General features: G+C 67.1%; 52 protein-coding genes and 1 tRNA gene (2 of these 53 only partly in view). 25 read left to right on the forward strand and 28 right to left on the reverse strand.

Translation table 11 applies throughout. The annotated features are described in order from the left end of the window. The 4 genes from LH400_RS11105 to LH400_RS11120 form a co-directional block, all read left to right on the forward strand. Positions 1–300 carry the 3' end of a transglutaminase family protein gene (locus LH400_RS11105; protein WP_229152752.1) on the forward strand. The gene continues 576 nt to the left of window position 1, outside the view, so 300 of the gene's 876 nt are visible here — the last part of the coding sequence; the start codon falls outside the window, past its left edge; its stop codon occupies positions 298–300. A gap of 299 nt (positions 301–599) precedes the next feature. After that, entirely contained in the window at positions 600–983 is a 384-nt protein-coding gene (locus LH400_RS11110; protein WP_229152753.1) for a hypothetical protein, read from the forward strand. After that, entirely contained in the window at positions 980–1,156 is a 177-nt protein-coding gene (locus tag LH400_RS11115) for a hypothetical protein (protein WP_229152754.1), read from the forward strand. Before LH400_RS11110 ends, LH400_RS11115 begins: the two co-directional genes overlap by 4 nt. After that, positions 1,153–1,383, forward strand: coding sequence for a hypothetical protein (locus tag LH400_RS11120; RefSeq protein WP_229152755.1), 231 nt, complete (start codon positions 1,153–1,155; stop codon positions 1,381–1,383). The genes LH400_RS11115 and LH400_RS11120 overlap by 4 nt, the downstream gene beginning before the upstream one ends. 304 nt (positions 1,384–1,687) lie before the next feature. On the opposite strand, the gene LH400_RS11125 is transcribed toward LH400_RS11120, so the two are convergent. Next, positions 1,688–1,762: transfer RNA gene (locus LH400_RS11125), tRNA-Glu, on the reverse strand. A 120-nt stretch (positions 1,763–1,882) separates the two neighbouring features. Next, the gene (locus tag LH400_RS11130) at positions 1,883–2,227 is read right to left on the reverse strand and encodes a fimbrial protein (protein WP_229152756.1); all 345 of its coding nucleotides are present in this window, start codon (positions 2,225–2,227) and stop codon (positions 1,883–1,885) included. A gap of 52 nt (positions 2,228–2,279) precedes the next feature. Between LH400_RS11130 and LH400_RS11135 the strand changes: the two genes are divergently transcribed. After that, positions 2,280–3,314 (forward strand): RluA family pseudouridine synthase, encoded by a 1,035-nt coding sequence (locus tag LH400_RS11135; protein WP_229152757.1) that lies wholly within the window; start codon positions 2,280–2,282, stop codon positions 3,312–3,314. A gap of 163 nt (positions 3,315–3,477) precedes the next feature. Further along, entirely contained in the window at positions 3,478–4,389 is a 912-nt protein-coding gene (gene rpoH, locus LH400_RS11140; protein ID WP_229152758.1) for an RNA polymerase sigma factor RpoH, read from the forward strand. 371 nt (positions 4,390–4,760) lie between these two features. Here the strand turns inward: rpoH and LH400_RS11145 are convergent, their stop codons facing one another. Both LH400_RS11145 and LH400_RS11150 read right to left on the reverse strand, forming a co-directional pair. Next, on the reverse strand, positions 4,761–6,836 hold the full coding sequence (locus LH400_RS11145; RefSeq protein ID WP_229152759.1) for a hypothetical protein: 2,076 nt from the start codon (positions 6,834–6,836) through the stop codon (positions 4,761–4,763). 54 nt (positions 6,837–6,890) lie between these two features. Continuing rightward, on the reverse strand, positions 6,891–8,183 hold the full coding sequence (locus tag LH400_RS11150; RefSeq protein ID WP_229152760.1) for an adenylosuccinate synthase: 1,293 nt from the start codon (positions 8,181–8,183) through the stop codon (positions 6,891–6,893). Positions 8,184–8,414: 231 nt separating this feature from the next. Between LH400_RS11150 and LH400_RS11155 the strand changes: the two genes are divergently transcribed. From LH400_RS11155 to LH400_RS11170, 4 genes are all read left to right on the forward strand, one after another. Further along, positions 8,415–9,341: a DMT family transporter gene (locus LH400_RS11155; RefSeq protein ID WP_229152761.1), complete on the forward strand. Its 927-nt coding sequence runs from the start codon at positions 8,415–8,417 to the stop codon at positions 9,339–9,341. 112 nt (positions 9,342–9,453) lie between these two features. Then, a complete protein-coding gene (gene chlG, locus LH400_RS11160) occupies positions 9,454–10,371 on the forward strand; it encodes a chlorophyll synthase ChlG (RefSeq protein ID WP_229152762.1) in 918 nt (305 codons plus the stop codon). A 4-nt stretch (positions 10,372–10,375) separates the two neighbouring features. Further along, positions 10,376–11,722 carry a BCD family MFS transporter gene (locus LH400_RS11165; protein WP_229152763.1) on the forward strand — a complete coding sequence of 449 codons (1,347 nt, stop codon included), beginning with the start codon at positions 10,376–10,378 and terminating at the stop codon, positions 11,720–11,722. Between the two features lie 17 nt (positions 11,723–11,739). Beyond that, a complete protein-coding gene (locus LH400_RS11170; protein WP_229152764.1) occupies positions 11,740–12,951 on the forward strand; it encodes a geranylgeranyl diphosphate reductase in 1,212 nt (403 codons plus the stop codon). 172 nt (positions 12,952–13,123) lie between these two features. Here the strand turns inward: LH400_RS11170 and LH400_RS11175 are convergent, their stop codons facing one another. From LH400_RS11175 to LH400_RS11215, 9 genes are all read right to left on the reverse strand, one after another. Then, positions 13,124–14,311, reverse strand: a complete 1,188-nt coding sequence (locus tag LH400_RS11175; protein WP_229152765.1) for a hypothetical protein — start codon at positions 14,309–14,311, stop codon at positions 13,124–13,126. 226 nt (positions 14,312–14,537) lie between these two features. Next, complete coding sequence (locus tag LH400_RS11180) at positions 14,538–16,181, reverse strand: FGGY-family carbohydrate kinase (RefSeq protein WP_229152766.1); 1,644 nt, start codon at positions 16,179–16,181, stop codon at positions 14,538–14,540. A gap of 132 nt (positions 16,182–16,313) precedes the next feature. Beyond that, complete coding sequence (locus LH400_RS11185) at positions 16,314–17,219, reverse strand: hypothetical protein (RefSeq protein ID WP_229152767.1); 906 nt, start codon at positions 17,217–17,219, stop codon at positions 16,314–16,316. 124 nt (positions 17,220–17,343) lie between these two features. After that, positions 17,344–18,816, reverse strand: a complete 1,473-nt coding sequence (locus LH400_RS11190) for a mannitol dehydrogenase family protein (RefSeq protein WP_229152768.1) — start codon at positions 18,814–18,816, stop codon at positions 17,344–17,346. 235 nt (positions 18,817–19,051) lie between these two features. After that, a complete protein-coding gene (locus LH400_RS11195) occupies positions 19,052–20,056 on the reverse strand; it encodes an ABC transporter ATP-binding protein (protein ID WP_229152769.1) in 1,005 nt (334 codons plus the stop codon). A gap of 11 nt (positions 20,057–20,067) precedes the next feature. Beyond that, positions 20,068–20,898 carry a carbohydrate ABC transporter permease gene (locus tag LH400_RS11200; protein ID WP_229152770.1) on the reverse strand — a complete coding sequence of 277 codons (831 nt, stop codon included), beginning with the start codon at positions 20,896–20,898 and terminating at the stop codon, positions 20,068–20,070. 13 nt (positions 20,899–20,911) lie between these two features. Then, positions 20,912–21,784, reverse strand: coding sequence for a carbohydrate ABC transporter permease (locus LH400_RS11205; RefSeq protein ID WP_229152771.1), 873 nt, complete (start codon positions 21,782–21,784; stop codon positions 20,912–20,914). Positions 21,785–22,008: 224 nt separating this feature from the next. Continuing rightward, positions 22,009–23,328 carry an ABC transporter substrate-binding protein gene (locus LH400_RS11210; RefSeq protein ID WP_229152772.1) on the reverse strand — a complete coding sequence of 440 codons (1,320 nt, stop codon included), beginning with the start codon at positions 23,326–23,328 and terminating at the stop codon, positions 22,009–22,011. Between the two features lie 357 nt (positions 23,329–23,685). Next, positions 23,686–24,642, reverse strand: coding sequence for a sugar-binding transcriptional regulator (locus LH400_RS11215; RefSeq protein WP_229152773.1), 957 nt, complete (start codon positions 24,640–24,642; stop codon positions 23,686–23,688). Between the two features lie 313 nt (positions 24,643–24,955). Between LH400_RS11215 and LH400_RS11220 the strand changes: the two genes are divergently transcribed. The 4 genes from LH400_RS11220 (at position 24,956) to LH400_RS11235 (ending at position 29,373) form a co-directional block, all read left to right on the forward strand. Continuing rightward, the gene (locus LH400_RS11220; RefSeq protein ID WP_229152774.1) at positions 24,956–26,230 is read left to right on the forward strand and encodes an aminotransferase-like domain-containing protein; all 1,275 of its coding nucleotides are present in this window, start codon (positions 24,956–24,958) and stop codon (positions 26,228–26,230) included. A gap of 185 nt (positions 26,231–26,415) precedes the next feature. Then, the gene (locus tag LH400_RS11225; protein WP_229152808.1) at positions 26,416–27,810 is read left to right on the forward strand and encodes a circularly permuted type 2 ATP-grasp protein; all 1,395 of its coding nucleotides are present in this window, start codon (positions 26,416–26,418) and stop codon (positions 27,808–27,810) included. 3 nt (positions 27,811–27,813) lie between these two features. After that, a complete protein-coding gene (locus tag LH400_RS11230) occupies positions 27,814–28,767 on the forward strand; it encodes an alpha-E domain-containing protein (protein ID WP_229152775.1) in 954 nt (317 codons plus the stop codon). A gap of 225 nt (positions 28,768–28,992) precedes the next feature. Then, positions 28,993–29,373 (forward strand): DoxX family protein, encoded by a 381-nt coding sequence (locus LH400_RS11235; RefSeq protein WP_229152776.1) that lies wholly within the window; start codon positions 28,993–28,995, stop codon positions 29,371–29,373. Between the two features lie 170 nt (positions 29,374–29,543). On the opposite strand, the gene hisG is transcribed toward LH400_RS11235, so the two are convergent. From hisG to LH400_RS11260, 5 genes are all read right to left on the reverse strand, one after another. Further along, complete coding sequence (hisG, locus tag LH400_RS11240; RefSeq protein WP_229152777.1) at positions 29,544–30,236, reverse strand: ATP phosphoribosyltransferase; 693 nt, start codon at positions 30,234–30,236, stop codon at positions 29,544–29,546. A gap of 283 nt (positions 30,237–30,519) precedes the next feature. After that, positions 30,520–31,659 (reverse strand): ATP phosphoribosyltransferase regulatory subunit, encoded by a 1,140-nt coding sequence (locus tag LH400_RS11245; RefSeq protein ID WP_229152778.1) that lies wholly within the window; start codon positions 31,657–31,659, stop codon positions 30,520–30,522. Positions 31,660–31,663: 4 nt separating this feature from the next. Then, positions 31,664–33,250, reverse strand: a complete 1,587-nt coding sequence (hisS, locus tag LH400_RS11250; RefSeq protein WP_229152779.1) for a histidine--tRNA ligase — start codon at positions 33,248–33,250, stop codon at positions 31,664–31,666. A 382-nt stretch (positions 33,251–33,632) separates the two neighbouring features. Next, positions 33,633–34,898: an SLC13 family permease gene (locus LH400_RS11255; protein ID WP_229152780.1), complete on the reverse strand. Its 1,266-nt coding sequence runs from the start codon at positions 34,896–34,898 to the stop codon at positions 33,633–33,635. Positions 34,899–34,994: 96 nt separating this feature from the next. Further along, positions 34,995–35,750 carry a sulfite exporter TauE/SafE family protein gene (locus LH400_RS11260; protein WP_229152781.1) on the reverse strand — a complete coding sequence of 252 codons (756 nt, stop codon included), beginning with the start codon at positions 35,748–35,750 and terminating at the stop codon, positions 34,995–34,997. A 326-nt stretch (positions 35,751–36,076) separates the two neighbouring features. Here LH400_RS11260 and rplS point away from each other — a divergent pair, with 326 nt between their 5' ends. The 3 genes from rplS to LH400_RS11275 all read left to right on the forward strand — a co-directional run bounded on the left by rplS (position 36,077) and on the right by LH400_RS11275 (position 39,718). Beyond that, complete coding sequence (rplS, locus tag LH400_RS11265) at positions 36,077–36,535, forward strand: 50S ribosomal protein L19 (RefSeq protein ID WP_229152782.1); 459 nt, start codon at positions 36,077–36,079, stop codon at positions 36,533–36,535. A 761-nt stretch (positions 36,536–37,296) separates the two neighbouring features. Then, positions 37,297–38,703 carry a sensor histidine kinase gene (locus LH400_RS11270; protein WP_229152783.1) on the forward strand — a complete coding sequence of 469 codons (1,407 nt, stop codon included), beginning with the start codon at positions 37,297–37,299 and terminating at the stop codon, positions 38,701–38,703. Positions 38,704–38,899: 196 nt separating this feature from the next. After that, entirely contained in the window at positions 38,900–39,718 is an 819-nt protein-coding gene (locus LH400_RS11275; RefSeq protein WP_229152784.1) for a class I SAM-dependent methyltransferase, read from the forward strand. 15 nt (positions 39,719–39,733) lie between these two features. On the opposite strand, the gene LH400_RS11280 is transcribed toward LH400_RS11275, so the two are convergent. Further along, positions 39,734–39,994, reverse strand: a complete 261-nt coding sequence (locus tag LH400_RS11280; RefSeq protein WP_229152785.1) for a DUF2061 domain-containing protein — start codon at positions 39,992–39,994, stop codon at positions 39,734–39,736. Between the two features lie 237 nt (positions 39,995–40,231). On the opposite strand from LH400_RS11280, the gene LH400_RS11285 reads away from it, so the two are divergent. After that, the gene (locus tag LH400_RS11285) at positions 40,232–41,077 is read left to right on the forward strand and encodes a helix-turn-helix domain-containing protein (RefSeq protein WP_229152786.1); all 846 of its coding nucleotides are present in this window, start codon (positions 40,232–40,234) and stop codon (positions 41,075–41,077) included. 117 nt (positions 41,078–41,194) lie between these two features. Here LH400_RS11285 and LH400_RS11290 read toward each other — a convergent pair whose 3' ends face one another. Next, on the reverse strand, positions 41,195–41,356 hold the full coding sequence (locus LH400_RS11290) for a DUF1127 domain-containing protein (protein ID WP_229152787.1): 162 nt from the start codon (positions 41,354–41,356) through the stop codon (positions 41,195–41,197). Positions 41,357–41,563: 207 nt separating this feature from the next. Here LH400_RS11290 and LH400_RS11295 point away from each other — a divergent pair, with 207 nt between their 5' ends. After that, complete coding sequence (locus LH400_RS11295; protein ID WP_229152788.1) at positions 41,564–42,322, forward strand: ArsR/SmtB family transcription factor; 759 nt, start codon at positions 41,564–41,566, stop codon at positions 42,320–42,322. Here LH400_RS11295 and LH400_RS11300 read toward each other — a convergent pair. Continuing rightward, the gene (locus tag LH400_RS11300; RefSeq protein WP_229152789.1) at positions 42,306–42,764 is read right to left on the reverse strand and encodes a GNAT family N-acetyltransferase; all 459 of its coding nucleotides are present in this window, start codon (positions 42,762–42,764) and stop codon (positions 42,306–42,308) included. The two genes, LH400_RS11295 and LH400_RS11300, sit on opposite strands and share 17 nt — an antisense overlap. A 131-nt stretch (positions 42,765–42,895) precedes the next feature. Further along, positions 42,896–43,693 carry an SDR family NAD(P)-dependent oxidoreductase gene (locus LH400_RS11305; protein WP_229152790.1) on the reverse strand — a complete coding sequence of 266 codons (798 nt, stop codon included), beginning with the start codon at positions 43,691–43,693 and terminating at the stop codon, positions 42,896–42,898. A 119-nt stretch (positions 43,694–43,812) separates the two neighbouring features. Here LH400_RS11305 and LH400_RS11310 point away from each other — a divergent pair, with 119 nt between their 5' ends. From LH400_RS11310 to LH400_RS11320, 3 genes are all read left to right on the forward strand, one after another. After that, positions 43,813–44,559: a 16S rRNA (uracil(1498)-N(3))-methyltransferase gene (locus LH400_RS11310; RefSeq protein WP_229152791.1), complete on the forward strand. Its 747-nt coding sequence runs from the start codon at positions 43,813–43,815 to the stop codon at positions 44,557–44,559. Positions 44,560–44,701: 142 nt separating this feature from the next. Beyond that, positions 44,702–46,075, forward strand: coding sequence for a glutamate--cysteine ligase (locus LH400_RS11315; protein WP_229152792.1), 1,374 nt, complete (start codon positions 44,702–44,704; stop codon positions 46,073–46,075). Positions 46,076–46,345: 270 nt separating this feature from the next. Beyond that, positions 46,346–47,347 (forward strand): hypothetical protein, encoded by a 1,002-nt coding sequence (locus tag LH400_RS11320; RefSeq protein WP_229152793.1) that lies wholly within the window; start codon positions 46,346–46,348, stop codon positions 47,345–47,347. A gap of 197 nt (positions 47,348–47,544) precedes the next feature. On the opposite strand, the gene LH400_RS11325 is transcribed toward LH400_RS11320, so the two are convergent. Then, the gene (locus tag LH400_RS11325; protein WP_229152794.1) at positions 47,545–47,817 is read right to left on the reverse strand and encodes a DUF1127 domain-containing protein; all 273 of its coding nucleotides are present in this window, start codon (positions 47,815–47,817) and stop codon (positions 47,545–47,547) included. A 187-nt stretch (positions 47,818–48,004) separates the two neighbouring features. On the opposite strand from LH400_RS11325, the gene LH400_RS11330 reads away from it, so the two are divergent. Beyond that, positions 48,005–48,958 (forward strand): LysR family transcriptional regulator, encoded by a 954-nt coding sequence (locus LH400_RS11330; protein WP_229152795.1) that lies wholly within the window; start codon positions 48,005–48,007, stop codon positions 48,956–48,958. A 131-nt stretch (positions 48,959–49,089) separates the two neighbouring features. Here LH400_RS11330 and LH400_RS26005 read toward each other — a convergent pair whose 3' ends face one another. Then, positions 49,090–49,857 carry a pentapeptide repeat-containing protein gene (locus LH400_RS26005; RefSeq protein WP_255617073.1) on the reverse strand — a complete coding sequence of 256 codons (768 nt, stop codon included), beginning with the start codon at positions 49,855–49,857 and terminating at the stop codon, positions 49,090–49,092. Positions 49,858–50,015: 158 nt separating this feature from the next. Between LH400_RS26005 and xseA the strand changes: the two genes are divergently transcribed. Both xseA and LH400_RS11350 read left to right on the forward strand, forming a co-directional pair. Beyond that, entirely contained in the window at positions 50,016–51,635 is a 1,620-nt protein-coding gene (gene xseA / locus LH400_RS11345; RefSeq protein WP_229152796.1) for an exodeoxyribonuclease VII large subunit, read from the forward strand. Between the two features lie 165 nt (positions 51,636–51,800). Continuing rightward, a complete protein-coding gene (locus LH400_RS11350) occupies positions 51,801–52,445 on the forward strand; it encodes a DUF2380 domain-containing protein (protein ID WP_229152797.1) in 645 nt (214 codons plus the stop codon). A 108-nt stretch (positions 52,446–52,553) separates the two neighbouring features. Here LH400_RS11350 and LH400_RS11355 read toward each other — a convergent pair whose 3' ends face one another. The 4 genes from LH400_RS11355 to LH400_RS11370 form a co-directional block, all read right to left on the reverse strand. Continuing rightward, complete coding sequence (locus LH400_RS11355; RefSeq protein WP_229152798.1) at positions 52,554–52,871, reverse strand: hypothetical protein; 318 nt, start codon at positions 52,869–52,871, stop codon at positions 52,554–52,556. Between the two features lie 149 nt (positions 52,872–53,020). Further along, positions 53,021–53,908: a YihY/virulence factor BrkB family protein gene (locus LH400_RS11360; RefSeq protein ID WP_229152799.1), complete on the reverse strand. Its 888-nt coding sequence runs from the start codon at positions 53,906–53,908 to the stop codon at positions 53,021–53,023. A gap of 280 nt (positions 53,909–54,188) precedes the next feature. Then, positions 54,189–55,085 carry an aldose 1-epimerase family protein gene (locus tag LH400_RS11365; RefSeq protein ID WP_229152800.1) on the reverse strand — a complete coding sequence of 299 codons (897 nt, stop codon included), beginning with the start codon at positions 55,083–55,085 and terminating at the stop codon, positions 54,189–54,191. Positions 55,086–55,263: 178 nt separating this feature from the next. Beyond that, positions 55,264–55,536, reverse strand: the final stretch of a protein-coding gene (locus tag LH400_RS11370) for an N-acetylglucosamine-6-phosphate deacetylase (RefSeq protein ID WP_229152801.1). The gene runs 732 nt beyond the window's last position; 273 of the gene's 1,005 nt are visible here — the last part of the coding sequence; the start codon falls outside the window, past its right edge — the gene reads right to left on this strand; the stop codon is at positions 55,264–55,266.

A 55,536-nucleotide genomic window follows, 5' to 3' on the forward strand; every position in this document is an offset into this window, starting at 1 on the left:
CGGTCGCTCGGCATCGGCGCGCGGATCGTCTCCGGCTATCTCTTCAACCCCGACGGGGCGGCGATCGGGGCGGGCTCGACCCACGCCTGGGTCGAAATCTATCTGCCGGGCGCGGGCTGGATCATGTTCGATCCGACGAATCGCAGCGTGGGAGGGTTCAATCTCATCCCCGTGGCCGTCGCTCGGGACATCCGGCAGATCATGCCGATTTCCGGCAGCTTCGTCGGAAATTCCGATGCCTTCGCAGGAATGACGGTCGAGGTCGGCGTGACGAACGAGACCGGTCGCCTCTTCGAATGAAGGCTCGAACGCTCAGGACGTGACGGCGCGGCCCGTCCGGCCAGTCGCGCGCCGGGGGGACGGACGCGCCACTCCAATACGCACTGCCAACACCGCAAGAATAGATTGCGATTTATATTCGCACCGCGAAATCGTCCGGCGGCCGCCCCTTGAGATTTTTCGATCAGCTCTATTTAACCCGAAGCGAATTTTCACGAAGAATATCCGTGAGACCAATTTTCGGACAAATGATCCGATCGGCGAGGATCGCGCGGCATTGGCAGACCCTGGGCTGATGATCTTTTTTACCATCCTGCATCATGGCGCGGCCGGATACGACCAGTCGTCCAGAACGAGCGGAACCATCCGCGGAGGACCAAATGCCGTCAATCGATTTCGATGTGCCAGCCGACCTGTTCTGGGCGAAAACGCGCCGCCGGATCCTGGGGAAAGGCGCCATCGGACATAGACGCTTCGAGAGCCTGGCCGAAGCCATCCGATATACGAAGGAAGACGCCAGCTTCGATCGCTATGGCGCAAGCCTCGATACAGACGACGGCTCCTATTCGATGGACGAAGTCGACGCTCTGTACGAGAGCGAAGACTTCCGCAGCTATCGCGATCCCGGCACGGTCATCGAGACGCCCGCCGCGCATATCGTGGATGCGCCGTCCGCCGCATCCACGAAGCGGGATCTGCCATGACGGCTAACGCGATCCTGCGTCTCTTCTCATCGATCCGGGAGCTTCGGCGCCCCATTGCCGCGGCGCCGATCGCCTTCGCTTTGGCGACATCGCTTCTGGTGTTCGGCGGGCTCTTCCTGTTCGTTGGAATGGAGCATCCGCCTCGGGTCGCGGTCCACGAGGCCGGCCTATGAACGTCGCCGCTGCGCCCGACGAGGATCTATTACAGCGGGTCGCCCGCGCCATCGCCGCCGCGGTGCTGAACTCGCAGAGCGATCTGGACGACGGCCCGAAGCGGCCGGTCATGGCTGATCGCAGACGAGCCGCCGAGGAGGCGGCGACGGCCGCATTGGCGGCCATCGAGCCCGGCGATGACCTTGGCAATGGGCTGATCGCCGTCTTGCGCCCGACCGAGGCTTGATAGCGAAAGCCGGACCGATCCGAGCGCCGAACCTCGAACTTGGTCGACATCCCCCCGATTGGACAGCCCGTCGTTCGGCCGGCCGTCGCAAGGACCTTTCAGATCCGCGTGAGCGGCAAGACGCAGAGGCTCTGCTGTTCGGGCCGGACGTCCTGCCGGACCGGCCGGCTTGCTGACATGGCCTGAACAATCCCCGCCTGGGCCGCATGCCGAAGGCATTGCGGTACATCCGCCTGATCAGCAGCAGCTGTTGAACGCCGATAGTAGTCGGAAACGCTGGGAGCCGGTGACCCATTCCGGGGAATGGTACGCCCAAGGGGAATCGAACCCCTGTTTGCGCCGTGAGAGGGCGCCGTCCTAACCGCTAGACGATGGGCGCGTGCCGATGTCCGGTCGTATAAAGCCTGTGATTTGTGGACGCAAGGGGGCCGGCGAAAAATGCTCGGCCAAGGCCAGGGCGGCGTACGCCGCCCCCGCCGTCCCTATAGTCCCTGTCGCCTTATCGCGGTGTCTGCGGCGCGAGGGTGATCCGCTCGATCAGGCTGCCATCGGCCAGCGAGATCAGCCGCAGTTCCTCGCCGGCGCTGGTCCGCAGGCGCAGGAGCGCCCGGTCGCCGTCGAGCGCCATGTCCTCGATCGACGCTCCGGCCGGCAGATCGAGCGCGATCATCGCGCCCGGCTTCACGTCCGTCGACGTCGACAGCTTGTAGACAACCGCCGCCAGCACGGCCATAACGCCGATGAACATGATGCCGATGGAGGTGGCCAGAAGCCGCACCATCTTTCGGCGCAGCCGCTCCTGAACGGGATCCAGCGGCTTTTCGTCCTCGTCTCTGCTCGTCATTCCGGCTCCGGCCCTGGGGTGAGTGCCCGCCGGTCCTACAGGCGTTAAAGCAATGGATACAAGACGATTCGTGGTCGCACCGGAGAATGCGGGCGACAGGCTCGATGCGTTTCTCGCCTCGGCCTGCGACGGCATCCTGTCTCGCAGCCGCCTGAAAGCCCTGATCGAGGAGGGTTCGGTGCGCATCGCCGGGCAGACGATGCTCAGCCCCAAGCGCAAGGTCGCCGAAGGCGAGGAGGTCGCGCTCTCCCTCCCCGCCCCAGAGGATCCGACCCCCAGGCCGCAAGCGATCCCGCTCGCGATCGTCTTCGAGGATTGCGACCTGATCGTCGTCGACAAGCCCGCCGGTCTCGTCGTCCATCCGGGACCCGGCAACTGGACCGGCACGCTGGTCAACGCCCTTCTTCACCATTGCGGCGACACGCTGTCCGGCATCGGCGGGGTGAAGCGTCCCGGCATCGTCCACAGGCTCGACAAGGACACGAGCGGCCTCCTCGTCGTCGCCAAGAGCGACGCCGCCCATCGCGGCCTCAGCGAACAGTTCGCAGCCCATGGGCGGGACGGACGTCTGACGCGGTCCTATCTCGCCGCCGTCTGGGGCCGTCCGCCGCGACCGGCCGGCACGGTGAACGCGCCGCTCGGCCGCGCCGCGAACGACCGGGTCAAGCGCAGCGTGGTGCCGAGCGGACGGGCGGATGCGCGCGAAGCGATCACCCATTATGCCGTACTCGCCAGCGCGCCGGACGATCTGGCGAGCCTCGTCGAATGCCGGCTCGAGACCGGCCGCACCCACCAGATCCGCGTCCACATGACCCATATCGGCCATCCGCTGGTCGGCGACGATGTCTATGGGGCCGGCTTCCGCACCAAGGCGGAGCGGCTAGAGCCGCCCGCGCGCGCCGTCGTCTCCGGCTTCGGCCGCCAGGCGCTCCATGCCCGCTCGCTTGGCTTCGTCCATCCGGTGAGTGGCGAGGCGGTGTCGTTTTTTTCGCCGCTTCCCCCCGAAATGACGGAACTTTGTACTGCTCTGGAGATTTCCGCTGAGCGAACCGCAAATGCGGATTGGTTTACCGGGCTTTCAGCCTAAGCGACGAACACGCCGTCCGCGAAAGCGTTGAACGGCTTGTCAACGCGTGCAATTTGCGGATCGAGTACCCATATAGCGATAGGACGGGTCGGCATCTTGCGGCCCGTTGAACGGCCGGCTTCCATGCTGAAGCGGCCGGGCATCACGATGGAGGGCGCGATACATGGCCCAGGTCAATCTCCCGAGCATCGCTTCGGGCGAAGGCGGTCTCAGCCGCTATCTGGAAGAAATCCGGCGGTTCCCGATGTTGGAGCCGCAGCAGGAATACATGCTGGCCAAGCGTTACGCGGAGCATGACGACCGCGACGCGGCGCAGAAGCTCGTCACCAGCCACCTTCGGCTCGTCGCCAAGATCGCGATGGGCTATCGCGGCTATGGCCTGCCGATCGGCGAAGTGGTTTCCGAAGGCAATGTCGGCCTGATGCAGGCCGTGAAGCGCTTCGATCCGGAGCGCGGCTTTCGCCTGGCTACCTACGCGATGTGGTGGATCAAGGCCTCGATCCAGGAATATATCCTGCGGTCCTGGAGCCTTGTGAAGATGGGCACTACCGCCAATCAGAAGCGGCTGTTCTTCAACCTCAGGAAGATGAAGAGCCGCATCCAGGCGCTGGACGAGGGTGACCTCAAGCCGGATCAGGTGAACCAGATCGCCACGCAGCTCGGCGTCTCCGAGGAAGAAGTCGTGTCGATGAACCGGCGCCTGTCGGGCGACGCCTCGCTCAACGCGCCGATCCGCGCGACCGAGGGCGAGTCCGGCGAATGGCAGGACTGGCTGGTGGACGATTCCGAATCGCAGGAGGACGTGCTCGCCCGCGAGGACGAGCTCGACCAGCGCCGCGGCATGCTAAAGAGCGCGATGGGCGTTCTGAACGACCGCGAGCGCCGGATCTTTGAGGCGCGGCGCCTTTCGGAAGAGCCGCTGACGCTCGAGGCCCTCTCGGGCGAGTTCGACATCAGCCGTGAGCGCGTGCGCCAGATCGAGGTGCGGGCGTTCGAGAAGGTCCAGAAGGCCGTGCGCGACAACGCCGAGGCGGCCAACCGGGCACTGCGCCCGGTCCAGGAGGCCCACGCGTAGGGTCTTCGCCTGCGCGGCGCAGTCGCCGCGTCCGGACAGTTTGTCCGGAGAACGTCAGATGACGAAGCGCCCGTCCGGCATCGCCGGGCGGGCGTTTTGCGTTCCGGATCAGGAGGGAAGCCTCGCGCTCCGCCCTGCCCCCTTGCACGACGCGGGACTCCATGCGGAGGCACTATGCTGCGTGAGGGCGCCGCCGCATGCGGCTGGAAAGCGACCGCGGACGGACTGCCCGTATGACGAAATCCGAGGGGCGAGGCGAGCCGGACAGCTGTCACTCCAAGCGGGCCGGAAACATATTCCGGCCATGAGGCCACCAGAGGTGGTCTCCCGTGAACAGCCGACGCCGCCGGCCAGAGGCCGGCGGCCGTCCCTCAGGTCTTGGCGTTCCAGGCGGCGATCGCCTCCTTGAAGGCGCGGTCCCCCGGAATCCCCTTCTCGATCGACATCAGCGCGCGACGGCCGGAGGCGTAGGCGAGCGGAATGTCGATCCATTGCTCGCTCTGCAGAAGCGACAGATTGTTCTGCACTGCCTGATCGAGATTGTTCAGCGCGATGATGAAGAAGTTGTCCGAGATCTTGCCGGCGACGCCGATCAGCGGCTCGCCCCGCGCCTGCTCCGTATCCTTCAGCGCCAGCCGCTGCACATTGGCGACGCCGCCGCCGGAGAAGTCCTTCGGCACTTCGAACAGAAGCTCGATGACATGGCTCGCCGGCAGCGTCGGATCCGTATTGCGCTTGATCGTCATCGTCAGCTTGAGGTTTTCGTCCGGCACGTCGGCGACCGCGCGGATTGCCGCTTCCGCCGGCTGTCCGTCCGCCGGCGGCTCCTTGATCACCGACCAGACGACATTGCCGCTCTCCTGCGTGCCCGGCAGGTCTTCCGTCTTCTCCTGATAGAAGACCGCCTTCTGCGCGACCTGCGGCACCCCGTTGGCGGAGGAGTTCGCCGTGGTGGCTGTCGCCTCGGCAGGCGTATCGGCCGCGGTTGCGCCGGGCTCGCCGGACGCGGTCCCAGGGATCGTCCCGCCGACGACGGACGGGTTCTCGCCGATCTCGCTGTTGACCGTCGGCGTCGCTTCACCGGACGGCGCGGGCTGCTCCGTCACCGGAGAGGCCGCGGCGACATTCGTCCCTTCGTCGAAAGCATTGGGCGCAGCCTTGGCCGGACCCTCGTCCACCTCCGTCCCATCCGGCATCAAGCGCTGCGTGAACTGCCGCGTCGACGCCGATGAATTGGCCGGTTCGTTGGCCGCCACCGTCGTGTCCTCGGCGACGCCCGGCGGGGAGTTCTGGGCCTCGGTCTGTCCGACAGCGCCAGAGCCGCTGGTCGCTTCGCCCGTCGGCTCGGCCGAATTGTTGGCGATGGTGTCGATACCGCCGGGCTCGACCAGCAGCGCTTCGAGCTCGTCGCGATAGATCCACCCGGCGGTGCCGAGGCCGCCAAGCAGCAGGATCACGGCGACGGCGGCAAGGGCCGAAGGGCCTCGGCCACGCCGCTGCGCCCGCCGCGGCGTATAGCGGGGCGCGGTGAGATCGGCCTCGGGAATGCCGGTGTCGTCGATGCGGATATCGCTCGGCACGCGGCTGTCGTCGTGAATGCGCGGCTCGCCGCGCGCACGACCGTTCGCCTCCCGCAGGGCCGGACCGGTTCCGCCGACCGAATCGCTCTCCTCGCCCTCGGACGGGACGATGAACGGCGCTCCGATGGTCGCCGGACGGTCGTCGACCTCGGGCGCCTCGGTCTCCGGCGGAAAGAAGGGCGGCGGGGTTCGCCTGCCTTGGTCGGCGCTTTCCTGACCAGGCTCGGGGATAGCGGCGGCCGAGCGGGGCGGCTCGGTCCGCGGGGCGGGGCTGGCCGGCGGAGCGGGACGCGGCTGCGAGCTCTCGGCGTCCACCATCGGCGGCATGACCGGCGGCTGCGTCGCAGGCCCCCGGGCGGCCGGACTGCCGCCATTGGGTTGCGGAGTCGCAGCCTGCGGCGCCATCGCGGGAGGCGCCGATGCAGGCTTTGCCGGGCTCGGCTGCGGCGCGGGCGGGGCCGCACGCGGCATCGCCGGGGCTGTGCTTGCGGCGCCCGCGGACGGGTTCTGCGCTGTCTGGGGTGCGGACGGGGCCGGTCTCGGGGCGGAGGCAGGCGGGGTCGCTGCCCGCGGCGCACCCGGAGAAGAGGCGGGCGGGGCCGCCTGCGGCGGCTGGTCCTGCGGCGCCTCGGCGGCGGCCGGAGCGCCTTCGCCATTGCCGGAATAATGCTGCTCGGTCCGCTTGATCGCGTCTTCCAGCGCCGACAGACGCGCCGCAACGACGTTTTCCGCCAGCGGTGGATTGGCTGCGTTGATCTGGCGCTGGATCGCCGCGCGGGCCTTTTCGTAGACCTTTTCGCGCATCTGCGGCGATGCTTGCGGCAGGCCGTCAATGGTCTTACGGAGAACGCCGCTCAAATCCGCCATGGATCGCAGTCACTCACTTGTCTAGCTGTTCGAGGTCCCGGCTCGGAAAAGACTCTAATCCTGAAACGGATCACGAACAAGTATTGTATCGTCCCGCTCGGGAGAGGTCGACAGGAGCGTGACCGGCGCGGCGACCAGCTCCTCTATGTGCCTGACATATTTGACGGCCTGCGCCGGGAGATCGCTCCAGCGCCGCGCGCCTGCCGTCGTATCGCGCCAGCCTTCCAAGGTCTCGTAGATGGGTTCAACCCGCTGTTGCTCGGCAAGACTTGCCGGCAGATAGTCGATCGTCTGACCATCCAACTTGTAGCCCACGACGATCTTGATCTCGTCCAGTCCATCGAGCACATCCAGCTTGGTCAGCGCCAGGCCATGGATGCCGTTCAGCGCCACCGCCTGACGCACCAGGACGGCGTCGAACCAGCCGCAGCGGCGCTTGCGGCCGGTGACGGTGCCGAATTCATGACCCTTTTCGCCGAGGAACTGGCCGATTTCGTTGTCCTGCTCGCTCGGGAACGGGCCCTCGCCGACCCGCGTCGTGTAGGCCTTGGTGATGCCGAGGACGAAGCCGACGCTGCCGGGGCCAAGACCGGATCCCGCCGCCGCCTGCCCGGCGACGGTGTTGGATGAGGTGACGAAGGGATAGGTGCCGTGGTCGATATCGAGGAGCGTGCCCTGCGCGCCCTCGAAGAGGATGCGGTTACCGGCCCGCCGCCGCTCGTCGAGGAGCCGCCAGACGCGGTCCATGTAGGGCGTGATCTCGCCAGCGACGGAGGTGAGTTCCTCCAGGATCGCTGCCGCCGAGATCTCTTCCTGGCCAAGGCCGCGCCGCAGGGGATTGTGGTGAGCGAGCAGGCGCTCGATCCGCTCCGGCAGGCTCTCCGGGTGCGCGAGATCCATCACCCGGAGCGCCCGGCGGCCGACCTTGTCCTCATAGGCCGGGCCGATGCCGCGGCCCGTCGTGCCGATCTTGGTGCCGGAATTGGAATTCTCGCGCGTCGCGTCCAGTTCGCGGTGCAGCGAGAGAATCAGCGCGGCATTGTCGGCGATCCGCAGCGAGGTCGGGTCGATCTTCACGCCCTGCCCCTCCAGGCGCCGCTTTTCCGCCACGAAGGCGTGCGGGTCGAAGACCACGCCATTGCCGATGACCGAGAGCTTGCCCGATCGCACGACGCCCGAGGGCAGGAGCGACAGCTTGTAGGAGACGCCGTCGACGACGAGCGTATGGCCGGCATTGTGGCCGCCCTGGAACCTGACCACCACATCGGCGCGCTCCGACAGCCAGTCGACGATCTTGCCCTTCCCCTCGTCTCCCCACTGCGACCCGACGACGACGACATTGGCCATTCGGCATTCCTCTCAAGCATTTCCCGCGCGTCCCGGTCGCGCAAAACCGGCCGGACTATAGAGGAGCGGATCGGCGGACGCGAGACGCGACATGCTCGCCGGGTAGCATGACCGCACCCGCACGCAAGCCTGCCGAAAGCCCGGAAAGTGCGAAGTCCGCAAAAATCGTCAGCCCTGCTTATTTTACAATGCCCGCTATGCGGGCTCGTCCCTGCCCATTAAACGGGCGGCATGGCTTCGCGATTCGCCCACCCCTATCTCATCCTCGCGACCGTCGCTCTGTTCTGGGGCGGCAATGCGGTCGCAGGCAAGCTCGCGGCGGGTCACGTCTCACCGATGCTGATCGTCCTCATCCGCTGGTCCGTCGCCACGCTGCTGATCGCGCCCTTCGCGATCTCCGACGTCCGGCGCGACTGGGCCGTGATCCGGCCGCGGCTGCCCTATCTCTTCGCGCTAGGCGCCGCCGGCTTCACGCTGTTCAACGCGATCTTCTATCTGGCGGTCACCTACACCACAGCCATCAACGTGACGATCGAACAGTCCGCGATGCCGCTGGTCGTGTTCCTGGCTAATTTCTTACTCTTCCGCATGGCGGTTGCGCCGCTGCAGATCGTAGGCTTCCTCCTGACCCTCGTCGGCGTCGCGCTCACCGCCGCGCATGGCGACCTTACCTCGCTCCTGCGTCTCGACCTCAACCGCGGCGACGCGCTGATGATGATCGCCGTCCTGCTCTATGGCGGCTACACCGTCGCACTGCGTTTCAAGCCGGCGATCAACTGGCGGGCGATGCTGTTCGTGCTGTCGGCCTCCGCGCTTCTCGTCGCGATCGTCTTCGCAGTCATCGAATGGGCCCTCGGCTATTCCCAGGCGCCGGACTGGCAGGGTTTCACCGCCTCGCTCTACACGGCGATATTTCCCGGCCTCCTCGCCCAGGCGCTCTACATCCGCGGCGTGGAGATGATCGGCCCGAACCGGGCCAACCTCTTCATCAACCTCGTGCCGATCTTCGGGGCGGCGCTCGCCGTCGCCATCGTCGGCGAAGACTTCCATCTCTACCATCTCGTCGCGCTCGGCTGCGTTCTCGGCGGAATCCTGCTGGCGGAACACGCGGCCCGCAGATCCCGGCCGCAAGAGCAGCAGACCCGGGCGGAACGATAGACGCTTCGGATCAGGATCCAGAAAAGCCCGGTCGCGGCGCACGCCTGAGACATGGACGCCGCGACTGTCAATTTACATTGACACTCACGGCGACGCCGCCTAGCCTCGCCGCATGAGCCGCTTGATCCTCGACGCCCCCGCAAGTTCGCGCCCGTCCGCGTCGGCCGCGCTCGAACTCCTCAAGCCGATCACCTGGTTCGCTCCGATGTGGGCGTTCGGCTGCGGCGCGATCTCGGCGCGGTCCTCGGCGCCCGCTGATGCTGCCACGGTCTGGACCGTGCTAGCCGGCATCGTGCTCGCAGGTCCCCTCCTTTGCGGCGCGAGCCAGGCCGTGAACGACTGGTTCGATCGCCATGTCGACGCGATCAACGAGCCGCAGCGGCCGATCCCGTCCGGCCGCATGCCCGGCCGATCCGGCCTCTACATGGCGATCGGCTGGACCGGGCTTTCGCTGTTGATCGCCTTTCTGCTCGGCCCCGTCGTCGGTGCTGCCTCGGCGCTCGGCTGTCTCTTCGCCTGGGCCTACAGCGCGCCGCCGTTCCGGCTGAAGCGCAATGGCTGGTGGGGCAACGCGGCCGTGGCGATCTCCTACGAAGGCCTCGCCTGGTTCACCGGGGCCGCGGTCGTTGCCGGCGGCATGCCCGATTCCAAGATCGTGCTCCTCGCCTATCTCTACAGCGTCGGCGCGCACGGCATCATGACGCTCAACGACTTCAAGTCGATCGAAGGCGACACCGCGCTCGGCGTGCGCACGCTCCCCGTCCAGTACGGCGTCTCCGGCGCGGCGGTGATCGCCTGCCTGGTCATGGCCCTGCCGCAGACGCTCGTCGCCGCGCTCCTTGCCGCCTGGGGCGCGCCGATCTTCGCCACGGCGGTCGCGGTGCTGATCGCCGCGCAGATCGTCCTGATGCGGCGATTTGTGGCCGACCCTAGAGCCCGGGCGCCCTGGTACAACGCGACCGGCACCAGTCTGTATGTCGCCGGCATGATGGTCTCGGCCTTCGCCCTCAGTGCCGTCCTCGGGACCTGAACCGATGGCGCGCGGGCTGACCTGGTTCGACATTCTGCGCCTCGCCCTGGTGCAGACGGCGCTCGGCGCCATGGTCGTTCTAACGACCTCGACGATGAACCGCATCATGGTCGTCGAACTTGCCCTGCCGGCGATGTTGCCGGGCGCCCTGGTCGGTCTGCATTATGCCGTCCAGATGCTGCGGCCCCGCTTCGGCCATGGCGCCGACGGCGGACGGAGGCGCACGCCCTTCATCGTCGGCGGCATGGCCGTCCTGGCGCTCGGCGCGACCGGCGCGGCGGTAGCCACGGCTCTCATGGGCGCCGACCCCGCTCTCGGCATGGCGGCGGCAACGCTCGCCTTCCTCCTCATCGGCGTCGGCGTCGGCGCCGCCGGCACCAACCTCCTGACGCTCGTCGCAACCCATGTCTCCGAGAACCGGCGCGCGCCGGCCGCGACGCTGATCTGGATCATGATGATCGCCGGCTTCGCGCTGACGACCGGGCTCGCCGGTGGCTTTCTCGATCCCTATTCGCCGCAGCGCCTGATCGCGGTGACCGGCACCGTCTGCGCCGCCGCCCTCCTGATCAGCATCGTGGCCATCACCGGCATCGAGCGCCGCGCGGCACCCGTATCGGCCGCAGCGGGAACCGCGCCGAAGCCGGCCTTCGAGACCGCGCTGGCCGAGGTCTGGCGCGAGGCGACGGCGCGCCGCTTCACAATCTTCATCTTCGTCTCCATGCTGGCCTACAGCGCGCAGGACTTGGTGCTCGAGCCCTTCGCGGGCCTCGTTTTCCACATGACGCCGGGCGAGACGACGCTTCTATCCAGCGCGCAGCACGGCGGCGTGCTCGCCGGCATGATCCTCGTCGCGCTGGCGGGCGGGCTTCTGTCGAAGCGCCTGCCGGGCCTGTTGCGGGCGCTCTGCGTCCTCGGCTGCCTCGGCGCGGCCGCAACGCTCGCCGCGCTTGCCGTATCCGGATCCTACGCCTCCGGCTTTCCGCTGACCGAGACCGTCTTCGCGCTCGGCCTCTTCAACGGCATCTTCGCCGTCTCGGCGATCAGCGCGATGATGGCGCTCGCCGGCGAAGGCGGCAAGGCGCGCGAGGGCGTGCGCATGGGCCTGTGGGGCGCGGCGCAGGCGATCGCCTTCGGCCTCGGCGGTTTCCTCGGCACGGTGGCGGTCGATGCCGCGGGTCGCCTGATATCCTCCGCGGCCGCGGCCTACGGCTCGGTCTTCGCGGTGGAGGCGGTGCTGTTCCTCGTGTCCGGCTGGCTTGCGCTGCGTGCGGTCGGCGCCGGACGGCAGCCGCGCTTCGCCCCCGCCGAAATGCGGACCGACGATCCCTCCAACTTGGCAGTACCGGCATGACCCATCGAGGATCAGGATTGAACGAGGCTGCGAGCCCGCTCGAGACGGCCGATGTCGTGGTCGTCGGCGGCGGACCGGCTGGCGCGACCGCGGCCGAGCGCCTGGCGCGGGCCGGCCATTCCGTCGTGCTTCTGGACCGCGCCGGGCGGATCAAGCCCTGCGGCGGCGCGATTCCGCCGCGGCTCGTGCGTGACTTCGAGATCCCGCCGGAGCTTCTCGTCGCGCGGATTTCCGCCGCGCAGATGGTCGCCCCCTCCGACAAGCGCGTGCCGATGCCGATCGACGGCGGCGGCTATGTCGGCATGGTCGACCGCGCGAATTTCGACGAATGGCTGCGCGAGCGGGCCGAGAAGGCCGGGGCCCGGCGCCGCACCGGCGTCTTCGCCGAAATTCTGCGCGACGAAGCCGGACGGGCGATCGTCGCCTATCGCAGCGGGGGCGCAAGCGGGCCGGTCCTCCAGATCGCCGCGCGCCTCGTCATCGGCGCGGACGGCGCCCGCTCGGCGGTCGGGCGGCAGGAAGTGCCGGGCGCGGAGAAGGTGCCCTGCGTCTTCGCCTATCACGAGATCGTCCGTTCACCGGCGCCCGCCGATGGCGCCGACTACGACCCCAGGCGCTGCGACGTCTACTATCAAGGCGGCATCTCGCCGGACTTCTACGGCTGGATCTTCCCGCATGGCGAGACGGCCTCGATCGGCACCGGCAGCGCCGAGAAGGGCTACGGCCTGCGCCCGGCCGTAGCGCGGCTGCGGGAGGCGGCGGGCCTCGGCGGCGCGGAGACGATCCGCCGCGAGGGCGCGCCGATCCCGATGAAGCCACTGAAGCGCTGGGACAACCGCCGCGACGTCATCCTCTGCGGCGATGCGGCGGGCGTCGTCGCCCCCGCCTCCGGCGAGGGGATCTACTACGCCATGGTCTCGGCCGAGATGGTGGCCGATGCGGCCGAACGGTTCCTGAAGACCGGCGAAGCCCGGGCTCTATCGACGGCGCGCAAGGCCTTCATGCGCGAGCATGGCCGCGTCTTCTGGATCCTCGGCATCATGCAGCGCTTCTGGTATCGCTCGGACAAGCAGCGCGAGCGCTTCGTCTCGATCTGCCGCGACAAGGACGTGCAGCGGCTGACCTGGGAATCCTACATGAACAAGAAGCTGACCCGGCGCGATCCCGCCGCGCATGTCAGGATCTTCTTCAAGGACCTCGCCCATCTGTTCCGGCTGGTCTCGCCCTGAAATTTTTTGAGACGGACTGGCAGTCGCGTCGGCCGGACTACCGCATCGAGCTTTGCGCGTTCGCATGGACCCGCGCGCTCTCAGGAGCGGCAGGGCGGCTGGCAGGCTCACAAGAGACCTGCGGCCAGGTTCACCTCCTGCCGGAATGGCATGTCCCTCCGGGACTGCCCGGTCAGCGCTGAACAAGCCCGAGGAGTAGGGCCATACGCTCGGCCCCCTTGGCGCCGAGGTCGGCGACCGCGTCGCGCAAGAAGCTCCGGATGCAGTAGGGAACGGCCTCCCTCCCGCCATTCGTCACCGCGCATCCCTGAAACTCCGGCCGCGGCTCCAGCCCGATCTTGTCGTTGAGGAGCAGACGGCCCGAGCGCGCGTCGTAGAGACGGTAGATCATGTCCGCGCTTAAGAGGACCTTCCCGTCTTCGCCGGCCGAGGCGCTCGCGGCCAGGCTTGCGATCACGACGCCATCGACATCGCCGATCGCTGCCGCCGTCTTCTGCCGGATCTCGGCGAGTCCCGGTGGACGGGTATCGCGCTTGCCGAAGGGTTCCGCCACATCGGGCGAGGCCGAGAAGAAGATCATCTCGCCTTCGTCGGGCCTGACCCGTTCCCGCCTCAGGCCGCGCAGCAAGGCGTCCTCAAAGGAGACGCCGGTGAGACTGCCGGGCTCGGTGGTGTCGAAGATGGCGACGAGGCGAAAGGTCGGGCGGGCGAGCGACGCGACCGACGCGACCGACGCGACGCCGCAGGACGCCGAACCGACGATCTTCAAAGCCGCGTCCGCCATCATCGCGCCCGCCATGCGGTCCCGGACCGAGGTGACGCATGCCTTGAACTCGTCCTGGGGGTTCGTCTTCCCGGTCGGACCGTCCAGGGCACCTGGAAAGGGGCATTCCGACAGAGAAACGTCCCGCCGTTTTACGACGTCCTGCAGTTCGACGATGCCCGTCGCGGTGTCCATGAGCTTCAGGCGAAGCTCGCCACTCATGACGAGCCCCTCGTCTCCGGAACCCACACCGGCGTGTGCCACGGTCTCGAAACCGTAGATCACAAGGTCGTCGAAGCCGGAAAGTGTCTTCGATCGCTGCGCAATCTCGGTTTCCCGCAGTGGTTCCCCGCGCGCGCCGAGGGCCGCCATGAGGTCCGGAGCGCTGTCCGCCGCGGCGAGCGCGACATTGCGGCGGCTCCCGTCCGGCGGACAGGGTGCGGACGTGGCCGTGTCGATCGCGGATTGGAGCGCGGTCTCGATCGCGGTGGCAAGTCCGGCGGAGGCTGGTACGCTTTGCTTGTCAGAAGCATCCTGCAACGCCAGGAGATGCACGGGCTTGTCGGCGGCTCGCGTCTCGGCCGCAACGATAGTCATGGCGAGCAAGGCGGCAAGACGAAGAAGCGACCTTCGGGGCCGGCGATACAAAAAGCAGCTCGATCTACACGCCATACAGAGCGACCTTCGCTGAAACGCGCGGAACTCCCCTTCAAGGAATGGTGCATTCCTCTACGGAAGTCAAATCGAACGGACCTGCCGCCGTCGGCGCATCAGCCGGGGGAAAAGCGGTTACAGGCGGTCCCGTTGAAGCCGAGGGTCGACGTCAGACGGCCGCGACCTGCCGCATGATCGTCCGAACCTGCCGTTCGCAGTGTTTCAGCTCAAGGAACGCCCGGTACTTCGCCTCGTGGAAGGCGGCAATGTCCCCGCCGGCCGGACGAACCGTCTCGCCGACCCGGCACATCGCCGCCGCGGCCGAAGTCAGGCTCGGCTGCCGCCGGCTCGCGACGGCGCCGACGATGGCGCTGCCGAGGAGGATCGGCTCGCGCGTGGCCGGCAGCGCCACGACGAGGCCGGTCGCATCGGCGAGGATGCGCCGCAGGAGCGCCGAATGGGCCGCCCCGCCCGAGGCGACGATCGTCCCGAAGGCGACGCCCTTCTCGCGGTTCGCCTCGACGATCTGCCGGGTGCCGTAGCAAAGGCCGCAGAGCCCGGCGACGAAGAGCTTAGCGAGGCTGTCGAGGCTCTCGATCAGGGTGAGACCGGAGAGGATGGTCGTCGCCTGCGGATCGGCGTCCGGCGAGCGGTTGCCGAGGAACTCCGGCACGATATGGAGGCCGCCGGCAAGGCTCGCCGCCGCCTCGGCCGAGCCGGCAAGCTCGATCGCGCGGGTCTCGAGGAAGTCGAGGACGGAGACGCCCGTGGCGGCCGCCTTCGCCTCGGCCTCGCGGTAGGCGGGATGCAGCGCGACGAGATAGTCGAGCGCCGCGCCATAGGCTGACTGGCCGCCTTCGAGCAGCCAGTAGCCCGGCACCATCGCGCCGAAATACGGGCCCCAGACGCCGTCGACGAAGGCGGGCTCGCGGGTGAGCGCCATGGTGCAGGACGAGGTGCCCATGATGAAGGCGAGTTCGCTCGCGGGATCGGCCGCCTCGCCCGAAGGCGTCGCTCCGCCCAGCGTTCCGACCCCGCCGGCATGGGCGTCGATCAGCGAGGCGCCGACCGGCGTTCCCGCGACGAGACCGAGTTCGGCGGCGGCGCGCTCGCTCAGCCCATCCCCGAGCGGCGTCGCGATGTCGACGACCTTGCTGCCGATGCGGGCGAAATCGTCCTCGACCAGTTCGCCGAGACCGATCGTGTGGAAATAGTCCGCGTCCCAGCGGCCCTCATGGGCAAGATAGGTCCATTTGCAGGTGACGGTGCAAACCGAGCGCTCGCGGGCCCCGGTCGCGCGGAAGGAGAGGAAGTCCGCGAGATCGATGAAATGGCCGGCGCGTTCGAAGGTCTCCGGCTTGTTCTCCTTCAGCCACAGGAGCTTCGGCGTCTCCATCTCCGGCGAGATCGCGCCGCCGACATATTTGAGGACGGGATGCTTCGTCGCATTGATGCGGGCGGTCTGCTCCAGCGCCCGATGATCCATCCAGACGATGACGTTGCGCTGGTGGTCGCCGGAGGGGCTGACCGACAGCGGCCGCTCGTCCGGGTCGAGGACCACGAGCGAACAAGTCGCGTCGAAGCCGAGGCCCTTCACCGCGGAGGGGGCGATTCCCGCCGTCGCCAGCGCCTCCCCGACGGCTTCGCAGATCGCCTGCCAGATATCATCGGAGGACTGCTCGACGACATCGCCCTCCTCGCGCCAGATCCGGATCGGACGCTTGGCCGCTGCGAGAAGCGTGCCCGCTGCGTCGAACAGGCCGGCGCGGGCGCTGCCCGTTCCCACGTCGATGCCGAGAAACGCCTCAGCCATGCCGCCTCCCCCTTGTCATTGGGTGCGACCTAGCCGGATTTTTCGCCTGAAGGAAAGAGGCGCCCCTGCCGCACAGCGGGGCCGCCGGCCCGAGAAAGGAGCCTCGACTGGCGCCGTCCCTCGCCGCAAGCCTCAACGCGGAACGATATGGAATGTCGCAATCGTCGATTCCGACGGCAGATTGCTGTCGCAATCGACGCGGTAGCCGGAAAGATCCAGCGTGACCGCGCCCTTGAGAAGGCAGTCGTCCGCGAAGGTTTGCGGAATGCCGAACGCGGCCACGGTGCGGTAGAGCCTGTTGCGATAGCCCTCGTGATCGCCAATGCGGTGGGCGATCTCGGCCCGGATCGTGACGTCGCCCGTCCGGCCTTCGAACCCGGCGGAGATCGAATTGAGATCGGTATCCGTCCGTTCGCCGATCCGGCAGGAGGCATCGTCGCCGCTGCGCTTGCAGACCGCATCCTGCGGCATGAGGTCTTGGAGCATCGCGGCCTGCTGCGATGCGTCCGTCGCCGAACTCCAGAGAGAACCGCCGCTTGCGGACCGCGAATCGACCGAAGCCGCCTCGACCGAGGTGCGCACGGCGAAGGAACAGCCTTCGACCGTCCTGGCGAGCACCCCATCCTGGTCACCGAGATCGATATGCGGATCGCCCCAATGACGAATGGAGGCCGTCCGGCCGTCCTCGACATCCGCCAGGAGCCCCCGGTCCATGGCCCAGAAGATCACGCGCTTGTCGGGCTGATACTCGCCACCATCGACCGGAAGCGACCAGGCCGCACCGTCGATCGTGACATCGAATTGCCGCTCCCGCCGCATTTCGCCCTGATCAAGCGACGCGAACTGCTTCGACCAGATTCCGAATTTCGCGTCCTCGCCGGGCTGGCAGGTGATGGCGACACAGGTGTCGCCTCCCGGCTCGCAGGCATAGGCGCCCCGCCAGTCGCCGTTCCGGGTCTCCTGCCATTCGGCCGACGCGGGTGAGACGGGCAGGAGCGCCGCGATCAGCGCGGCGGCCAGACATGTCGGATATCGCATCGCGCAGTCTCCCAGAACGAGCTTTGCGCGATGTCATCGCAGGACAGGCTTGAGCGGGGCTTTCAGGCAGAGACGTTACGGAAGGCGGCGGCGAACCCGTCCGTCCAGCCGCAGCGGTCCTCCCTCACCCATCGCCGAGATACGCCTTCAGCGTCTGCGCGGTGCCCTTCTCGGCCAGCATTCCGAGCCATTTGGCGAACGGTTCGGCAAAACGCGGCTCATCCTTCAGGGATCCGTAGACGTCCTTCATCGAGAGCCACGCCGACGGGTCGGTCTCGGCGGCCTTCGCACGCTCCACCAGCCGATCCCAGTTCGGATCGTTCGGCTCGATCACGGCCCCGGAATCCGTCACGCCGCGGCAGTAGCGACACCACAGAGCGCTTTCGAGGGCCAAACCGTCGGGCTCGCGGCCGGCCTTCAGATTGTCGAGGACGGAGGGCACGATGAATTTCGGCTGGCGGTTCGAGCCGTCGAGGCAGAGACGACGCACCGTGTCGCCGATCTTCGGATTGGCGAAGCGGCGCTTGATCAGCTGGAAATAGTCGCCGAGATCGGTATCGGGCACCGGCGGGACGATCGGCAGGATCTCCTCGGTCTCGACCTTTTCCAAGAAGCGCGCGACGAGATCGGTCTCCATCGCCTCATGGACGAAGTGGACGTCGAGCAGCCCGGCCGGATAGGCGATCACTGCATGGCCGCCGTTGAGAATGCGGATCTTCATATGCTCGTAGGGGGTGACGTCCGGCACGAACTGGACCCCGACCCTCTCCAGCGCCGGGCGACCGGCCGGAAAATCGTCCTCCAGCACCCATTGCTTGAACTCTTCGCAATAGACCGGCCAGGCATCCTCGATGCCAAAGGTCTCGCGGCAATGGTCGATCTCGCGCTGGCTGGTCGCCGGTGTTATGCGGTCGACCATGCCGTTCGGAAAGGCGACATTGGTGTCGATCCAGTCGGCGAAGGCGGGATCGGACAGCCGCATCGTGCCGACGACGGCCCGGCGGCAGACCTTGCCGTTGTGCGGGATGTTGTCGCAGGACATGATTGTGAACGGCTGGATGCCGCGCTCGCCGCGGCGCTTCAGCCCCGCGCCGATCAGGCCGAAGACGGTCTTCGGCGCCTGCGGATTGGCCCCGTCGGCAGAAATCGCCGGATGCGCTGGATCGAAGACGCCATCGGAATCGACGAAATAGCCGCCCTCGGTGACGGTCAGCGAGACGATCCGGATCGCGGGATCGGCGAGTGCCTCGATGATGGCTTCGGCATCGCCGACCGGCAGCATGCCCGTCATCGGTCCGGTAACCCGGGCGCTGGTGCGGGCATTGTCCTGCTCGACGACGGTGGTGAGGTAGTCCTGGCCGGCGAGCTTGTCGCGCATCGCCTGGTCCGACGGCATCACGCCCGCGCCGACGATGGCGAAGTCGTGGCCCTCGCCGGTGTTGAAGAGGTCGTCGAGATAGACCGCCTGGTGGGCGCGGTGGAAGTTGCCGACCCCGAAATGCAGGATGCCGGCGGAGAGGCCCGTCCGGTCATAGCTGAAGACGCTGGCAGTCCTGGCGACTTCCTCGAGGGTGGCGGACGAAAGCCGGACACTCATGGGTTGGCTCCTGATCTGATCGAACTCGTCGGCGCAGAGCGGGCGCACCGCCTTTTCGGCGCGTGCGCGGACCCTGCCGCCGGGATTGAAGCATGGGCGACAGGCTTGCCTCGCCCGGTTACCTCGTCACATGGCCGCGGACGACGTCCGCCTGCCGCATATTCTCAGCCTGTCGGCCGTGATCGCGACGCGTGCCCGCTCCCGCGAGGACTGCGCTCCGATCGAAAGAGGCGCCTCATCGGATCGCCAGTCCCTTCTCGTCGAAACGGTGGATCTTCGTCTCGTCGGGGGTGAGGTAGACCGTGTTGCCGTGGCGGACCGGGAACTCACCATCCGCACGCACCGTCAGCGGTTCGTCGTGCACCGGCGATTCGACGTGAAGGAAGGTGTCCGAGCCGAGATGTTCGGCGACCTTGACCGTCCCCTTCCACGCGCCTTCCGAGGTCGACAGCTTCAAATGTTCCGGCCGAACGCCGATCGTCGCGACATTCCTCTTCTTCGCCTCGGCCCCGGACAGGAGGTTCATCTTCGGCGAACCGATGAAGCCGGCGACGAAGGTGTTGTCCGGTCGCGAATAGAGGTCGAGCGGCGAGCCGACCTGCTCGATCTTGCCGGCCCTCAGCACCACGATCTTATCGGCCATCGTCATGGCCTCGACCTGGTCGTGGGTGACGTAGATCATCGTGGTCTCGAGGCGCTGGTGCAGTTCGGAGATCTCGAGCCGCATGCCCACGCGAAGCGCCGCGTCGAGGTTCGACAGCGGCTCGTCGAAGAGGAATGCCGCCGGCTCGCGCACGATCGCCCGCCCGATGGCGACGCGCTGGCGCTGGCCGCCGGAGAGCTGGCCGGGACGCCGGTCGATATAGTTGTCGAGGTTGAGGATCTTCGCCGCGTTGTTCACGCGCTTGTCGATCTCGGCCTGATCCATCCCCGCCATCTTCAGCGGGAAGGAGATGTTCTTCCTGACGCTCATATGCGGATAGAGGGCGTAGGACTGGAACACCATGGCGAGGCGGCGCTTGGCCGGCGGCAGCTCGGTGGCGTCCTGGCCGTCGATCTCGATCTTGCCGGAGGTGACGTCCTCGAGACCGGCGATCAGGCGCAGAAGCGTGGACTTGCCGCAGCCGGACGGGCCGACGAAGACCACGAACTCGCCGTCCTCGATCTGAAGATCGAGTTCGGGGATAATGACGGCGTCACCGAAGGCCTTGCGGACCTTTTCGAGATGGATCTGTCCCATGGTCGGACCCTTTACTTGACGGCGCCGAAGGTGAGGCCGCGCACGAGCTGCTTCTGCGAAAACCAGCCGACGATCAGGATCGGCGCGATGGCGAGCATCGAGGCCGCCGAGAGCTTGGCGTAGAAATTGCCCTGCGGGCTGGAGAAGGAGGCGATGAAGGCGGTCAGCGGCGCCGCCTGCGTGGTCGTCAGGTTCAGCGTCCAGAACGCCTCGTTCCAGGACAGGATCACGTTGAGGAGCACGGTCGAGGCGATGCCGGGCACCGCCATCGGGGTCAGGACCCGCAGGATCTCCTGGCGCAGGCTCGCCCCGTCCATGCGCGCAGCTTCCAGGATCTCGCCGGGGATCTCCTTGAAGTAGGTGTAGAGCATCCAGACGATGATCGGCAGGTTGATCAGGAACAGGACGACGATGAGGCCGAGCCGGGAATCCAGCAGGCCGAAATTGATGAACAGGAGATAGACCGGGATCAGGACGCCGACTGCCGGCAGCATCTTGGTCGACAGCATCCACAGGAGGACGTCCTTGGTGTGCTTCGTCGGCGAGAAGGCCATCGCCCAGGCTGCCGGGATCGCGAAGATCAGGCCGAGCAGCGTCGAGCCGAGCGACAGGTAGACCGAATTCAGCATGAAGTGGAAGTAGTTCGACTGGGCCTGGATGGTCCGGTAGTTCTCCAGCGTCCAGTCGAAGCCGACGAAGACCGGCGGGATCGAGATCGCCGCGAGTTCGCTCTTGAAGGACGTCAGGAACGTCCAGAGGATCGGGAAGAAGATCAGGAGCCCGACGAACCAGGCAAGGATCGTCATGCCGATCTTGCGCCGGGTGGTAACGTTGCGTGCCATCTGCCCTCCTCCCTTACGCGTCCAGGTTCTTGCCGATGAGGCGAACGAGGAAGATCGCGACGATGTTGGCGATCACTACGGCGACGATGCCGCCGGCGGACGCTGCGCCGATGTCGCCGTAGGACGTCGCCTGCTGGGCGACGAGATAGGTGATGTTGGTGGACTGCGTGCCCGGGCCGCCCTGCGTGGTGACCAGGATCTCGGCGAAGATCGACAGGAGGAAGATCGTCTGGATCAGGATCACGACGGTGATCGCGCGGCCGAGATGCGGCAGGGTGATGTACCAGAAGATCGACAGTGCGCCGGCGCCGTCCATTTCGGCGGCCTCCTTCTGGTCCATCGACAGCGATTGCAGCGCCGTGAGCAGGATCAGCGTGGCGAAGGGAAGCCACTGCCAGGCGACGATGATGATGATCGACAGGAGCGCGTGATCGGTCATCCAGTCGATCGGTGGCAGGCCGATGGCCTGCAGGAACTGGCCGATGACCCCGTAGACCGGGTTCATCATCATGTTCTTCCAGACCAGCGCGGCCACCGTCGGCATGACGAAGAAGGGCGCTATGACCAGGAGGCGCACGATGTTGACGCCGTAGAAGGCCTGGTCGAGCAGGAGCGCGACGAGAATGCCGCCGCCGACGGTGATGACGAGCACGCCGATAACAAGCATCAGCGTGTTGCCGAGCGCAGCGAGGAAGGTCGGGTCGGTGAGGAAGTAGCTGTAGTTCTCGAAGCCGACGAAGGGCTGCGACAGCGGATTGTACAGCGTATAGTGCAGCGTCGAGAAATACAGCGTCATCGCCAGCGGCACGATCATCCAGATCATGAGGGCGATGACCGCCGGGGCCATCATCAGCCGCGCCGCGGCCTTGGTATGCGTGGTCGCCATGACGGACGTTCCGACCTTTGCGCCGCCCATTGACGCCGGACGCGCGCGTTTGATTGCTCTACCATCAACGCTGGCTCCGTCCGAGCGCCGCGCATCGGACGGGAAGATCTGACGTCCGCTCCTGCCGAAGCCTTGCGGACGCCGTCGGACCGTCTTCGGCCCGGAGGATCCGCCGGACGGCCACGAAGGGACCGCCCGGCGCATCAGGTCTCTTGGGAGGAGACTTACTTCTTGCCGTAGCCGGCCCGGCTCATCTCACGCTCGGCCTGGCTCTGCGCGGCCTGGAGCGCCGCATCGACCGACTTCGAGCCGGAGAGCGCCGCAGCCATCTGCTGGCCGACGGCGGTGCCGAGCCCCTGGAACTCCGGGATCGCGGCGAACTGCAGCCCGTAATACGGCTTGTCATCGGTCGGCGAGGGGTCGGCGTGCTGGATGGCGTTCAGCGTGGCATCGGCGAAAGGAGCCGCCGAGGTGTACTTGTCGTTCTTGTAGAGCGAGGTACGAGTGCCCGGAGGAACGTTCGCCCAGCCTTCCTTCTCGGCGACGAGATCGAGATAGTCCTTCGAGGTCGCCCAGGCGATGAAGGTCTCGGCCGCATCCTGCTTCTGCGAGGAAGCCGGGATCGCCAGCGACCATGCCCACAGCCAGTTGAAGCCGTCGTTCGGGCAGTTCTCGATGCCGCAGGGCGCCGGCGCGAAGCCGACCTTGTCCGGCACCTGGCTCTGCTTGGGATCGGTCACGAAGGAGGCCGCGACGGACGCGTCCATCCACATGCCGCACTTGCCCTGGCCGAACAGCGAAAGGTTCTCGTTGAAGCCGTTCGACGCAGCGCCCGGAGGGCCGTATTTCTGCATCAGGTCGACATAGAGGCTGACGGCCTTCTTCCAGCCCTCGCTCTCGAACTGCGGCTTCCAGTCGGCGTCGAAATAATTCGCGCCGAACTCACGGGCCATGTTGCCGAGGAAGGCCATGTTCTCGCCCCAGCCCGGCTTGCCGCGCAGGCAGATGCCGTAGACGCCGGCATCCTTGTCGGTGATCTTGGCCGCCGCATCCGCGATGAAGTCCCAGGTCGGACGTTCGGGCATGGTGAGCCCGGCCTTCTCGAACAGGTCCTTGCGGTAGAGCGTCAGAACGCTCTCGGCATAGAAGGGCGCCGCATAGAGCTTGCCGTCATTCGACAGCGCGCTGCGGATCGCCGGGATCAGGTCGTCGACGTCATAGCTGTCGTCGAAGCTGAGCGGAGCCAGCCAGCCCTGCTTCGCCCAGATCGGGACCTCGTAGGTGCCGATCGTCATGATATCGAACTGGCCGCCCTTGGTGGCGATGTCCGTGGTGACGCGCTGGCGGAGAATGTTCTCCTCGAGCGTCACCCAGTTGAGCTTGATGTCCGGATGCTGCTTTTCGAATTCGGGCGTCAGGCCCTGCATCCGGATCATGTCGGAATTGTTGACGGTACCGATCGTCAGTGTGGTCTGCGCCGTCGCAGGCGCAGCCGCAAGGGCGAGCAGCGACAACGCGCCCGCCGAAATCGTGTTGAATCTCATCGAAGCCTCCCAGCTCGGAAATGGGCATTTGTTCAATGCTGGGGCAAATTCTCACTCCCCGCCCCATCCTGTCAAACGAATTTCATGCCGCAGCGCACCAATCCCAATGCCGCAGCGCCGCCTTTTCGGCGCCCGTCGCGGCCTCGAACGCGCCCGAGAAACACGGACACCCGCGGCAATGCGCAGGCACTCAATTGACAACTAGGAAGCGGTGACCGGAGAAGAAGAGCCTGTTCTGCCGCGACGGTCTTCCGGCATCCGCCCCTCGGCTTCGAGCGCCCGGTCGAGCCGCATTGGCGATCTGTCGCGGCCCATTGCGAAACGACAGGATGCCTCGGCCCGCAGGTGGAAGGAGCGTCAGCCGCGCAGGAGCCGCGCTGCCGTCGCCTCGTCGGTGACGAGGCCGCTGACGATGCCGCCGGCAGCGGCGGCGCGGATCGCGGTCGTCTTCGCCTGTCCCATGGCGAGCGCGATCACCTCGCAGCGGTCGATCGAGGGAATCGGCGCGCTCGCGACGCGGTCGTTTAGCGGACAGTCGAGGATCCGGCCCTTGGCGTCGAAGACCCAGCCGACGATCTCGCCCACGGCCCCTAGGGCGATGAGTTCCTCGCGTTCGGCCGCGGTGATGAAGCCGTCGACGAGGAGCGGCGCCCGCTGGCCGAGCTCGCCGATGCCGACGAAGACGACCTCGGCGCGGGCGGCGAGCGACAGCGTCGACTGGACGACCTTCTGTTCGTGCAGCAGCGCGCGCTCCTCCGGCGAGGAGACGACGACCGGCAGCGGCATCGGGTAATGAGGCGCGCGGACCTGGTCGGCCATCGAGAAGATCACGTTGTAGACCGAGGCCGAGCCGTCGGGGGCGATGTTGCCCGTGAGAGAGACGATGCGGTGCTGCTCGCACACCATCGGCGGCAGGTTCTCGACCGCGGCCTTCAGCGTCCGCCCCGTGCCGATCGCGATCACCGTCGGCGCATCCTGACGCAGCCGCCGCTCCATCTCGGCCGCCCCGGCCTCGGCGATGCCAAGGGTCGTCGAGGTCGAGGCGGGATCGGAGGGCACGACTTCCACGAAGCGCAAGCCGAACTTGGCGCGCAGCTTGGCCGCCAGATCGAGACAGCCCGCGATCGGGTGGTCGATGCGCACACGCACCAGCCCGGCGCTCACGGAGAGGGAGACGAGGCGCTGGGCCGCCTGGCGCGAAATGCCGAGTCTCGCGGCGATCTCTTCCTGGGTGTTGCCGGCCACGTAGTAGAGCCAGCCGGCCCTTGCCGCCTCGTCGAGCCGCGTCGTGTCGTCCTCGCGCATCCTGGCCATGTCGTTCCTTCCTCCGCGCGCCTGTTTACGGCGGGCGACGGGAAAGAGGCAATCGTCTCAGACCGCCGTGCGGCTTTGCCGGCCGTCCGCCCGGATCGGCGCGGAGCTGCCGGAACTGTCGCTCGCGGTCCGGGTCCAGGCCAGTGGGGCGGGAACGCACCTGCCCCGGCACCGTTGGTTTGCAGTGCAGAGGATTGGCGATTGCATCCAACCAATCATAGATTGTACACAGACAGTCATCCTGAAAGGTTCGAGTCGTCCGGACATGTGGAAGCCAGAGATCTCGGGACCGACCATAGAACCGAGCAGGATCGTGGACGCTCTCCGCCATGACATCCGGCGCGGCATCCTGCGCTTCGGAGATCGCCTCCCCGCACAGCGTGAACTCGCTTCGGCCCTCGGCGTCAACCTGTCCACGATCAGCAAGGCCTATCAGGAGGCTTCCGACAAGCGGCTGATCGCCGGGGAGGTGGGCCGCGGCACCTTCGTGCTCGCCCTCAGCGCCGAGGACGAATTGCTGCGCAAGGCGAGCCGCGCCGAGAAGCTGGTCGACCTCGCCGCCAACGTGCCGGCGCCCCTGCCGGAGGACGGCCGCTTTCTGGAGGCGTTGGCGGGCCTTACTCCCGACGAGCAGCGCGAACTCACGCGCTACGCCTCGCCCGCCCTTCTCGAGCGGTCGGCGCAGGCCGGGGCCCGCTGGCTTGCCCCGCGCGGCCTGGATCCGCAGGCGACGGTCATCCCTTGCGTCGGCGCGCATGCGGCCTTGATGGCGCTTCTCATCGAACGCACCGAGCCCGGCGATCCGGTCGTCGTGGAATCCTTCACCTTCCCCGGCATGAAGGCGCTCGCCAAGCAGCTGCGCCTGCGCCTGATCGCGGTCGATCAGGACGATGACGGCGTGCTTCCCGAAGCCTTCGACGCCGCCGTTCGCAGATCGCGGGCGCGGCTGGCCGTTCTGGTCCCCAATCTCCACAATCCCACGGGGTCGGTGATGGCCGAGCACCGGCGCACGGAGATCGCGAACCTCGTCGAGCGGCATGGCCTGACGGTGATCGAGGACGACGTCTACGGCCATTTCACCGACGCGCCGCTGCTGGCGCCGCGGTTGAACGGACGCGGCATCGTCATTTCCAGCCTGTCCAAGACCGTGATGGCGGGCCTCCGCTTCGGCGTTATCGCCAGCGATGCGGCGCAGATCGCCTCGCTCTCCTCCAGCCCGCACCTGACCGACTGGCTGACGACGCCGATGGCGCTCTATCTCGGCGCCCACTGGATCGAGAGCGGCCTCGCCTTCGAGCGGGTGGAGAAGCAGGTCGCCGAGATGAACGCGCGCTGGCAGATCATGAGCGAGGTCCTCGGAGGTTCGCCGCGCCCCCCCTCTCCGCATCTCTGGCTCAGCGTGCGCGGCGATCCCGACGACGTCGTCAGCGAAAGCCGCAAGCGCGGCGTTGCCGTGGTCTCGGCCAATGTCTTCGCCGCGGGCCGCAAGAGCGCACCCCGCATCCGCGTCTCGCTGATGGGCGCGACCTCGGGCGAGGAGCTTCGCAGCGCGCTCCAACGGCTGACCACCCTCGGTGTCCATGCCTGACTGTCGTTCCGCGGCGCTCGGCAAGACCTGCCGGCCGCTGCCCTAAAGCGAGCCAGACCCGCCAAGAATGCGCTCAAATATTGAGCATTTTAACGACGACACCGTCAAACGCTTGATTTCTGCTGCGCCGGCTTTCTCTTTAAGGGAAACCGAAAGGGAGCGTGGCCGTGACACCATTCGATGAGATGCTTCAGGGCAAGGATCAGGTCCGCGACCCCTACAGCCGATTCTACGAATGGTTTTGCGAGCAGGACGGCGAAACGCTGGGTCAGAAGGCCGGCGAGGCGGAGGCCTTTTTCCGGCGCACCGGCATCACATTCAACGTCTATGGGCAAGAGGAAGCCGGCGAACGGCTGATCCCCTTCGACCTCGTGCCGCGGATCATGGCGAAGGCCGAATGGGACCGCCTGGCGGAGGGGATCGAGCAGCGCGTCATCGCGCTCAACGCCTTCCTCGACGACATCTACCATGACCAGGAGATCGTGAAGGCCGGCAAGGTTCCTGCCCGGCTGATCGAGGGCAATGAAGCCTATCTGCCGCAGATGCAGGGCTTCCGCCCGCCGGGCGGCGTCTACACCCACATCATCGGCACCGACATCGTCCGCGTCGGCGAAGACGAATTCTACGTCCTCGAGGACAATGCCCGCACCCCCTCCGGCGTCTCCTACATGATCGAGAACCGCGAGACGATGATGCAGATGTTCCCCGAGCTGTTCGCGCAGAACCGCGTGCGGCCGGTCGAGACCTATCCGCATCACCTGCGGCGCTCGCTCGCCGCCGTCGCACCGCCGGCCTGCGAGGGAACGCCGACGATCGCCGTCCTCACCCCGGGCATCTACAATTCGGCCTATTTCGAGCACGCATTCCTCGCCGACCAGATGGGCGTCGAGCTGATCGAGGGCTCGGACGTCGCCGAGATCGACGGGCGCATCCAGATGCGCACGACCGAGGGCTACAAGCCGATCGACGTGATCTACCGCCGGGTCGACGACGCCTTCCTCGATCCGAAGATGTTCAACCCGGCCTCGATGCTCGGCATTCCCGGCATCATGGATGTCTACAGGAACGGCGGCATCACCATCGCCAACGCGCCCGGCACCGGCATTTCCGACGACAAGGCGATCTATTCCTACATGCCGGAGATCGTCGAGTTCTACACCGGCAAGCCGGCGCTCCTGCAAAACGTACCCACCCATCGCTGCGCCGAGGAGGACAGCCTCAAATACGTCCTCGAAAACCTGCATGAGCTGGTGGTGAAGGAGGTTCACGGCTCCGGCGGCTACGGCATGCTGGTCGGGCCGGCGGCCTCGAAGGAAGAGCGCGAGCGCTTCGCCGAGAAGCTGAAGACCCGGCCGGGCAACTACATCGCGCAGCCGACGCTGGCGCTGTCGACGGTGCCGATCCTGGTCGACGGGGAGCTTGCGCCCCGCCATGTCGACCTGCGCCCCTTCGTTCTCGTCTCCGACAAGGTCCGCATCATTCCGGGCGGCCTCACCCGTGTCGCGCTCAAGGAAGGCTCGCTGGTGGTCAATTCCAGCCAGGGCGGCGGCACCAAGGACACCTGGGTTTTGAGGGACTGATCGATGGCACTTCTCGGACGTACCGCAAACGGCCTGTTCTGGATGTTCCGCTATATCGAGCGGGCCGAGAACATGGCGCGGCTGGTCGAGGCCGGCATGCGCATCTCCCTGACCAACCTTTCGGCCGAGCCGGACGAATGGCAGTCGGTCCTGGTCTCGGCGGGCGTCGAGGCCGGTTTCCGCGGGAAATACGACGATTTCGACGCCGCGAACGTCCTCGACTTCATGCTGTGCGACCGCGACAACCCGTCGAGCGTGCGCTCCTCGATCGACACCGCCCGCACCAACGGCCGGATGGTGCGCACCGCCCTGACCCGCGATCTGTGGGAAACCGTCAACGAGAGTTGGCTGGCGATCCAGCAGCGCTTGTCGCGACCGGTGTCGGCGCGCGAGGTGCCCGCCGTCGTCGACCTCATCAAGCGGCAGTCGGCGCTGATCCGCGGCACGTTCCACGCGACCATGCTGCGCAACGAGATCTTCGACTTCTGCAATCTCGGCGCCTTCATCGAACGCGCCGACAACACCGCGCGGATCCTCGACGTCAAATACTGGCTGCTCCTGCCGGAGCATTCCTCGGTCGGCTCGGCGCTCGACAATTTCCAATGGGTGTCGATCCTGCGCTCGGTCTCGGCCCACCGCTCCTATGCCTGGGAATATGACGGCGAGTTCCGGGCCGTGAACATCATCGACTTCCTGATGCTCAACCGGCGCATGCCGCGCTCGCTGGCCTTCTCCTACGGTCTGATCGAGGACAGCCTCAAATTCCTCGACCGCAATTACGAGACCCATCATCCCTGCCGCAAGACCGCGACGGCGATCAACCAGCGCTTCTCGGAGCTGTCGGTGCGCGAGATCATCGACGGCGGCCTGCACGAATTCCTCGAACAGTTCATCCTCGACAACAACCGGCTCGCAAGGGAGATCGGCGAGAACTACCGGTTCTATCCGGGGACGTGAGCGGCAACGCCGGCCGCGCCTGGCGGTCGGAAGACCGGCCGTCGCAGAGGACGGCAGGTCGGTCGTCTGCCCGATCGTCACCCCTTTCGAAAAATTGTATCGCGAATCATTGACGATTTGTCGGAACAGCGACGGGCTGCGCTTTTCGGCACGTCCGATTACCTTCGGGCATCGTCAACCCCGGCGAGGCTCAAGGGCCGCCGGGCTTTCGGAAGGACTGCCCGCATGAACGCCAATCTCATCCTCGCCGGCCGCATCCTGCTGGCCGTCATCTTCCTCGTCGCCGGCTATGGCAAGCTGACCGACGCGGCCGGCACCGCCGGCTATTTCGGCCAGATCGGCTTTCCCGCCCCGCTCCTTGTCGCCTATCTCGTCGGCGCCTTCGAGCTTCTCGGCGGCATCGCCATCGTCGCCGGCTTCCAGACCCGTATCGTCGCGATCGCCCTGGCCGTCTTCTGCGTGGCGACCGGCCTCCTCGCCCATCTCGGCGACCAGACGGCGCTGATGAAGAACATCGCCATGGCCGGGGGCTTTTTGGTGCTCGCCGGCTCCGGCGCCGGCGCGGTGGCCGTGGACAAGCCGAAGCGCGAAAGCCGCTATGCCTGAGCGGGAGTAAGGCTAGATCACGCTCGGCCTTGAAGAGGCCGAGCGACCAAATTTGCTTCCAATCCGGTTCTAGCTGGCGTGGAAACGCGCAGTCCTGGACGGCGTACTCCGGCGGCCCGGTGCGGCGCCGTGGCGTCACGTTTCCGCTTGGTTCAGGCGAAGGCTGACGCCTATCCGAACCGCCCCGCCAGATCCTCCGCCAGCCTCGCGTTCGTCTCGTCCCGCGCCCGCGTTTCCGAGCGCACGAGACAGGCCTGCGATTTCAGGATCACGCCGTCGGGGAGCACCTTCAGATGGTTCGCCTTCAGGGTCGAGCCGGTCGAGGTGATGTCGACGATCATGTCGGCCGAACCGGCGGCGGGGGCGCCTTCGGTGGCGCCGAGGCTTTCGACGATCCGGTAGCTCTGGATGCCGTGCTGGCGCGTGAAGAACCCTTGCGTCAGCCGCCAGTATTTGGTGGCGATCCTCAGGCGCCTTCCGTGCCTTGCGCGGAACGAGCCGGCGACGTCGCCGAGATCGTCCATCGCGGCAACGTCGACCCAGGCCTCGGGCACGGCGACGACGACATCGGCCTGGCCGAAGCCGAGGCGCGAGACGATGGTCACCGCCGTCTGCGGCTCGGCGATCTCCTCGCGGATCAGGTCCTCGCCGGTGACGCCGAAGTCGATCGCCCCGTCGCGCAGTTCGCGCGCGATCTCGGAGGCCGACAGGAGCAGCACTTCCAGCCCCGGCGCGCCGGAAACGGCCGTGCGATAGCTGCGGGCGTCCTCGGCGGACTCGACATTGATGCCCGCGGCCGCCAGCGTCTCGACCGACTTGTCCTTCAGCCGGCCCTTGGAGGGAATCGCGAGGGTGACGGTCATCGGGGTTGCCCCTCACTTCCCAGATGCAGAATCGGCGTCGAGACGACCGTTGGAGCGCCGTTTCCAATCCATGCATGGTGGCGGGGCACTACCCCCCTCTGCCCTGCCGGGCATCTCCCCCACAAGGGGGGAGATCGATCGCGCGCAAACCTCTCCGCCAGTCTCAAACCACTCAAGCCTGCACTGACGCCTAGGATCTGCGCGAGCAACCATGGAGCTGCCGATCTCCCCCCTTGTGGGGGAGATGTCCGGCAGGACAGAGGGGGGTGCCTCGGCGCCATCGTCATTCCTTGGCTCCCTCCCGAAATCCCGCCATACGGTCGAGCCACAGCGAGAACCCGACCGCCGGGATCGGCGCCGTGGCGCCGAGGATGGTCAGCAGGCGGTCGTAGCGGCCGCCGCCGGCGAGCGGGTCGCCGCTGCCGGGCGCGCGCGCTTCGAAGACGAGGCCGGTGTAGTAGTCGATCGGGCGGCCGAAGGCGGCGCGGTAGGTGACGGTGGCAAGGTCGACGCCGGCGGCCTGGAGCGCGAGATTACGGGTCTCAAACCCCGTCAGCGCCCGGCCGAGTTCCAGCCCGGCCGAGGCGGCGAGTTCGGCCAGCCGATCGCCAGCCTCCGACAGGCTGCAGTCGACGCCGAGGAAGTCTTCGAGCAACGCCAGCGCCGCATCGCCCAGCCGCGCCTCGGCAACGGCGACCTTCTCGATCAGGCGGCTCGCGACCTCGCCGGGCGAGCGGCCGGAATGCGGCGGCAGGCCGGCGGCCTCCATGCGCGCCGCGATCAGCCGGATCAGCGCGCCCTCCTCGCGGTCGCGGGCAAGATCCAGGAGATCGTCGTCCAGGCCGTCGAGCGTACCGGCGCCGCCCTTCGACAGCGCGGCGAGCGCCGCCTTCAGCTGGCCGTCATGGCCGAAGGTGCGGATCAGCCGGCGCTGCCAGCCTTCCGGCAGTCCCAGCGCACGCAGGAACGCCTCGAACAGGCCCTGGTCGCCGAGAACGATGTCGAGCCGCGCCGGATCGACGCCGGCGGCGGAGAGCCCCGCCAGCGCGTCGGCGAGCGCGCGCGCATCAGCTTCCGCCCGGTTCTCCTCGCCGAGATCCTCGATCCCCGCCTGGACGAACTCCGCCGGCCCGTCCGCCCGCTGGCGAAAGACGAGGCCGCGATAGGAATAGCGCTTCGGCAGCGCCGTCCCATGCGCGATGTGGTCGATGCAGACCGGGATGGTGAAGTCGGGGCGAAGGCAGAGATTTTCGCCGCCCTCCCCACGCGTCAGGAAGATGCGCCGGCGCAGCGCCTCGCCGGCGGTGTCGAGATAGGGATCGGCCGGCAGGATCATCGGCGGCGAGACGGTCTCGGCGCCGCGCTGGGCGAACAGCGCGTCGAGCGCCGCCGCGACAGCCGCCTCGTCCTTCGGCCCGCCCATCCGATCAGGCTCCCCCCGAGGGGGTATGGCCGGCGCGCGGACGCTCGAGGATGCGCTTCACGGCCGCGACGAGGTCCGCCTCGTCGACGACCTCCTGCCCGGCCCGCGCCTCGCGCCATTCGGCATTGTCGGTGATTTCGGCCGACAGCTCCTTGCCGAGGGCGAGATCCTTGACCTGCACCTTGCCGGCCGCCTTCTCGTCGCCGCCCTGGATGACGACGACCGGAGCGTTGCGGCGGTCGGCGTATTGCAGCTGCTTGCCGAACTGCTTGGGGTTGCCCTGGAAGACCTCGACCGGCACCGGCGGCGCGGACGGATCGGCGTTGAGCGCATTGCGCAGCACCGTCGCCATCGCCTGGTAATCGGCCATGCGGTCGCGGTCCATGACGGTGACGACCACCGGCCCGGTGCGGCAGCTCGTTTCAATGCGACCGAGATTCTTCAGCGCCGTCATCAGGCGGGAGACGCCGATGGAAAAGCCCGTCGCCGGCACCGGCTGCGACATGAAGCGCGAGACCAGCCCGTCATAGCGCCCGCCGCCGCCGACCGAGCCGAAGCGCACGACCTCGCCCTTCTCGTTGGTCACGTCGAAGAGGAGTTCGGCCTCGAAGACCGGGCCGGTGTAGTATTCGAGGCCGCGGACGACGGAAGTATCGATGCGTACGCGCCGGCCATCATAGCCCGCCGCCTCGACAAGTGCCACGATTTCCTTGAGCTCATTAAGCCCTTCGCTGCCTTTGTCGGCGAGATTAACTCGTGACCCGAGCCAATCTACGATGCCTGCATTTGACTTATCGTCCGGCCCCTGGAGCGAATCGAGCTGATATCCTTGGCCCGCTAGGAAGCTGTACCCGAGAAACCGCAATATGTTGTCTGCTTGCGCGTCAGTCAGCCCGGCTCCCTGCGTGAAATCTCCGCTTTCGTCCTTGCGGCCCTCACCGAGCAGAAGCCGCACGCCCTCGACGCCGAACTTGTCCAGCTTGTCGATCGCCCGCAGCACCGTCAGCCTGCGCCCGGCATTCTCGTCGCCGCCGAGGCCGATCGCCTCCAGGACACCGTCCAAGACCTTCCGGTTGTTTACCCGGATGACGTACTGGCCGCGCGGGATGCCCAGCGCTTCCATGGTGTCGGCCATCATCATGGCCATCTCGGCATCGGCCGAGACGTTCGGCGCGCCGACGATGTCGGCGTCGAACTGCATGAACTGGCGGAAGCGCCCCGGCCCCGGCTTCTCGTTGCGGAAGACGTAGCCGGCCCGGTAGCTGCGATAGGGCTTGGGCAGGGTCTCGTAATTCTCCGCGACATAGCGGGCGAGCGGCGCGGTGAGGTCGTAGCGCAGGCTCATCCACTGCTCGTCGTCGTCCTCGATCGAGAATACGCCCTCGTTCGGCCGGTCGCTATCGGGCAGGAATTTGCCCAGCGCGTCGGTATATTCGAAGACCGGCGTCTCCACCGGCTCGAAGCCGTAGGTCTCGTAGACCCGCCGGATCTTGGCGAGCATCTCGTCCTGGGCGCGCAAGTCTGTTGCGTCGCGATCGACGAAGCCCCGCGGCACCCGGGCCTTGACGCGTGTCGGCTTTTTCGACGCCATGATGTTCTTCCAAGGATTGCTGCGCCCGGCCGGCAGCGGGACGGACCCTGCCGCGCGACGGCGCTGTCAGTACGTGAACGTGCGGTGGGGCTTAGCCCATCGCCCGTTGCGCCTCAAGCCGCAGGCGAGGCAGCTCCATCGGCGCCTGCAAGATGGCGCGGCGAAGAGGCAGCGATCCCCCCCTTGTGGGGGAGATGGGTGGCAACCCAGAGGGGGGTGCCTCGGCGCGACGGCGGACGGCTTGCGACGGATCATCTGCGACGTCCTCGCCGCCGATACCCCCCTCTGCCCTGCCGGGCATCTCCCCTACAAGGGGGGAGATCGGCCAGTCGCCGATCGTCGCAATCGTCCGAGAATTGCTCGCTCCCCGCGCGCCTCTGCCTCACCCCGCCTGCAGCACCACCGCAACCAGCGTCAGCGCCACGGCCGGCACCGCGACGACGACGCCGAGTTTCAGGAACCGCCAGGCGCCGAAGGAGAGCCCCTCGCGGCGGAGCGCCGTCAACCAGAGGATCGTCGCGAGCGAGCCGGTGACGGACAGGTTCGGGCCGAGGTCGATCGCGACGAGCACGGCGTCGACGATCGCCTGCGGCGGGCGGGCCGCGGCGACGACGCTGCCGGCGAGGAGGCCGAGCGGCAGGTTGTTGGTGAGGTTGGTCAGAAGCGCCAGCGCGCCGCCGAGGCCGAGCGGCGCCAGATCAGGCGCGGCGCCCGCGGCGAACTGCATGGCGACGGCGGCATAGGTGACGAGACCCGTCGTCTCCAGCGCCCGGACGATGACGAAGAGGCCGGCAACGAGGAGGAGCGTGCCCCAGGAGACCCGGCGCAGCGCATGGAGCGGGTTGGAGCGCTCGGCGATGGCGCCGCCGAGAAGCGTCAGCGCGCCCGCCGCCGCCGTCGGCCAGCCGAGGTCGCGGCCGAGGGCGGAGGCGGCGATCAGCACCAGCGCCGCCAGCACGAGCCCGGCCGCCGCGACCTTGCCGCCCCGGCCGAGCACCGGCTGGCCGACGTCGCTCTCCACCGTGCCCTTCAGCGCCCGCCGCTGGGTGAGCCACAGCATGAGGAAGGTGACGACGATGGCGATCAGCGACGGCAGGGCGAAGCGGGCGAGCCAGTCGGCAAGGCTCGGCATCCGGTCGCCGAAGATCACGAGATTCGCGGGGTTGGAGATCGGCAGGACGAAGGAGGCGGCGTTGGCGACGAAGGCGCAGACGAGAAGATAGGGCACCGGGTCCTTCGCCCGCGCCGCCCGCGCGACGGCGGCGACCGCCGGCGTCAGCACCACGGCGGTGGCGTCGTTCGACAGGAAGACGGTCACGAGGACGCCGACGCCATAGGTGAGCGCGAAGAGCCGGACCGGCGAGCCCCTCGCACGGCGCGCGGCGAAGGCGGCGAGACAGTCGAACAGGCCCTCGCGGCGGGCGATCTCGGCGAGCACCATCATGCCTGCGAGGAAGAGATAGACGTCGGTGCCGGACGCCACCCCCAGGGCCGCCTCCGCCGGCGAAAGCAGGCCGAGGACGACGAGGAGCCCGGCGCCGAGGACCGCGAAGATCCATTCCGGCACCCGCAACGGCCGCACGATCACGCCGGCGACGGCGAGCCCCGAGATGACCAGGATTTCGATGACGCCGTCCGAAAGATGCATGCTCAGCTTCGCTCGCGCCGCCGGTTCGGCCGGCCCTCGCCCGTCTTGTCGCCAAAGAGCCGGACGCCCGCAAGCACCAGCGGCGGCGGCGCAGGATCAGCCCTTGGCGAAATAATAGGCGGAGAGGAACAGGCCGACGGCGATGACGAAGCCCCGCACGGCCACCTGCGGCACGCGCTTGGCCGCCCAGACGCCGGCATAACCGCCGAGCGCGACGCCCGGCACCATGGCGAGGCCGCTCGCCCAGTCGATGACGCCGCCGGAGACGAAGACCACGATCGCCACGATCGCGATGACGTTGGCGAGGAGGTTCTTGATGGCGTTGAGGCGATGGTAGTCGCCGCCCTCGGTGAGGCCGAGCGTCGCCAGCATCATGATGCCCATGCCGGCCCCGAAGAAGCCGCCATAGATCGAGGTGACGAACTGGACGATCGGGCTCGACAAATTGCGCCCCCTGGCGGCCGTCTCCTCGTGCATGACCTTCGGCTTCAGCCAGGGACCGGCCGCAAAGAGCGCCGTCGCGCCAAGGAGCAGGAACGGTACGACGGCGGAGAACTGCTCATTGTCGAGCCAGAGGAGAATCAGCGCCCCGAGGAGCGAACCGAAGACCGAGACGACCGCCAGCACCATCGCCCCGCGCCAGATCCTGGCGAAGTCCCGGCGATAGGCGATCACCGAGGTGAAATAGCCCGGCAGCTGTGCGATCGAGGAGGTGGCGTTGGCGACGATCGGCGGAATGCCGGTCAGGGACAGCGCGCCGAAGGAGACAAAGGTGCCGCCGCCGGCCACCGCATTGATCGAGCCGGAGACGAAGCCGGCGAGGAACAGAAGGACGATCGTAAGCACTGACACGGAACCGGGACCTTCATCCGAGGGCGGCAGGAAATGGCGGAACCCCGGCAGGAGCCGGCCGACCCGCTCCGCGGAGCGGACGCCTGCCATAGGCCCGTGCGGTTGCCGGCCGCAAGAGCCCAAGGTTGTCTTGCGGGCGGCACGGTCGAGTCAGTCCGTCCGGCCAGAGGGGAAGGACGGTGGCGATTTTCGGCGCGGGCGGGTAGTGACAAACAGCGCTAAAGCGTATATGTCCGCACCCGATTTCCTCAGAATAACCTGACCGTCACGGCGGCCATGTCGGGTTTCCCAGAGATCCCCGGCATGAAACGAATTGAGGCTATGCCATGAACATCATCTCCGAGATCGAGGCCGCCGAGGCCGCCCGAATCGAAGCCATCCGCAAGGTCCCGGAATTTTCCGCCGGCGACACCGTCCGCGTGAACGTGCGCGTCACAGAAGGCACACGCACCCGCGTCCAGGCCTATGAGGGCGTGTGCATCGCGCGTTCCGGCTCGGGCCTGCAGGAGAACTTCACCGTCCGCAAGATCTCCTATGGCGAGGGCGTCGAGCGCGTCTTCCCGGTCTATTCGCCGATGGTCGAATCGGTCGATGTCGTGCGCCGCGGCAAGGTCCGCCGCGCCAAGCTCTATTATCTGCGCGATCGCCGCGGCAAGTCGGCCCGCATCGTCGAGAACACCAATGTCCGTTCGCGCAAGCTGAACGACGAGGCCCGCCAGGTCGCCGCCGAAGAGCGCGATCGCGTCAAGGCCGAGAAGGAAGCGGCCAAGACCGCCGCCGAGTAAGGCCCGGCCTCAGCCACAGAGAGGTTTCGGAAAGGCGGCTTCGGCCGCCTTTCTTGCGTCTGGGGTTTCGCACCGGCGACAATCGGCACGGGATTCGCCACCTGAAGCAGATCTTGCCAGTCGGTTTCGAACTACACGAATTGCGATGCCGTATCGTCCGCGATCGGCTCCAAGCCAAACCCTTCAGAGAAAATCTGGCCACCTCCGGCGTGGCGGTGCGAAGACGTCCGATTCGTGGAGTGCACACGCGCCCGGGAAACGACCGATCGAATAAGGGCTGGTCCCACGGCGCGGCGGCGTGCAAATCGGTGGTTGTCGAGGTGCCGGATTCGGCCGCTGCCCACCCGATCCAGATAGGAATTATGGTTGATACGGCGGAATCCGAGCGCTGGCCGTTCCCGGAAGCTGCGGGAAATCCTCTCCGGCCTTGGATCGAGCCATTCGAGCCAACAGACCAAGTCGGCGGTCGGACGATCGATCGATCCGCATTTCCCGCCGACGGTTTCACCCTGAACTGCGGATATATAGGTCAGAAGAGCCGTGGCTGATCGGCAAGCCTGCAACATACAGGCTGGCGAACATACAGGCGTTCCCCTCCCGCAATCTGTGAAGCAGAATTGACAACTCTGTCGCAAAGCCGTTTTTTCGCGGGACGGGTTGCGTTCATCTTGAGACAGAGATCGTGGCGTTTTCGGCCCGGACGTTGCAACAGGACGACCCACAGGTGTGAAATCACCTCACGTCCCGCTGGGGGATCTCCTATGTCCGAGAATGATCGCGATATGCGTCTTGGTTCAGAGACGATGCCCTTCTGCCAAACCCTACGCGGTTTCAAGGGTATCGGCACGTATGAATGGGTTGTCGCGGAAGATCGCGTCGTCTGGTCCCCGGAACTCATGGCCATCTACGGTGTCGAACGGGCGCCCGACGCGGAGCGCGGCTTCACCGAAATGGTGCACCCGGAGGATCGCATGCGCGTGGAGGCCGAGACGTCGGCCTTCATGGGAGACGGCGAGACCTATGAGCACGAGTTTCGGATTGTCCGGCCCAACGGCGAGGTCAGGACGGTTCACGACCGCGGCGTGATCGAACGGTCCAAAGACGGGTCCGTGCGGCGCATGCTGGGGCTCAACCTCGACATCACCGAGCTGCGTCAAGCAGAGTTCGAGACCAAAGCGAAGTTGCGGGAGAGCGAAGCGCGCCTGCAACTTGCCTATGAGGTGGCAGACATCGGCGCTTGGGACCTCGACCTGAGAAAGAGACGATCGGTGTGGTCGGCGGGGCTCTACAACCTGCTCGGACTCGAACCGGCGCAACCGGCCTCAGACGAACTGTTCTTCGAGCACGTCCATCCCGATGATGCGGGCTGGCTGCGCGAGCGCTTCCGCGAAGCGATCGCCGCGCGAACGACGTTCGACGAGGTCTTTCGCGTCGTGCGACGCGACGGCGAAGCCAGGATCGTTACGGGAAAAGGACGCGTCGTCGAGGAGATCGACGGCGAGCCGACCCGGATGATCGGAGTGAATTACGACATAACGGAGCGCATGGAGGCGCAAGAGCAAAGCCACTTGCTCATGCAAGAGGTCAACCATCGGTTCAAGAACATGCTGTCCCTGATCCAGGTCGTCGCGCGCCAGACCATGCAGAGCCAGCCGGCGGCTTTCCTGGAGCGGTTCAACGCGAGGATCCAGGCGCTTTCGGCCGCGCAGGACATGCTCGTTCACAACAAGTGGGTCGGGGTCGACGTCGAGGCTCTCGTGCGTTCGCAGTTGGCGCACATGAAGGACGCCATTGGCCGCCGCATCTGGATCACGGGACCGCGGATTCAAATCAAGGCCGATGCCGCCCAAGCACTGGGGATGGCCATTCATGAACTTTTGACGAATGCGGGCAAGTACGGGTCGCTTTCCAGCGACGAAGGTCAGGTCAGCATCGATTGGCGACTTCAAACCGATCCAACGGGTCAACGGCAATTCGTTATTTCCTGGATCGAGAAAGACGGCCCTCCCGTAGTGAAGCCTGCTCATAACGGCTTTGGATCAGTCGTCATCGAGAAAATGACGAGGAACGCCCTCGACGCTTCGGTGGAAGTGAAATACGAGCCGAAAGGGCTGAACTGGCGTCTCCAATGCTCCGACGGCTGCTTGTTGCACCTTCCAAATCGATAGCGCCGTCAGCGCTATTCCTGACGCAGGGTCACCGTACCCCGATCCGGATTCGCGCCTCAGCTCCCCGGCATCCGGCGCGGCAGGCTCCGCGATCTGGCACAGGCGGGAGGCTGCCCGCGCATCCGATCGCAAGAGGTGGCTTCAGTTCCGCCGGCCGCCATGGCATCTTCCGGCGCCCCCCACAGGAACGCCCGCAATGCAGGACTATTTCGACGCCAATCGCGCCAATTGGGACGAACGGGCGGAGCTTCATTCGACCGACACGACCGGCTCCTACCGGATCGGCAAGGTGCTGGCCGGCGGCTCCAGCCTGCATGCGATCGAGGCGGAGGAGGTCGGCGACGTCGCCGGGCTCGATGTCGTCCACCTGCAGTGCCATATCGGGCTCGACACGCTCTCGCTGAAGCATCTCGGCGCCCGGAGCGTCACCGGGCTCGACTTCTCGCCCAAGGCGATCGCGGCGGCGCGCGATTTCGCGGCGCGGGCCGGAACCGAGGCGCGCTTCGTCGAAGCCTCGCTCACCGCCGCGCCGGAAGCCCTCGGCGAAACCTACGACCTCGCCTTCGTCACCTGGGGCGCGATCAACTGGCTGCCGGACATCGGCGCCTGGGCGAAGGTCGTGGCGAAGGTGCTGAGGCCCGGCGGCCGGCTCTACCTTCTCGAAGGCCACCCGGTGATGAACCAGATGGAATGGGAGGACGGCCGCTTCGTCGCCACCTTCGACCGCGCGACGCCCGAAGACCGCCCGCTCGTCTTCGACGAGGCGGAGACCTATACCGGCGACGCGCGGAAACTGACCAACACGCGCAATTACGAATGGCTGCATCCCGTGGCGGATGTCGTCTCCGCTGTGATCGATGCTGGCCTCAGGCTCGACTTTCTCCACGAGCACGACCGCCTTGCCTGGCGCGCCTTCCCAAATATGATCGAGACCGGCGAGGACCTGTTCGAACTGCCGGAGGGCGCGGTAAGGATCCCCCTCGCCTTCTCGCTCGGCGCAACGAAACGCGCCTGACGCAGCCGCTCCGGCTCAGTGTGCCGCGGCCGCGTCGCGACGGACCCGCACCGCTGCGCCCTCGGCGCCGGCCGCCGCCGTCCAGCCCCAGCGGACCGAGGCCCAGACCCGTTCGTGCAGGAGGTAGCTGACGAAGCCGAGCACTGAGGAGATCGCCGCGAGCGCGCCGCCGGAGGAAAGCGAGCCGGTGAAGACGAATCCAAGGATCGCCATGACCAGGAAGCCGAGACACTGCCAGGAGACGGCTTTGGCGAGGCTGCGAAGGCGGGTTTCCATGGCAATTCCTTCCGTTTGCATGTCGCGCACCCGGCGGACCGGGTGACAGACCGGCTGCAGGCGCCGGACGCGGAGCGGCCGCTCCTCCCGTCGGTCCACCGCTTCAGGCTCAGGCGGGTGCCGCAGTCCCGGTAGCCGTGCCTATTCCAGCGGAACGCCAAGGGCGATCCCGAAAATATTCTCGGTCTGCGTCACGCTTGTCGAATTTCCTCCTCCATCGTGATAATTGTCACCGGTATGGACAAGCGCGACCGCTCCAAGCTCTTCCGCGACCGGCTGGCCGCCGCCATGCAGGCGGCGGGCATCTCGAAGAGCGCGCTCGCGCGGGCAACCGGCGCCGACCGCTCGACCGTGTCGCTGACGCTCTCTTCCGATGACGGGCGACTGCCGAACGCGCAGTTCGCGGCCGAATGCGCCAGCGCCCTCGGCGTCTCGGCCGACTGGCTGCTCGGCCTCACGGACCGGCGCGAGCGCAGCGCGGACATGCTGCAGGCCGCGATGCGGATCGAGGAGGCGGCGCGGGCGCCTTCGGACGAGCTGATCTTCCGCTGGCATCAGGAGGCGCGCGGCTACAAGATTCGCCACGTGCCGGCAACGCTGCCGGACATGCTGAAGTCGGAATCGGTGCTGCGCTTCGAATATGGCGACTTCGTCGGCCGCACCTCGGACCAGGCGATAGCCGACATGCGCGACCGGCTCGGCTATCTTCAGGCGCCCGACACCGACTACGAGATCGCCATGCCGATCGACGCGCTGGAGAGCTTCGCCGCCGGCGAGGGTTATTGGCGCGGCCTGCCGGCGGCGGAGCGCCAGGCGCAGCTCGATCGCCTGCAGAAGCTCACCGAGGAGCTCTACCCCTCGCTCCGGCTCTATCTCTTCGACCGCAAGAAGCTGTTCTCCTCGCCGCTGACGGTGTTCGGCCCGCTGCAGGCGACGGTCTATGTCGGGCGCTTCCACCTGATCTTCCGCGAGCGGCGCCAGGTGATGGAACTCACCCGCCATTTCGACGGGCTCGTGCGCGAGGCCGATTTCGAGGCCAAGCACACGCCACGCTTCATCGAGGGGCTGCGGGTCCAGTCCTGAGACGGTGACGGCGGACCGACAACATCGGCCCGAAATCGGCATCGATTTTCGCAAAGCGCGATGCGTCGATTCGACGAGTGAAAGCGTCCTTTGCACGTCCGATGGACGCGCGGCGCTCTAAAGCCAGAACGGCTTGCGCGCCTCTTCGATCGCGGCGTCCCGCGTCAGGCCGAGGTCGCGCAGCTGCCAGTCGCTGAGCATGGCAAGGTCGAGGCGTTGCCGGCGCCGGCCGCTCCAGCGACACACGAGCGTTGCGAGGTGCGCCGCGGCGGCTGCCATCCAGCTCCGAGGCCGCATCGCTGGTTGCGTCAACACCTTGCCCTGTTGGATGCTTTTGGACCGAGCTGCGCTCGCCATCGCCGTCTCCCATATCCTGCCACTTGGCGGTTCGGGGCGATGATGGCGCCCGGGAGGCGGGCGATGCTTCGGCGCGGGCCGAAGCGTTCGTGCTGGGCGGGCGGGCCGGCCTCCTGTAGCCTCACCGCCATGAAGAGCTTCGCGTCCGGCCTCACCCTCGCCACCACGGCCAGCCTGATCGGCGACGTCGCGCGCGCCAACATTCTCTGCGCGCTGTCGGGCGGCCAGGCGCTGACCGCCGGGGAACTTGCGGAAAGTGCCGGGGTCAGCGCGCAGACGGCGAGCGGCCATTTGTCGAAGCTCGTCGATGCCGGAATGATCAGCGTGGTGAAGCAGGGCCGGCACCGCTATTTCCGGCTGGCGAGCCCGCGCGTCGCCGAACTCCTGGAGACGCTGATGGGCGCGGCCGATCTCGGCCCGGCGCGCCATCGCCCCATCGGCCCGAAGGACGAGGCGCTGCGACAGGCGCGCAGCTGCTACGACCACATGGCCGGGCGGTTCGCGGTGACCCTGGCGAACCTCTTCGAGGCCCGCGGTATGGTCATGCTGTCGGACGAGGGCGGATACATCACCGAGGCCGGCTCGGCATTCTTCGAACGCCTCGGGCTGGGTCTCGGCAATGGCAATGCCGGCCGAGGCAGGGAGAGCCGCCGGCCGCTCTGTCGGTGCTGCCTCGACTGGAGCGAGCGGCGCTTCCACATCGGCGGTCGGCTTGGCGCCGCCCTCCTCTCCCATGCCGAGCGGGAGAAATGGGTGGTGCGCGTTTCCGGCAGCCGAGCGCTGCGGGTCACCCGAGCCGGCGAAGCAGCGATCTCAGGCGGGCTGTTTCGCTGTGAGCAAGTTCCGCTGCCGGCCTCCACACAGAAGCCGATCAAAGCGTCAGCTTAAAGCCCGTATGGCTTTGCTCGAAGCCGAGCTGGCGATAGAAGCGATGGGCGTCGAGACGGCTGTTGCTGGAGGTGAGCTGGACGTTCCGGCAGCCGCGCTCGCGGCAGGTCTCGATCGCCCATTGGATGACGCGGCGGCCGAGCCCCTGCCCCCGCCGGTCCGACGCGATCCGGACCGCCTCGATCTGGCCGCGCCAGCCCCCGCGATAACTGAGGCCGGGAAGGAAGCTGAGCTGCAGAGTGCCGACGATCGCGCCATCGATCGCGGCGACGGCGAGGATCTGGTTCGGATCGGCCTCGATCGCCGCGAAGGCGTCGAGATAGCCGGGATGAAGCGGCTCGCCCACCGCTTCGCGGGCACGGCCGAGATCGTCGTCCGCAAGCATGGCGACGATCGCGGGAAGATCGGCCTTCGTCGCCGCACGAACGCGAAGCGTATTCATCACCCCTGAAGATTCCCCCAGTCTCACCGGTGGCGAGAGGTAGCCGAAGGGGGGCGGTCCGGCAAGCGCGGCAGCGGGCGGGGCTTCGACCCTGTCGCCGCCCCGGCCGCCTCGCCTGGTGGTGGTCCGGATCAGTTCTGGACGGCCTGCACCGAGCCGCCGTCGATCCGCATGTTGGAGCCGTTGATGAAGGAGCCGCGCTCCGAGACGATCAGCGCGATCGCGCTCGCGACCTCATCGGCGCGGCCGCGCCGCTTCAGCGCGATCCCCGGCCGCTCCTCGTCGAGGAAGGTCTTCACCGCCTCGTCGATGGAGACGCCCATCTTCTCGGCCCTCTGCTCCATCATCCCGTCGGTCATGTCGGTCTCGATGAAGGCGGGAGAGACGGTGTTGCAGAGGATGCCGTGCTTGGCCTCCTCGTAGGAGATGTTCTTCACGAAGGCGGCAAGGGCCGCCTTGGCGGTATTGTAGGTCGCCTCCTCCCAATAGGGCTGGACGGCGTTCTCCGAGGTGATGCAGACGAACCGGCCCCGCTTCTTCTCCCGCATCGTCGGGAAGGTCGCGCGTGCCATGCGCACCGCCGACATGAAGTCGATCTGCCAGGCCTCGAGATAGTCCGCATCCGTCATTTCCAGCGGGTCACCCTTGGCACCGGTGATTCCCGAAGTATGGATGACGATGTCGATCGTGCCGAACCTGTCGATCGCCGCCTTGGCGAGCGCATCCACCGCCGCCTGGTCGGTAACGTCGGCCTTGACGCAGATCGCTTCGCCGGGAAGGCTGGCGGCGTCCCTCTCGAGCTTGTCGATGGCAAGGTCGGAGAGAACCAGCTTGCAGCCCTCCTCGGCGAGGATTTTGGCCGTCGCAAAGCCCATGCCGCCGGTAGCGCCGGTGATGATGGCGACGCGATCCTTGATCTTCAGGTCCATTCGCAGTGTTCCCTTCGCGGAAGTGGTTTCGCGTGACAACGGAGCCTTGCGGGTTAGGTTTCGCGGCATTGCGAAATGACGGGTGCGGCGAAGCCGCGCGCAATGCGGGGAGAGCGACGGTGCCGAGCTATGACTTCAAGAGCCCGAGGCTGTTCGTGGAGGCGGCGCTGGCGGAGGGGAGCGCGGTTTCGGCCGACCCTGCCCAGGCGAACTATCTCCTCAACGTCATGCGCCTTACCGACGGCGCAAGCGTCCTCGCCTTCAACGGCCGCGACGGCGAGTGGCGCTGCGAGATCTCGAAGACGGCCAAGAAGAAGGCCGATCTCGTCCCGGTCGAGTTCATGCGGGCGCAGCCGCCCGCCCCCGAGCTTCACTATCTCTTCGCGCCGCTGAAGCATGCGCGCCTCGACTACATGGTCCAGAAGGCCGTCGAGATGGGCGCCGGCGTCCTGCAGCCGGTGATGACGCAGCATGTGCAGGCCTCGCGCCTCAACGTGGAGCGCATGCGGGCGAACGCGATCGAGGCGACCGAACAGTGCGGCGTCCTGTCGGTGCCTGACTGCCGGGAGCCGGAAAAATTCGGCACGCTTCTCGCCGGCTGGGACGCGGCGCGCCGCATCGTCTTCTGCGACGAGCGCGAGGAGGCCGAGAGCCCGATCGAGACGCTGCGGGCGATGCCGCCTGGCCCCCTCGCCTTGCTGATCGGTCCGGAGGGCGGCTTTTCCGAGGAGGAACGGGCGGCGCTGAGAGAAGCGGACTTCGTGACGGCGATCTCGCTCGGCCCGCGCATCCTCAGGGCCGACACGGCCGCGGTCGCGGCACTCGCCGTCCTCCAGGCAGCCGTCGGCGACTGGCGGAACGGCTGAGCCGGCGGCAGCGGCCGCTCCTTTGGCCACACCGTCAACCGGGTCTCTCTTGCACTCCGGCGCGATTGCGGGCACCACGCGATTCGACCGGCGCGATTCCGACGAGATCGGGATCGCCAGCGATGCAACACGAAGGCTGACCATGGCGCGGGACACGACCGATCTCAGACCGGTCACCTCGGTTGAGGATCTGATCGCTCACCTGAAGACCGGCGAGAAGCCGCAGGAGCGGTTTCGCATCGGCACCGAACACGAGAAGTTCGGCTATTATCTCCAGGATCTGTCGCCGGTTCCCTATGAGGGCGAGACCGGCATCGCCAAGATCCTTGAGCGGATGCAGGCGCTGTCCGGCTGGGAGCCGATCGTCGACGACGGCCGCATCATCGGCCTCTACGGCGCCGGTGGCGAAGGCGCGATCTCGCTGGAGCCGGGGGGCCAGTTCGAACTGTCCGGCGCACCGCTGAAGACGATCCACGAGACCTGCCGCGAATCGAACCAGCATCTCGCGCAGGTGCGCGCCGTCGCCAAGGACCTCGGCGTCGGCTTCCTCGGCATCGGCGCCTCGCCGACCTGGACGCTGGCCGAGACGCCGATCATGCCGAAGTCGCGCTACGACATCATGCGCCGCTACATGCCGAAGGTCGGCACGCGGGGCCTCGACATGATGCTCAGGACCGCGACCATCCAGGTCAATCTCGACTTCTCCGACGAAGCCGACATGCGCCGCAAGATGCAGGTCGGCATGAAGCTGCAGCCGGTGGCCTCCGCGCTCTTTGCGAACTCGCCCTTCACCGAGGGACGGCCGAACGGGCTCGCCTCCTGGCGCTGTGACGTGTGGAGCGACGTCGACAACCAGCGTTCCGGGCTGCTGCCCTTCGTCTTCGAGGACAGCTTCACCTATCGCGACTATGCCGAGTGGGCGCTCGACGTGCCGATGTATTTCGTCACCCGCGACGGGCGCTATACGGACGCAACCGACGTCACCTTCCGCCAGTTCATGGACGGCGCGCTCAAGGGACGCATCCCCGATCCCGAGCCGCAGCTCGGCGACTGGACCAATCACCTGTCGACGCTGTTTCCCGACGTCCGGCTGAAGACCTTCCTGGAAATGCGCGGCGCCGACGGCGGCCCCTGGCGGCGCATCTGCGCGCTGCCGGCCTATTGGGTCGGCCTCCTCTACGACGCCGAAACGCTCGCGGCGGCCGAGAGCCTCACCAAGGACTGGACGTTCGAGGAGGTCTCCGCCATGCGCGCCGCCGTGCCGCGCGACGGCTTCCGGACGCCGTTCCGCGACGGCACGGTGCTCGAGCTTGCCCGCGAGACGGTGAAGCTCGCCCGCAAGGGCCTCATCGCAAGGGGCCGGCGCAATGAGGAGGGCAATGACGAGAGCTTCTTCCTGGCGCCGCTGGAAGAGGTCGTCGCGCGCGGCACGACCTCGGGAGAGGAACTCGTAAGGCTCTACGAGGAGCAGTGGGACCGGTCGATGAGCCGCGTCTTCAAGCACCTGACCTACTGACGCCCTTGCGGGTTCGCCCGAGGGCAGGACCCGCATCGGGCCGCGGCCGAGACGCCGCCCGACGAACCGGGCGGCCATCTTGGCAAGCCGCTCGCCTGCACCAGCTTTGACAGGAGGGCCGTTGCATGACCCAATGGCTCCGGGAACACTAGAGCGCCGTGCGTCCGTGTGGATGCACAAAGGATGCTCTAAGTCTTTGGATCTACGCGTCGTGCTTTCCGAAAATCGATTCCGATTTTCGGGCCGATGCTGTCGTCGATCGAGCTGTGCATGACGGATTTCTTCGACTGGCTCACGGCGAGCGACTACGGCCTCGGCACTGACCGGCTTGCCGACACGTTCAAGCTCAGCCATCAGGAGATGCGCAAGACCGCGGACGCGCTCGCCCCGGCCTATGCGCTGGCGATGCAGCGGATGATGTTCGATCCGGCTGCGTGGTCGGAGGTCTCGCGCCGATTTCTGCCCTTTGCCGCGGACAGCGCGCCGACAGCCGGGCAGGACATCGCGCAGAGCCCGGCCGCGCGTGACCTGTCGAGCGCGCTATTCGGATCGCAGGAGATTATTTCGACGGTCGCGCGGCAGGTCTCGCTGATCAGCGGGGTCACGCCCGACACGGTCGAGAAGCTGATGCGCAATCTCTCGGTCATGGCGATCGAGACCATGGTCAAGATGATGCTGGCCAACATGGCGCGCCAGCAGCCCAAGGGATTCGCCGAGGGCAACATGCCGGTCGCCATGGCGGAGATGATGCGGCGCAGCGCCAATGCCATGGAAGCGCTCGGCCGCCCCTCCGACGCACCGGCGCCGCGGCCGCAGGCGGGCATGCCGCAGATGCCCGGGACCGAATATCTGCAGAAGCTGTTTTCCGACGCCCTGAATGGCAATTTGCCCTGGCTGCCGCCGAGTTCGGTGTCCCCGCAGGCTCCCGCCAATCCCAAGCCTTCGACAAGCACGAGACAATCGCCCGCCATGCCGGGCTTTCCGCCGTTCGACGAGATGGCTCACGCCTTTCTGCGCGGCTGGCACGGATCCGGCGAAGCGGAGCGGGGCGAAGCGAAGCCAGCGGCAGGACCGGACGCCGCCGGGACCGGCCCGAGTGCCGCTTCATCCGCCGACCAGGCGCCGGAGACATCGGCCAAGGACACCGCGCCATCCGCCGATCCCGCCAGCCTTGCCCAGGCCGGCTTCGACCTTCAGCAGGAATATGCGCGCCAGATGATGGCGATCTTCGGCCGCCAGCCGACCGGCGACAAGGAGACGGACGCGACCTGACGCGAGCAACGGAGCGGCGGCGATGTTCGGAAGGGTCGATCTGCGGCCGAGTCGTGACGACAGCAAGCGGCTGCGCCTTCCCGCCCTGAACGTCATGGCAGCGGACTGACCCACAAAACGAAACGCGCCGGCCGGAAATGTCCGGTCGGCGCGTCGAAGTCATAGGCGATACTGCAGGAAGGTCGCCCGATCCGGCCTCAGTCGAGGAATCCGCAGCGGCGGCGTGCGGCGGACACGGCGAGCCGATAGGTGGGATCCTCGTGCCAGACCGTCTGCAGCGCGTTATGGATGTCGTCGCGCCGGATGCCGACGTCCTTCAAGAGATAGTCCGGCATCTCGGCGAGAAGCTTGGCCTGGCGACGGTTCACGATGGTCTTGACGATCGCGCGGGCGGCCTCGACGAAAACGCGGACATTCGTCAGCGGCGCCTTGGTGAGAGTGGGGGTACGGGTTCTCGCAGTGATCGTCATGGCTTGATCTCCTTTCGCAGCCATCTGACGTCAGGAAAAGCGGGAGCGCTCTCCGCCCGGCCGCAATGGCCGGCGGGTCTCTGCGCTCCCGAGTTGTTCCTGACGAGGATGAAGATAGATCCGCCGTATTGATAACTCCAACAAATGTTCGTAATGTCTCACATCAGTCTTGGTGATGGGTAAGCCGATGTCCGTTCCCCTCGATCTCGATCAGCTCAGAACCTTCGTCGCCATCGTCGACGCCGGCAGCTTCACCAAGGCTGCGGATGACGTGTTCAAGACGCAGTCGGCCGTATCCATGCAGATGCGGCGGCTGGAGGATCGGCTCGGGGTCCAGCTGTTCGAGCGGAACGGCCGCACCATCCGCATCACCGACGAGGGCGCGCGGCTGCTTGCCTATGCCCGCCGCATGCTGACCCTCAGCCAGGAGACATTGTCCGCCTTCGATCAGGAGGCAATGCAGGGGCATGTGCGGATCGGTCTGCCCGACGATTATGCCGAGCGCTTCCTGCCCGAGATCCTGGCGCGGTTTTCGCGCTCGAACCCGCTGGTCGAACTGCAGATCGCCTGCGAGCCCTCGCTCAACCTGATGGATCACGTCGAGAAGGGCCGGCTCGACGTCGCGCTCGTCTCCGATTGCGGCCATGCGACGGCGCCGCTCGAGATCGTGCGGCGCGAACCCCTGCATTTCGTCACCTCGGCCGCCCACGACATCCACCATGCGGAGATCCTGCCGCTGGCGCTAGGCCGCCAGGACTGCATGTGGCGGGCGCAGGGCATGCAGACGCTCGACCGCATTGGCCGCAAGTACAAGGTGCTGTTCACCTCCTGGTCGGCGCAGATCGTCGCCTCGGCAGTGCTTTCAGGCCTGGCGATCAGCGTTCTGCCGGAATGCGCGCTGCGGCCGGGCATGCGGATCCTCGGCGAGTATGACAAGTTCCCGACCCTGATCGACACGGAGATCGGCATCCTGCGCGCCCGCGCGGCCGAGGGTCCGGTGATCACCGCGCTGGTCGAACACATCCGCGACAGCCTCGCCAACCTCGCCCCGCCGCAGGCGCAGCCGAAGCCGTCCCAGATCCCGGAGACCCGCGTCGTGAGATCGGCCCGCATTCGGTCCAACTCGGCCCTGGCGAGCTGAACCCGGAGCGGGACCGCCTTTCTCCTACCCGGACATCGAGATATCCGCCGCCGGCAGACGACGGCCGGGTGCCGCCATTCCCCTGTCATCCGGACTGGCGCGAGCCGGCCACCATGCGCCGGCCCACCCCCTCACTGTTTCAGGTTTTTCGCTTGGCCAGTGAGGCCGCCGAGCTTGGCCGACTGCAAGTCGGCGCCGTCGAAATCGGCACCCTCGACATTCGCCCCGGCAAATTTCGCTCCTGCCAGCTCGGCCTTCCGCAGGTCGGCGCCGACGAGGGACGCACCGGAAAAATCGGCGAACTCCGCCGAGGCCCGCGACAGCTTGGCATTGGTGAGATCGGCGTTCGACAGATCGGCGGAATCGAGGACGCCGCGCATCAGCCCCATCGACTGATTGCGCATGTCGGCGGAGAAGTCGGCGTCCGAGAGATTGGCGCCGCTCATGTTCGCCCGCGAGAAATCGCTGGCAACACGGGCCTGCGACAGATCCGCATCCGAGAAATCCGCACCCATCATCTGGGCTTGGAACAGGCTCGCCCCGGAAAGATCGGCGCCGGAGAAATTCGCCTTCAGCCCCCAGGCCTGATCGAGCTTGGCCCCTTTGAGCCCGGCGTTCGAAAAGTTCGTGCCGTTGAGCGTCGCCGCGGTGAACAGCGCTGCGCCGAAGTCGAGACCCGACAGGTCGAGACCGTTGAGAGCCTTGCGGCTGAAGTCGGCGGGCGTATCCGGGCCGGCCCTCGCCAGGGCGTCTTCGACGTCCTGGCGCGACATCTCCGCCTTGGTCATGCGCGGCGAGGTCATGTCGAGGCCGTTCAGCAATCCCTGCGCCGCGGCGGGAACGCCGAGGCAGGTCGAGGCGGCCAAAAGGCCGAGGGCTGCGATCCTCAGACGCATCATGATCGATCCTCCCAGATCGTCTGTCGTTCTTCGCCCACCACTCGCCCTCTGCCATGGGCGGTCCATCGGGTCAAAACGCGTCGAAGTGATCGCGCGGGTGCGGGAGCGGGCGGGCGGGCGGCCTTGCCCCGGGGCCGGCCAGTCGCCACACTCCGGGCATGAGTCTTTCTGCCGAATCGGCGCCTGCGTCGAACGTTGCCGAATATACCGTCTCGGAAATCTCGGGTGCGTTGAAGCGGACGGTCGAGGAGACCTTCGGCCATGTCCGGGTGCGCGGCGAGATTTCCGGCTATCGCGGCCCCCATTCCTCCGGCCACGCCTATTTCTGCCTGAAGGACGACAGGGCCCGGATGGACGCCGTCGTGTGGCGCACGACGTTCTCCAAGCTGTCCTTCAAGCCCCAGGAGGGGCTGGAGGTCATCGCCACCGGCCGTCTGACAACCTTCCCGGGCGCCTCGAAATACCAGATCGTTATCGACGAAATCCAGCCGGCGGGCGCTGGCGCGCTGATGGCGCTTCTCGACGAGCGGCGCCGCAAGCTCGAGGCGGAAGGCCTGTTCGTCGCCGAGCGCAAGAAGCCCCTGCCCTATCTTCCAAACGTCATCGGCATCGTCACCTCGCCGACCGGCGCCGTCATAAGGGACATCTGCCACCGGATCGCCGACCGCTTTCCGGTGCGGCTCCTCGTCTGGCCGGTGCGCGTGCAGGGCGAAACCTCCGGGGAGGAGGTGGCGCGGGCGATCGAGGGCTTCAACGCGATCGAGCCGGGCGGCAAGCTGCCGCGGCCGGACCTTCTCATCGTCGCGCGTGGCGGCGGCAGTCTGGAAGACCTCTGGGGCTTCAACGACGAGGCTGTCGTTCGCGCCGCGGCTGCGTCGCAGATTCCGCTGGTCTCGGCCGTCGGCCACGAGACGGACTGGACACTGATCGACCACGCGGCCGACCGGCGCGCGCCGACGCCCACCGGCGCTGCGGAGATGGCCGTCCCGGTGAAGGCCGATCTTGTCGCCGCGCTCGCCAGTCTCCACGCGCGTCACGGCGCGGCCATGACCCGACGGCTCGATTCCGAGCGCCGGCATGTCTCGGCGACGGCCCGCGCGCTGCCGGTGCCCGACATGCTGCTCGCGCTGCCGCGCCGCCGCCTCGACGAGGCGACGACCAGCCTCGGCCAGTGCCTGCGCGTCGCGATCTCCGACAAGCGGCGCTCCTATGCCGAGATCGCCGCGCGGCTGACGCCGGGCAGCCTTGAGGCGCTCGCCCGCGACAAGCGGGCCGGACTGCGGCATCTGGCGACCCATGTCGACCACGCCGTCCGCGCCGCGCTGGGCGACCGGCGCCGCCGCTTCGACCGGGTCGCGGCCGAAATGCGCCCGCATCAGATCAAGGCGCGCAGCCAGGCCGCCCGCGTCGATCTGGACCGCCTGGGCGAACGATTGTCGCAGGCCGAGGGGCGGCTCACCGAGATGCGGCGCCAGCGGCTCGGAAATGCCTGGCGCATGGCCGCAAGCCTCGACCCGCGCCAGGTGCTGCAGCGCGGCTACGCCATCGTGCGGGACATGGAGAACACACCGATCGTGCGCGCGTCCGGTCTTCAGCCCGGCATGACTTTCCAGGTCGAGTTCGCCGGCCGCGAAGTCCGGGAGGCCGTCGCCACAGGCGCAGACGGCGGGCCGCCAGCCCAGCAGAACCTCGAAGCCGCCTCCCCCGCGCCGGCAAGGCCGAAGCGCCGTCCGTCCCGCAAGGCTTCGGCGGGCGAGGACCAGGGCACGCTCTTCTGAAGCCCGTCGTCGGCCACGGCACCAGCTTCCGGCGGAGGCATGGGACCTCCGGACAGACAAGACTCCTTCGCAAAGGAAAGCGCCTGCTCTCGGCGCGGGCCGAGTTCACGAAACGCAGGCGCCGCTACCCGCCTCGAATTCTGGATAGCAGCGGCCGGCAAAGGTATGCGACGCCGCCGGCAGAATCTTGCTATCATCGGGCTGGGCGCCGGAGGACCCATCGTGGGGAGGCAATCGATGAACGCAGAAATTGCATTAACGCCGACAGGCGGGGCACCCACCGCTCGGCCTTTGCTCGTCGCGGCGGCTGGTCTTTTCATGACAGCCGTGCCGGTGGCAGCCGAACCGCCGGCGACGGTGGCCGTGATAGCCTTCGATTACGTGGATACGTCTGGAGAAGCGCGCGACCAGACAAAAGAGCATGCCGATCGCTTGGCGGCTTTCCGCACCCGGCTGCGCGATCGACTTGTCGAGGGTCCCGATTTTCGCCCGGTCGAACTCTCCTGTCTCGACCGGTCTGGCTGCAGTGCCGAGACGACGCCGCCGGCCGAACTTCTCAAGGAGGCGCGCAGCGCAGGGGCCGACTTCCTCGTGTTCGGCGGCATCCACAAGATGAGCACCTTGGTCGGCTGGGGCCGGGTCGACGTTCTCGACGTCGCGGCGGACAAGCTCGTCTCCGATCGGATCATCTCGTTTCGCGGCGATACCGACGAGGCCTTCGACCGAGCCGCGGAATTCGCCGCAAAAGACATTCTGACGACGCTCGGGGGAAGCCGGGCGGCCGACGCTTCCGAACGGCGCAAGCCCTGACAGGCCTGCGATCCCGTGCCGGCCGCACAGGCCCCCGAAGAATGGCCTCGCAGTCTCCGACGATCGAGAAGGGCACCGTCTCCGGCGCCCTTCTGAGCATGCCTTGCGCTACTGTGCCGGGGCGGTGGTGCCACCCGTCGACGGCGTCGTATCGGTGACTGTCGGCGCCGCGCCGATGTCATCGGTCGCCGTCGGATCGGATGCGTTGACGCCACCGTAATAGCTGCCGCCAAACCACCAGACCAGCAGGAGCACGATGATCGCGGCGAGCGCGATCCAGACCCAGCTGCCGATCGTGCCGCGTCTTGCGGCCGGCGTGCCTGCCGGCGTTCGTGCGCCTGTCGTGGTCCGTGTGGTGTCGGTAGCCGGCGTGGTCTCGTTTCGGTTCGGCCCCCCCGTGGGCCGCGGTTCGCGCGGATCTGCCATGTCGGTTCTCCTGCTATTTCAGTTCGTTGCAATGCTTGGCGCAAAACGAGCCGCATCGTCCGCGCGTTCCGTCCGTTCGGGCAGGGCAAGCTTCGCCGGCTAAAGGGTGACGCCGATTTCAGGAGGTGTCCGGCGGCCGAGACGGGCGCTCAGCCCCGCGTAGGCCCCGCTTCCCGCTCGCGCAGTTCCCGCTGCAGGGTGCGCTCGCGCGGCTTTCCGTTGACACGGTCCTGGAAGATCGCATCGAGTTCCGCGCCGGTGAGGATGGTGAGCGCGCTGACATAGAACCAGATCAGCGTCAGCACGACGGAACTCACCGGACCGTAGAGCTGGCCATAGGAACCGGCGGTCGAGACATAGACCGTCAGCCCGTAGGAGACGGCGAGCCAGAGGAGCGTGCCGATCGCGGCGCCGCCGAGAAGCGGCAGCCAGCGCGGCGCCTCGCGCGAGGGACCGACACGAAAGAGGATTGCCAAGGCTGCAAAGAAGGAGACGGCGAGGATCGGCCAGCGCAGGTCGCCGACGAGGATCGGATATCCCGGCAGGATCACCGGTGCCGCGAGTATGGCAAGCGCGAAGACGAGCACCACCGTCCCGACGAATGCGACACCGAAGGAGATGATGCCGCGCTTAACCCGGCTGCGCTTCTCGCGCACATCGGCCATGATGTTGAGCGCGGTGATCAGTCCGCTCGCCGAGCGCCAGGCGGTCCAGGCGACGACCACAAGGTTGAGCGCGAGGCCGAGACCGAGGCCGAGGCGGCTCGGCGCCTGCGAGACGAAATTGCGGGCGAGCTCCAGCGTATCGCCCGGCAGGACGCCGTCGAGCGCATCGAGGGCGCTTCTGAGGACGTCGAGGCCACCGAGCACGGTCCAGACCACGGCGATCGAGGCGAGCACAGGCAGAAGAGCGACGACGCCGTGGAAGGCAAGGCCGGACGCCACCATCAGCATATGGTCGCTGAAGACTTCCCGCTTCAGCTCGACGAGGATGCCCCAGCCGGAGCGCAGCCATCGGGAAATCGTCTTTGATGCCACGCGCTCGCTTGCCTCCATTGGTTGCGGTTCGGTGAGGCGAGGCGATCGGGTCGGAACCCGCGCCAACGCCTCGCGCGACGGAAACTGTGGCAGCGTGCGTCGATGTCCCGAAACGAAGTGAAACCTTGGCGCGTCTCGACGCCGCCCGCTCAGATCAATCCGCGTGATCGGTCGCGTTCAGCGCCATCTCGGTTGAAACGGCCGCAGGTGCCTCGGCTCGCGAGGCGGATGTCAAGGCGATCGAGACTTCGGGCCCACCGCGCACCATCCGGCTTCACCTCTAGGTTGCCGCCTGATCCTCGCCCAGCTTCACGCTCCAGCGGAAATCGCGCGTCTCGCCGGCCGGCAGGACCAGGATGCCCGGCTTCTTCAGGAACTCGCCGTCCCAATCGATGGGGCTCGCCATGCCATACCAGGGCTCGATGCAGAGGAACGGCGCCCCGTGCGGCTTCGACCAGATGCCGAGGTCCTTGAACCCATCCCAGCTGACGGCGAGCGAACGGACGGTGCGGCTTTCGGCGCCCAGAGCGGCGAAAGTCACCTTGCGGCTGGCCACCCCCGGCATCACCAGCGCGTCGTCGGCGAAAAGGCGTTCCGACAGTTTCAGCCGGCGCCCGTCGAAGGGCAGAGGCATCTCCTCGCCGAGAAGCCCGTCGACCACCGGCATGGCGCCTCCGGTCTCCTGCGTCTCGAAGATGACGACATGGTCGTCCTTCGCGACGCCCTCCGCGAGCGGCCATCGAAACGCCGGATGGGCTCCGACGCCGCAGGCAAGCGGCCCCTCGCCGGGATTGGTCACTCTGGTCGTCACGGTGAGGCCATCATCGGCGACGGCATAGACGAGTTCGAGGCTGAACGGGAACGGAAACGACTGGCGCGTCTCGGCAGAATCGCCGAGGCGCAGGGTCACCCTATCCGCGCCGCGTTCCGTCCATTCAAATTGGCTGTCGCGGGCAAATCCGTGCTTTCCGAGCGTATAGGTCTTGCCGTCGTGGCGCAGCGTATCGTCGCGGAGCCGCCCGACGATCGGAAACAGAACCGGCGCATGGCGCGGCCATTCGGGGCCCGCCTGCCACAGCATCTCGTTTCCGGCCGCATCGCGCAGGCTGACGAGTTCCGCCCCCTTGGCGCTCACCTCGGCGCTGATGCCGGCCGTCACAATTCGATGGCTGTCCATGCCGTTCGTTCCTCTTCCGGCTACTCCCGATCCTGCAAGGCATGCCCCGCAGACGCGGCCGGATCAAGGAAATCCCGTCCCCAAGGGTACGTCATCGCGCAGGTGGTTCATGACGGATTGCTTCTCCGCCGCTTCGCGGGAACATCCGTAGCGGATTTCCAGGCGGCCTGCCCAAGCCTCAGGCCGCTTCCCAGCCCTCGAAAATCGGCTCCAACGCAGAATTCCAGCGCAGACGGCCGGCATCGAGGCGCAGGCCGTAATGCCCTGCGGGACGCGCCAGCGCATGTCTAGGGTTCGCCGAGGCCATGGCGATCGCATCCCGGGTGGAGGCGACATTCCAGGCGCAGACATTGCGGACCGCCTGGTCGAGGCAGAGTGCCGAGCCGGCGAGATTGGCCCGGCCGGGCTGGCGCACGGACCCCTCTGCCGTGCGCTCCACTTCCATTCCCGC

Source organism: Jiella soli, assembly GCF_020615385.1.
Taxonomy (GTDB): domain Bacteria; phylum Pseudomonadota; class Alphaproteobacteria; order Rhizobiales; family Rhizobiaceae; genus VKMB-3413.

What these genes read in the sequence shown, in the direction of transcription:
- LH400_RS11110 (WP_229152753.1), top strand. Translation starts at nt 600, where the DNA reads ATGGCGCGGCCGGATACGACCAGTCGTCCAGAACGAGCGGAACCATCC.
- LH400_RS11115 (WP_229152754.1), top strand. Translation starts at nt 980, where the DNA reads ATGACGGCTAACGCGATCCTGCGTCTCTTCTCATCGATCCGGGAGCTT.
- LH400_RS11120 (WP_229152755.1), top strand. Translation starts at nt 1,153, where the DNA reads ATGAACGTCGCCGCTGCGCCCGACGAGGATCTATTACAGCGGGTCGCC.
- LH400_RS11130 (WP_229152756.1), bottom strand. Translation starts at nt 2,227, where the DNA reads ATGACGAGCAGAGACGAGGACGAAAAGCCGCTGGATCCCGTTCAGGAG.
- LH400_RS11135 (WP_229152757.1), top strand. Translation starts at nt 2,280, where the DNA reads ATGGATACAAGACGATTCGTGGTCGCACCGGAGAATGCGGGCGACAGG.
- rpoH (WP_229152758.1), top strand. Translation starts at nt 3,478, where the DNA reads ATGGCCCAGGTCAATCTCCCGAGCATCGCTTCGGGCGAAGGCGGTCTC.
- LH400_RS11145 (WP_229152759.1), bottom strand. Translation starts at nt 6,836, where the DNA reads ATGGCGGATTTGAGCGGCGTTCTCCGTAAGACCATTGACGGCCTGCCG.
- LH400_RS11150 (WP_229152760.1), bottom strand. Translation starts at nt 8,183, where the DNA reads ATGGCCAATGTCGTCGTCGTCGGGTCGCAGTGGGGAGACGAGGGGAAG.
- LH400_RS11155 (WP_229152761.1), top strand. Translation starts at nt 8,415, where the DNA reads ATGGCTTCGCGATTCGCCCACCCCTATCTCATCCTCGCGACCGTCGCT.
- chlG (WP_229152762.1), top strand. Translation starts at nt 9,454, where the DNA reads ATGAGCCGCTTGATCCTCGACGCCCCCGCAAGTTCGCGCCCGTCCGCG.
- LH400_RS11165 (WP_229152763.1), top strand. Translation starts at nt 10,376, where the DNA reads ATGGCGCGCGGGCTGACCTGGTTCGACATTCTGCGCCTCGCCCTGGTG.
- LH400_RS11175 (WP_229152765.1), bottom strand. Translation starts at nt 14,311, where the DNA reads ATGACTATCGTTGCGGCCGAGACGCGAGCCGCCGACAAGCCCGTGCAT.
- LH400_RS11180 (WP_229152766.1), bottom strand. Translation starts at nt 16,181, where the DNA reads ATGGCTGAGGCGTTTCTCGGCATCGACGTGGGAACGGGCAGCGCCCGC.
- LH400_RS11185 (WP_229152767.1), bottom strand. Translation starts at nt 17,219, where the DNA reads ATGCGATATCCGACATGTCTGGCCGCCGCGCTGATCGCGGCGCTCCTG.
- LH400_RS11190 (WP_229152768.1), bottom strand. Translation starts at nt 18,816, where the DNA reads ATGAGTGTCCGGCTTTCGTCCGCCACCCTCGAGGAAGTCGCCAGGACT.
- LH400_RS11195 (WP_229152769.1), bottom strand. Translation starts at nt 20,056, where the DNA reads ATGGGACAGATCCATCTCGAAAAGGTCCGCAAGGCCTTCGGTGACGCC.
- LH400_RS11200 (WP_229152770.1), bottom strand. Translation starts at nt 20,898, where the DNA reads ATGGCACGCAACGTTACCACCCGGCGCAAGATCGGCATGACGATCCTT.
- LH400_RS11205 (WP_229152771.1), bottom strand. Translation starts at nt 21,784, where the DNA reads ATGGCGACCACGCATACCAAGGCCGCGGCGCGGCTGATGATGGCCCCG.
- LH400_RS11210 (WP_229152772.1), bottom strand. Translation starts at nt 23,328, where the DNA reads ATGAGATTCAACACGATTTCGGCGGGCGCGTTGTCGCTGCTCGCCCTT.
- LH400_RS11215 (WP_229152773.1), bottom strand. Translation starts at nt 24,642, where the DNA reads ATGGCCAGGATGCGCGAGGACGACACGACGCGGCTCGACGAGGCGGCA.
- LH400_RS11225 (WP_229152808.1), top strand. Translation starts at nt 26,416, where the DNA reads ATGCTTCAGGGCAAGGATCAGGTCCGCGACCCCTACAGCCGATTCTAC.
- LH400_RS11230 (WP_229152775.1), top strand. Translation starts at nt 27,814, where the DNA reads ATGGCACTTCTCGGACGTACCGCAAACGGCCTGTTCTGGATGTTCCGC.
- LH400_RS11235 (WP_229152776.1), top strand. Translation starts at nt 28,993, where the DNA reads ATGAACGCCAATCTCATCCTCGCCGGCCGCATCCTGCTGGCCGTCATC.
- hisG (WP_229152777.1), bottom strand. Translation starts at nt 30,236, where the DNA reads ATGACCGTCACCCTCGCGATTCCCTCCAAGGGCCGGCTGAAGGACAAG.
- LH400_RS11245 (WP_229152778.1), bottom strand. Translation starts at nt 31,659, where the DNA reads ATGGGCGGGCCGAAGGACGAGGCGGCTGTCGCGGCGGCGCTCGACGCG.
- hisS (WP_229152779.1), bottom strand. Translation starts at nt 33,250, where the DNA reads ATGGCGTCGAAAAAGCCGACACGCGTCAAGGCCCGGGTGCCGCGGGGC.
- LH400_RS11255 (WP_229152780.1), bottom strand. Translation starts at nt 34,898, where the DNA reads ATGCATCTTTCGGACGGCGTCATCGAAATCCTGGTCATCTCGGGGCTC.
- rplS (WP_229152782.1), top strand. Translation starts at nt 36,077, where the DNA reads ATGAACATCATCTCCGAGATCGAGGCCGCCGAGGCCGCCCGAATCGAA.
- LH400_RS11270 (WP_229152783.1), top strand. Translation starts at nt 37,297, where the DNA reads ATGTCCGAGAATGATCGCGATATGCGTCTTGGTTCAGAGACGATGCCC.
- LH400_RS11275 (WP_229152784.1), top strand. Translation starts at nt 38,900, where the DNA reads ATGCAGGACTATTTCGACGCCAATCGCGCCAATTGGGACGAACGGGCG.
- LH400_RS11280 (WP_229152785.1), bottom strand. Translation starts at nt 39,994, where the DNA reads ATGGAAACCCGCCTTCGCAGCCTCGCCAAAGCCGTCTCCTGGCAGTGT.
- LH400_RS11285 (WP_229152786.1), top strand. Translation starts at nt 40,232, where the DNA reads ATGGACAAGCGCGACCGCTCCAAGCTCTTCCGCGACCGGCTGGCCGCC.
- LH400_RS11290 (WP_229152787.1), bottom strand. Translation starts at nt 41,356, where the DNA reads ATGGCAGCCGCCGCGGCGCACCTCGCAACGCTCGTGTGTCGCTGGAGC.
- LH400_RS11295 (WP_229152788.1), top strand. Translation starts at nt 41,564, where the DNA reads ATGAAGAGCTTCGCGTCCGGCCTCACCCTCGCCACCACGGCCAGCCTG.
- LH400_RS11300 (WP_229152789.1), bottom strand. Translation starts at nt 42,764, where the DNA reads ATGAATACGCTTCGCGTTCGTGCGGCGACGAAGGCCGATCTTCCCGCG.
- LH400_RS11305 (WP_229152790.1), bottom strand. Translation starts at nt 43,693, where the DNA reads ATGGACCTGAAGATCAAGGATCGCGTCGCCATCATCACCGGCGCTACC.
- LH400_RS11315 (WP_229152792.1), top strand. Translation starts at nt 44,702, where the DNA reads ATGGCGCGGGACACGACCGATCTCAGACCGGTCACCTCGGTTGAGGAT.
- LH400_RS11320 (WP_229152793.1), top strand. Translation starts at nt 46,346, where the DNA reads ATGACGGATTTCTTCGACTGGCTCACGGCGAGCGACTACGGCCTCGGC.
- LH400_RS11325 (WP_229152794.1), bottom strand. Translation starts at nt 47,817, where the DNA reads ATGACGATCACTGCGAGAACCCGTACCCCCACTCTCACCAAGGCGCCG.
- LH400_RS11330 (WP_229152795.1), top strand. Translation starts at nt 48,005, where the DNA reads ATGTCCGTTCCCCTCGATCTCGATCAGCTCAGAACCTTCGTCGCCATC.
- LH400_RS26005 (WP_255617073.1), bottom strand. Translation starts at nt 49,857, where the DNA reads ATGATGCGTCTGAGGATCGCAGCCCTCGGCCTTTTGGCCGCCTCGACC.
- xseA (WP_229152796.1), top strand. Translation starts at nt 50,016, where the DNA reads ATGAGTCTTTCTGCCGAATCGGCGCCTGCGTCGAACGTTGCCGAATAT.
- LH400_RS11350 (WP_229152797.1), top strand. Translation starts at nt 51,801, where the DNA reads ATGCGACGCCGCCGGCAGAATCTTGCTATCATCGGGCTGGGCGCCGGA.
- LH400_RS11355 (WP_229152798.1), bottom strand. Translation starts at nt 52,871, where the DNA reads ATGGCAGATCCGCGCGAACCGCGGCCCACGGGGGGGCCGAACCGAAAC.
- LH400_RS11365 (WP_229152800.1), bottom strand. Translation starts at nt 55,085, where the DNA reads ATGGACAGCCATCGAATTGTGACGGCCGGCATCAGCGCCGAGGTGAGC.